The 55,977-nt window shown below is 64.3% G+C and carries 55 protein-coding genes and 1 tRNA gene (1 of these 56 only partly in view); 43 read left to right on the top strand and 13 right to left on the bottom strand.

Annotated elements, in window-relative coordinates; translation table 11 throughout:
* Together kduD and FJW07_RS25500 are read left to right on the top strand one after the other, a co-directional pair.
* A protein-coding gene (gene kduD, locus FJW07_RS25505; RefSeq protein WP_140859221.1) for a 2-dehydro-3-deoxy-D-gluconate 5-dehydrogenase KduD crosses the window boundary here: on the top strand, positions 1-93 show its end. 675 nt of this gene lie to the left of the window's left edge; the window shows 93 of its 768 coding nt (coding positions 676-768); the start codon falls outside the window, past its left edge; its stop codon occupies positions 91-93.
* A gap of 34 nt (positions 94-127) precedes the next feature.
* Positions 128-460 (top strand): cupin domain-containing protein, encoded by a 333-nt coding sequence (locus FJW07_RS25500; RefSeq protein ID WP_181182716.1) that lies wholly within the window; start codon positions 128-130, stop codon positions 458-460.
* Positions 461-569: 109 nt separating this feature from the next.
* On the opposite strand, the gene FJW07_RS25495 is transcribed toward FJW07_RS25500, so the two are convergent.
* A complete protein-coding gene (locus FJW07_RS25495; RefSeq protein ID WP_140859219.1) occupies positions 570-1,658 on the bottom strand; it encodes a glycosyltransferase family 9 protein in 1,089 nt (362 codons plus the stop codon).
* 254 nt (positions 1,659-1,912) lie between these two features.
* Here FJW07_RS25495 and FJW07_RS25490 point away from each other — a divergent pair, with 254 nt between their 5' ends.
* Entirely contained in the window at positions 1,913-2,659 is a 747-nt protein-coding gene (locus tag FJW07_RS25490) for a sulfotransferase (protein WP_181182715.1), read from the top strand.
* A gap of 6 nt (positions 2,660-2,665) precedes the next feature.
* Here FJW07_RS25490 and FJW07_RS25485 read toward each other — a convergent pair whose 3' ends face one another.
* On the bottom strand, positions 2,666-3,292 hold the full coding sequence (locus FJW07_RS25485) for a LysE family translocator (RefSeq protein ID WP_140859218.1): 627 nt from the start codon (positions 3,290-3,292) through the stop codon (positions 2,666-2,668).
* 429 nt (positions 3,293-3,721) lie between these two features.
* On the opposite strand from FJW07_RS25485, the gene FJW07_RS32145 reads away from it, so the two are divergent.
* Together FJW07_RS32145 and recQ are read left to right on the top strand one after the other, a co-directional pair.
* A complete protein-coding gene (locus FJW07_RS32145) occupies positions 3,722-5,344 on the top strand; it encodes a sulfotransferase (protein ID WP_246680866.1) in 1,623 nt (540 codons plus the stop codon).
* 19 nt (positions 5,345-5,363) lie between these two features.
* A complete protein-coding gene (gene recQ, locus FJW07_RS25475; RefSeq protein WP_140859217.1) occupies positions 5,364-7,202 on the top strand; it encodes a DNA helicase RecQ in 1,839 nt (612 codons plus the stop codon).
* A gap of 40 nt (positions 7,203-7,242) precedes the next feature.
* Here recQ and FJW07_RS25470 read toward each other — a convergent pair whose 3' ends face one another.
* A complete protein-coding gene (locus tag FJW07_RS25470) occupies positions 7,243-7,815 on the bottom strand; it encodes a TetR/AcrR family transcriptional regulator (RefSeq protein ID WP_140859216.1) in 573 nt (190 codons plus the stop codon).
* A 143-nt stretch (positions 7,816-7,958) separates the two neighbouring features.
* Between FJW07_RS25470 and FJW07_RS25465 the strand changes: the two genes are divergently transcribed.
* The gene (locus tag FJW07_RS25465; RefSeq protein ID WP_140859215.1) at positions 7,959-8,714 is read left to right on the top strand and encodes an MBL fold metallo-hydrolase; all 756 of its coding nucleotides are present in this window, start codon (positions 7,959-7,961) and stop codon (positions 8,712-8,714) included.
* Positions 8,715-8,930: 216 nt separating this feature from the next.
* Here the strand turns inward: FJW07_RS25465 and FJW07_RS32140 are convergent, their stop codons facing one another.
* Positions 8,931-9,914: a DUF1186 domain-containing protein gene (locus FJW07_RS32140; RefSeq protein ID WP_246680865.1), complete on the bottom strand. Its 984-nt coding sequence runs from the start codon at positions 9,912-9,914 to the stop codon at positions 8,931-8,933.
* Positions 9,915-10,001: 87 nt separating this feature from the next.
* Between FJW07_RS32140 and FJW07_RS25455 the strand changes: the two genes are divergently transcribed.
* A complete protein-coding gene (locus FJW07_RS25455) occupies positions 10,002-11,138 on the top strand; it encodes a hypothetical protein (RefSeq protein ID WP_140859214.1) in 1,137 nt (378 codons plus the stop codon).
* An 18-nt stretch (positions 11,139-11,156) separates the two neighbouring features.
* On the opposite strand, the gene FJW07_RS25450 is transcribed toward FJW07_RS25455, so the two are convergent.
* Both FJW07_RS25450 and FJW07_RS25445 read right to left on the bottom strand, forming a co-directional pair.
* On the bottom strand, positions 11,157-11,600 hold the full coding sequence (locus FJW07_RS25450) for a hypothetical protein (protein WP_140859213.1): 444 nt from the start codon (positions 11,598-11,600) through the stop codon (positions 11,157-11,159).
* Positions 11,601-11,863: 263 nt separating this feature from the next.
* A tRNA-Ser gene (locus FJW07_RS25445) sits at positions 11,864-11,953 on the bottom strand.
* Positions 11,954-12,279: 326 nt separating this feature from the next.
* Here FJW07_RS25445 and FJW07_RS25440 point away from each other — a divergent pair.
* The 3 genes from FJW07_RS25440 (at position 12,280) to FJW07_RS25430 (ending at position 14,085) form a co-directional block, all read left to right on the top strand.
* On the top strand, positions 12,280-13,002 hold the full coding sequence (locus FJW07_RS25440; RefSeq protein WP_140704452.1) for a 50S ribosomal protein L21: 723 nt from the start codon (positions 12,280-12,282) through the stop codon (positions 13,000-13,002).
* A 100-nt stretch (positions 13,003-13,102) separates the two neighbouring features.
* Positions 13,103-13,372: a 50S ribosomal protein L27 gene (gene rpmA / locus FJW07_RS25435; protein WP_140646513.1), complete on the top strand. Its 270-nt coding sequence runs from the start codon at positions 13,103-13,105 to the stop codon at positions 13,370-13,372.
* Between the two features lie 125 nt (positions 13,373-13,497).
* Positions 13,498-14,085, top strand: a complete 588-nt coding sequence (locus FJW07_RS25430) for a GNAT family protein (RefSeq protein ID WP_140646514.1) — start codon at positions 13,498-13,500, stop codon at positions 14,083-14,085.
* Between the two features lie 163 nt (positions 14,086-14,248).
* Here the strand turns inward: FJW07_RS25430 and FJW07_RS25425 are convergent, their stop codons facing one another.
* Complete coding sequence (locus FJW07_RS25425) at positions 14,249-15,112, bottom strand: endonuclease/exonuclease/phosphatase family protein (RefSeq protein WP_140782941.1); 864 nt, start codon at positions 15,110-15,112, stop codon at positions 14,249-14,251.
* A 152-nt stretch (positions 15,113-15,264) separates the two neighbouring features.
* Between FJW07_RS25425 and obgE the strand changes: the two genes are divergently transcribed.
* The 6 genes from obgE to FJW07_RS25390 all read left to right on the top strand — a co-directional run bounded on the left by obgE (position 15,265) and on the right by FJW07_RS25390 (position 21,449).
* Positions 15,265-16,293: a GTPase ObgE gene (gene obgE, locus FJW07_RS25420; RefSeq protein WP_140859212.1), complete on the top strand. Its 1,029-nt coding sequence runs from the start codon at positions 15,265-15,267 to the stop codon at positions 16,291-16,293.
* Between the two features lie 5 nt (positions 16,294-16,298).
* Entirely contained in the window at positions 16,299-17,438 is a 1,140-nt protein-coding gene (proB, locus tag FJW07_RS25415) for a glutamate 5-kinase (protein WP_140859211.1), read from the top strand.
* 34 nt (positions 17,439-17,472) lie between these two features.
* On the top strand, positions 17,473-18,759 hold the full coding sequence (locus FJW07_RS25410; RefSeq protein WP_140859210.1) for a glutamate-5-semialdehyde dehydrogenase: 1,287 nt from the start codon (positions 17,473-17,475) through the stop codon (positions 18,757-18,759).
* A gap of 247 nt (positions 18,760-19,006) precedes the next feature.
* Positions 19,007-19,594: a nicotinate-nucleotide adenylyltransferase gene (locus tag FJW07_RS25400; protein WP_140659741.1), complete on the top strand. Its 588-nt coding sequence runs from the start codon at positions 19,007-19,009 to the stop codon at positions 19,592-19,594.
* A 94-nt stretch (positions 19,595-19,688) separates the two neighbouring features.
* The gene (locus FJW07_RS25395) at positions 19,689-20,981 is read left to right on the top strand and encodes an MFS transporter (RefSeq protein ID WP_140859258.1); all 1,293 of its coding nucleotides are present in this window, start codon (positions 19,689-19,691) and stop codon (positions 20,979-20,981) included.
* Between the two features lie 51 nt (positions 20,982-21,032).
* Positions 21,033-21,449: a RidA family protein gene (locus FJW07_RS25390; RefSeq protein WP_140859208.1), complete on the top strand. Its 417-nt coding sequence runs from the start codon at positions 21,033-21,035 to the stop codon at positions 21,447-21,449.
* Positions 21,450-21,466: 17 nt separating this feature from the next.
* Here FJW07_RS25390 and FJW07_RS25385 read toward each other — a convergent pair whose 3' ends face one another.
* A complete protein-coding gene (locus FJW07_RS25385; RefSeq protein ID WP_140659733.1) occupies positions 21,467-22,318 on the bottom strand; it encodes a mechanosensitive ion channel domain-containing protein in 852 nt (283 codons plus the stop codon).
* 241 nt (positions 22,319-22,559) lie between these two features.
* On the opposite strand from FJW07_RS25385, the gene rsfS reads away from it, so the two are divergent.
* The 10 genes from rsfS (at position 22,560) to FJW07_RS25335 (ending at position 31,955) form a co-directional block, all read left to right on the top strand.
* A complete protein-coding gene (gene rsfS / locus FJW07_RS25380; RefSeq protein WP_140646523.1) occupies positions 22,560-22,937 on the top strand; it encodes a ribosome silencing factor in 378 nt (125 codons plus the stop codon).
* Positions 22,938-22,999: 62 nt separating this feature from the next.
* On the top strand, positions 23,000-23,482 hold the full coding sequence (gene rlmH, locus FJW07_RS25375; protein ID WP_140859207.1) for a 23S rRNA (pseudouridine(1915)-N(3))-methyltransferase RlmH: 483 nt from the start codon (positions 23,000-23,002) through the stop codon (positions 23,480-23,482).
* Positions 23,483-23,621: 139 nt separating this feature from the next.
* Positions 23,622-24,956 carry a murein hydrolase activator EnvC gene (locus tag FJW07_RS25370; RefSeq protein ID WP_140859206.1) on the top strand — a complete coding sequence of 445 codons (1,335 nt, stop codon included), beginning with the start codon at positions 23,622-23,624 and terminating at the stop codon, positions 24,954-24,956.
* Position 24,957: 1 nt separating this feature from the next.
* On the top strand, positions 24,958-26,289 hold the full coding sequence (locus FJW07_RS25365) for a S41 family peptidase (RefSeq protein ID WP_181166921.1): 1,332 nt from the start codon (positions 24,958-24,960) through the stop codon (positions 26,287-26,289).
* Positions 26,290-26,472: 183 nt separating this feature from the next.
* Entirely contained in the window at positions 26,473-27,663 is a 1,191-nt protein-coding gene (locus FJW07_RS25360; protein WP_140859205.1) for a divergent polysaccharide deacetylase family protein, read from the top strand.
* Between the two features lie 52 nt (positions 27,664-27,715).
* Positions 27,716-28,231, top strand: coding sequence for an RNA pyrophosphohydrolase (locus FJW07_RS25355; RefSeq protein WP_140859204.1), 516 nt, complete (start codon positions 27,716-27,718; stop codon positions 28,229-28,231).
* A gap of 73 nt (positions 28,232-28,304) precedes the next feature.
* Positions 28,305-29,456 (top strand): alanine racemase, encoded by a 1,152-nt coding sequence (gene alr / locus FJW07_RS25350; RefSeq protein ID WP_140859203.1) that lies wholly within the window; start codon positions 28,305-28,307, stop codon positions 29,454-29,456.
* A 273-nt stretch (positions 29,457-29,729) separates the two neighbouring features.
* Positions 29,730-30,137, top strand: a complete 408-nt coding sequence (gene rnk / locus FJW07_RS25345; RefSeq protein ID WP_246680864.1) for a nucleoside diphosphate kinase regulator — start codon at positions 29,730-29,732, stop codon at positions 30,135-30,137.
* Positions 30,134-30,670 carry a nucleoside-diphosphate kinase gene (locus tag FJW07_RS25340; protein ID WP_140859202.1) on the top strand — a complete coding sequence of 179 codons (537 nt, stop codon included), beginning with the start codon at positions 30,134-30,136 and terminating at the stop codon, positions 30,668-30,670. Before rnk ends, FJW07_RS25340 begins: the two co-directional genes overlap by 4 nt.
* Positions 30,597-31,955, top strand: a complete 1,359-nt coding sequence (locus FJW07_RS25335) for a D-amino acid dehydrogenase (protein WP_246680863.1) — start codon at positions 30,597-30,599, stop codon at positions 31,953-31,955. The genes FJW07_RS25340 and FJW07_RS25335 overlap by 74 nt, the downstream gene beginning before the upstream one ends.
* Before the next feature lie 32 nt (positions 31,956-31,987).
* Here the strand turns inward: FJW07_RS25335 and FJW07_RS25330 are convergent, their stop codons facing one another.
* Entirely contained in the window at positions 31,988-34,147 is a 2,160-nt protein-coding gene (locus tag FJW07_RS25330) for a phosphatidylserine/phosphatidylglycerophosphate/cardiolipin synthase family protein (RefSeq protein WP_140859200.1), read from the bottom strand.
* Positions 34,144-34,584, bottom strand: coding sequence for a hypothetical protein (locus FJW07_RS25325; protein WP_140859199.1), 441 nt, complete (start codon positions 34,582-34,584; stop codon positions 34,144-34,146). The genes FJW07_RS25330 and FJW07_RS25325 overlap by 4 nt, the downstream gene beginning before the upstream one ends.
* Positions 34,585-34,736: 152 nt before the next feature.
* On the opposite strand from FJW07_RS25325, the gene FJW07_RS25320 reads away from it, so the two are divergent.
* Positions 34,737-35,312 carry a hypothetical protein gene (locus tag FJW07_RS25320; RefSeq protein WP_140859198.1) on the top strand — a complete coding sequence of 192 codons (576 nt, stop codon included), beginning with the start codon at positions 34,737-34,739 and terminating at the stop codon, positions 35,310-35,312.
* Here the strand turns inward: FJW07_RS25320 and FJW07_RS25315 are convergent.
* Positions 35,309-36,190, bottom strand: coding sequence for a LysR family transcriptional regulator (locus tag FJW07_RS25315; protein WP_140859197.1), 882 nt, complete (start codon positions 36,188-36,190; stop codon positions 35,309-35,311). The genes FJW07_RS25320 and FJW07_RS25315 overlap by 4 nt on opposite strands.
* A gap of 158 nt (positions 36,191-36,348) precedes the next feature.
* On the opposite strand from FJW07_RS25315, the gene FJW07_RS25310 reads away from it, so the two are divergent.
* The 3 genes from FJW07_RS25310 (at position 36,349) to FJW07_RS25300 (ending at position 39,138) form a co-directional block, all read left to right on the top strand.
* Positions 36,349-37,845, top strand: coding sequence for a CoA-acylating methylmalonate-semialdehyde dehydrogenase (locus FJW07_RS25310; RefSeq protein WP_140859196.1), 1,497 nt, complete (start codon positions 36,349-36,351; stop codon positions 37,843-37,845).
* A 421-nt stretch (positions 37,846-38,266) separates the two neighbouring features.
* A complete protein-coding gene (locus FJW07_RS25305; RefSeq protein ID WP_140646536.1) occupies positions 38,267-38,569 on the top strand; it encodes a hypothetical protein in 303 nt (100 codons plus the stop codon).
* Between the two features lie 251 nt (positions 38,570-38,820).
* On the top strand, positions 38,821-39,138 hold the full coding sequence (locus FJW07_RS25300; RefSeq protein WP_140859195.1) for a hypothetical protein: 318 nt from the start codon (positions 38,821-38,823) through the stop codon (positions 39,136-39,138).
* Between the two features lie 28 nt (positions 39,139-39,166).
* Here the strand turns inward: FJW07_RS25300 and FJW07_RS25295 are convergent, their stop codons facing one another.
* Entirely contained in the window at positions 39,167-39,871 is a 705-nt protein-coding gene (locus FJW07_RS25295; RefSeq protein WP_246680862.1) for a GntR family transcriptional regulator, read from the bottom strand.
* A 70-nt stretch (positions 39,872-39,941) separates the two neighbouring features.
* Here FJW07_RS25295 and FJW07_RS25290 point away from each other — a divergent pair, with 70 nt between their 5' ends.
* The 12 genes from FJW07_RS25290 to FJW07_RS25235 all read left to right on the top strand — a co-directional run bounded on the left by FJW07_RS25290 (position 39,942) and on the right by FJW07_RS25235 (position 54,804).
* The gene (locus FJW07_RS25290) at positions 39,942-40,877 is read left to right on the top strand and encodes a dihydrodipicolinate synthase family protein (RefSeq protein ID WP_140646537.1); all 936 of its coding nucleotides are present in this window, start codon (positions 39,942-39,944) and stop codon (positions 40,875-40,877) included.
* Between the two features lie 15 nt (positions 40,878-40,892).
* Positions 40,893-42,200: an FAD-binding oxidoreductase gene (locus FJW07_RS25285; RefSeq protein ID WP_181182714.1), complete on the top strand. Its 1,308-nt coding sequence runs from the start codon at positions 40,893-40,895 to the stop codon at positions 42,198-42,200.
* Positions 42,201-42,212: 12 nt separating this feature from the next.
* Complete coding sequence (locus tag FJW07_RS25280; protein WP_140859194.1) at positions 42,213-43,214, top strand: 4-hydroxyproline epimerase; 1,002 nt, start codon at positions 42,213-42,215, stop codon at positions 43,212-43,214.
* Positions 43,215-43,825: 611 nt separating this feature from the next.
* On the top strand, positions 43,826-44,728 hold the full coding sequence (locus FJW07_RS25275) for a branched-chain amino acid ABC transporter permease LivH (RefSeq protein ID WP_140646539.1): 903 nt from the start codon (positions 43,826-43,828) through the stop codon (positions 44,726-44,728).
* Positions 44,729-44,732: 4 nt separating this feature from the next.
* Positions 44,733-46,328 carry a high-affinity branched-chain amino acid ABC transporter permease LivM gene (gene livM / locus FJW07_RS25270; protein WP_140859193.1) on the top strand — a complete coding sequence of 532 codons (1,596 nt, stop codon included), beginning with the start codon at positions 44,733-44,735 and terminating at the stop codon, positions 46,326-46,328.
* A complete protein-coding gene (locus FJW07_RS25265; RefSeq protein WP_140859192.1) occupies positions 46,328-47,737 on the top strand; it encodes an ATP-binding cassette domain-containing protein in 1,410 nt (469 codons plus the stop codon). The genes livM and FJW07_RS25265 overlap by 1 nt, the downstream gene beginning before the upstream one ends.
* Positions 47,737-48,465, top strand: coding sequence for an ABC transporter ATP-binding protein (locus FJW07_RS25260; RefSeq protein WP_140646542.1), 729 nt, complete (start codon positions 47,737-47,739; stop codon positions 48,463-48,465). Before FJW07_RS25265 ends, FJW07_RS25260 begins: the two co-directional genes overlap by 1 nt.
* 17 nt (positions 48,466-48,482) lie before the next feature.
* Positions 48,483-48,830, top strand: a complete 348-nt coding sequence (locus tag FJW07_RS25255) for a DUF6867 family protein (protein ID WP_140646543.1) — start codon at positions 48,483-48,485, stop codon at positions 48,828-48,830.
* Positions 48,831-48,966: 136 nt separating this feature from the next.
* Entirely contained in the window at positions 48,967-50,085 is a 1,119-nt protein-coding gene (locus FJW07_RS25250) for a branched-chain amino acid ABC transporter substrate-binding protein (RefSeq protein WP_140646544.1), read from the top strand.
* Between the two features lie 295 nt (positions 50,086-50,380).
* Positions 50,381-53,839 carry a pyruvate carboxylase gene (gene pyc, locus FJW07_RS25245; RefSeq protein ID WP_140859191.1) on the top strand — a complete coding sequence of 1,153 codons (3,459 nt, stop codon included), beginning with the start codon at positions 50,381-50,383 and terminating at the stop codon, positions 53,837-53,839.
* Positions 53,840-54,071: 232 nt separating this feature from the next.
* The gene (locus tag FJW07_RS25240) at positions 54,072-54,332 is read left to right on the top strand and encodes a DUF2312 domain-containing protein (RefSeq protein WP_095767239.1); all 261 of its coding nucleotides are present in this window, start codon (positions 54,072-54,074) and stop codon (positions 54,330-54,332) included.
* Positions 54,333-54,354: 22 nt separating this feature from the next.
* On the top strand, positions 54,355-54,804 hold the full coding sequence (locus FJW07_RS25235) for a hypothetical protein (RefSeq protein WP_140859190.1): 450 nt from the start codon (positions 54,355-54,357) through the stop codon (positions 54,802-54,804).
* A gap of 22 nt (positions 54,805-54,826) precedes the next feature.
* On the opposite strand, the gene FJW07_RS25230 is transcribed toward FJW07_RS25235, so the two are convergent.
* Positions 54,827-55,345, bottom strand: a complete 519-nt coding sequence (locus tag FJW07_RS25230; RefSeq protein ID WP_140654823.1) for an arsenate reductase ArsC — start codon at positions 55,343-55,345, stop codon at positions 54,827-54,829.
* A 160-nt stretch (positions 55,346-55,505) separates the two neighbouring features.
* Here FJW07_RS25230 and FJW07_RS25225 point away from each other — a divergent pair, with 160 nt between their 5' ends.
* On the top strand, positions 55,506-55,847 hold the full coding sequence (locus tag FJW07_RS25225; RefSeq protein WP_140859189.1) for a hypothetical protein: 342 nt from the start codon (positions 55,506-55,508) through the stop codon (positions 55,845-55,847).
* The last annotated feature ends 130 nt before the right edge of the window (positions 55,848-55,977 follow it).

Genomic DNA, 55,977 nt, shown 5'->3' with positions numbered 1-55,977 from the left:
ATCGGCGACGTGGCGGCGTTCCTGCTCGCGCCGGCGTCGGACTACGTGCACGGCGCGGTCATGCCTGTCGATGGCGGCTGGCTGGCGCGATGACAGTTTCCTGCCCATTTCGAACAGACGTTGAGTGATGACCGATATCTTTTCCCACGCGGGCGAAAAAGCCTGGGAGCCGACGGCGGACGGCAACCGACGGCGGGTGCTGGTGCACACCGATGAGTTGATGATGGTCGAGTTCGCCTTCGACAAGGGCGGCATCGGCGCGCTGCATTCGCATCCGCACGTCCAGGCAAGCTACATCGCCGAGGGCCGCTTCGAGGTCACCATCGACGGCCGGTCGGAGATCCTCGAAACAGGAGGCAGCTTCATCGTGCCGTCCAATCTCGTGCATGGCGTCAAGGCGCTGGAGGCCGGGCGGCTGGTCGACAGCTTCGCGCCCTGCCGGGCCGATTTCCTGGGCTAGATCGTGATGGCGTTTCGTTGAATCGCCGTCACGATCTAACTCTTTGTTGGAGCATGATCTTTCTCCGAAAAACCGGTTCCTACTTTTCGGGATCATGCTCTAGAGCGTTTCAGCGTTTCACGGAAACGCCGGACTGCACTGGAGCGGCTTCACGCCTTTCCGGGACCGGCGCGGCCGCCGCGTGGTCGCGGCAGCCTGCCGCGAGCAGGCGATGCGCGGCATCGAGTATGGCCCCGACCGGCGTGTCGGCGACATTGGCCGAACGGCCTCGCCTTGGCGCCGTGACGACCTCGACCCTGCTCGAAAGCGGTCGCCAGCGCTCCATATTGGCGCCGTTGTTGACGATCACCGCCGGCGTCATGACGGCGGCCAGAAGATGCGCCAGTCCGCCCTCCATGCCGATATAGGCGACCGCCATCTCACCCAGCGCCAGCAGGAGATCGTCGAAGCCTGCGACGTCCGGCGCGAGTTCCGGGCCGGCCACCTGGAGGCGACTTTCCCTGGCGACGAGAGCCTGCGGCGTCGGTCCGCTGCCGGGCGTCGCCAGATAGAGCACCCGGTAGCCGGCATCGATGAGATTGCCGGCGACGGCCACCACTTGATCTTCACTCATGCACTTCCTGGCCTGGGCATTGCCGCCAAGCAGGACGAGCGGACGGCCGCAACCGTCCCGCAACCGGCGCGCCCGCGCGCGGGCGGCGTCCGAAACATCGAGCCTGTGATCGAAAGGCAGATGCCGGCCCGCCAGGCGCTCGATGAGCCGGTGATAGCGCCAGGCATTGTGTTCCGGCCGCAGCGTCAATCGCGTGCCCCAGCGCAGCGACAGAAGATGGCCGGCAAAATTCGCTTCGTGGCGGATGCCCCGGCCCGCGAGTTGCAGAGCCGTGAGCATCAGGCCCGGCACGCCGGTCCGCAGATCGACGACGATGGCCTTGCGGCCGCGCGGCGCGAATTCGGCGAGGATGGCGGAAAGCGGCGTCTTCGTCCTGAAGTCATCGACGAGATGCGCGACATGCTTGCGCAACGCCTGCGAGAGCGATGAACCGCGCATGGCGCCGTAGACGACATGGCTTTGGGGAAAGGCCGTTCTTGCCGCACGCAGGGCCGGAATCCGCAGCAGGCCGTCGCCAAGCGCGTCGTTGCGGGCATAGAAGATCAGCACGGGCGCGGACGAATCCATCGTGACGGCGAATTCCATTGATGTGTGATGCCGCAGAAGCTGGATCGCAAGAATTCTTGCAAGAAAAATCAGCACCCCCGGCTGAAATCCCGCAGGAACATGCCTGGTTTCTTGTATAAGGAAAAGCTTGGCTTTGTCATCCCGCCGGCGGGGACCGGGTTGGCGATGTCAGGCTCGACATGGCCCGGGGGGTTCCGGCTTCGAACAAGGCTATTTCGGCCAATGAACCGAGGGCGGCTGGGGCCAAGTCGTTCCACGCGATGGGGGTGGATATGCCAAAACTCGGGGCGGCCGTCGGTTTTCTGATGGCCCGGTCAAGCAGGGAGCTTGATCGCCTTGTGACGGCCGTCAAAATTCGCTGGCGGTCGAGGCCGAATGCGTGGGCCGCGCGGGCCAACAAGATATTCATAGCCGGATGTGCGCGCAGCGGAACGACCTTGACGCAACGCGTCATGAAAAGCTTCGAGGATACTTTCGTCTGGCCGCCCGAGGCGCGGCACACGAAATTCTATCTGCTGGACCGCCGGGAAAACAATCTGGTCGTCAAGCGCGATTCCCGGGCCTTCGCCCACCTGGCAAAATTGCCTGCCGACATCGGTCTCGTCTATTGCGTTCGACATCCTTTGGATGTGCTCACCAGCGTGCATCCGCAGACCATGGAGGAACGCCGATTTCACACCACGGCGGACCGCTGGGTGCTGGAATACGATGCGCTGCTGAGCCTGAGAAAGGCGCAGCCGGTGCGCGATATTCTCTACGTGCGCTACGAAGACACGATCGCCGACCCGGACGCCGTACAACAACGGATCGCAGATCGATTCGGGCTCCGCCCGAGAGTGCCGGTGACCGGGGACGGGCAGGGCCCTATCCACGCACGCTCGCTGCGTAAGTGGGAGCGCAACGAAGACTATCGCGCCTATCTTCAAGGCCAGCTGTCACAGGCCGTTCTTGGACCCATGCATGCCTTCTGTCGCGAATTCGGCTACGACATGCCTGCCTGGACCGGCGCTACCGGGTGAAGCATTTCAGCGCTGCTGCAGCGCCAGGCGTATGCCGAGCGCGCAATAGATGCCGCCGACCGCCTTGCCCTGCCATTTCAGCACTGCCGGATTGCGGCGCAGTAAGGAACCCAAGCCGCCCGCGCTGACGGCGAAGACGACCGTGCTGAAGAGCCCGAGCAGGACAAAGATGATGCCCAGCGTCATCAGCTGCAGCACCACGAAACCGGATTGCGGGTGCACGAATTGCGGCAGGAAGGCCAGGAAGAACAGCGCGGTCTTCGGATTGAGCACTTCGGTCAGGATCGCCTGCCGGAAGGCCCTGCCCGCCGAGACGGGCAACGACCTAGCCGACGGATCGGCTGGCGCCTTTTCGAAAATGGCGCGGATGCCGAGGTAAACGAGATAGGCCGCGCCGATGTATTTGACGATGCTGAACAGCGTCGCCGAAGCGGCGATGACGGCCGAGATGCCGACGATGGCCATGACGGTGTGGATCACATCGCCCGCGGCGACGCCGGCGCCGGTGGCGATGCCGACCTTCGTGCCCGAACTCGTCGCCCGCGCGACCGTGAGCAGCGTCGCCGGCCCCGGGACGAAGACGAAGCCGAACACGACCGCGATATAGGTGATGAGCGTGACGGGGTCGATCATGCGAGGGTTCCTTTGCGCCAGCCGCCGCCCTTCATCGGGCGGCCTGGCGTCATAGCACCGCAGAACGGGCCGGCGAAACTCCGGCGGCGATGCCGGCGTCGCCGCGAAGCGGAACGGCCTGGCGGCCCGTCAGGCTTCGACGATTTCATCACAGCGTCCTCGCCTTGGCGGTGCGTGTTCGGGCAGGCCAGGCTTTGGCTTCCGTTTTAACGCACGCCGTTGTATCGAAACGACAAGGCCGAACGATGCCGGACCGGCCATCGTCAAAGCGCCTGCCGCGCGGCGGCGGCAGGATCAATCCTTGAAGGGGGCTGGCTTGGAAGAGCAAGCGACACGTGAGAGCCGGCGAAACCGGGCTGGAACGTGCAGGCTCCGCAACAGGCTGGCTGGCCGTCGGGATGGAACCGGCGACCGGAAGCAGCCCGCCGCATGATCGCGCAACCCGTTCTCACCGCAAAGCGGCATGGGCTCATCGTGACGCCAGACATGTTGCCCGGCGGCGATGGGATGAACATCAACGGACCGTCGCTGATCGGCATGCCCGACTGGGCGCCGGGGCGGCTCGGCGCCTATTATCTCTATTTCGCTGACCACAATGGCTCCTATATCCGCCTCGCTCACGCGGATTCGATCGAGGGTCCGTGGCGCATCCATCCCGGAGGGGTGCTGTCGCTCGATCAATGCCCCTTCATCGAAGGCCACATCGCGTCTCCCGACGTTCACGTCGATCGGCGCCAGCGTCGCTTCATTATGTATTTTCATGGACCGGCAAAAGGCAGGGAAGGCCAGATGACCTTTGCCGCGACATCCGGTGACGGCCTTCATTTCAATCCGCTTTCCGAGCCGCTCGGGCCATCCTATGCCCGGTTCTTCCACCACGGCCAATGGTGGTACGGTCTTCTCGGGACAGGGGCCGTCACCGTCTTCCGCTCCAGGACCGGCATCTCCGATTTCGAACGGGGTCCGGCCGTTCTTCACGGCATGAAGCGTCTCCCCGTCCCACGGCATCTGGCGCTGCAGAAATCCGGCCGCTGGCTGCGCGTCTATTACACGCGCAGGGGCGACGCGCCGGAACGGATCCTTCACGGCACGATCGATCTCGCCGAGGACTGGCGAAACTGGACGGTGCGGGGCGAGACCGAACTGCTGCGGCCGCAGATGGATTTCGAAGGGGCGGGCTTGCCGGTCCATCGCAGCCGGGAAGGCCCGGCCAAGGGCAAGGAGAACGCGTTGCGCGACCCCGCCATTTTCGAGGAGGACGGGCGAAGCTGGCTGCTCTACGCCGTCGCCGGAGAGAGCGGCATCGCCTTGGCCGAGATCATTTCGAGGGACGTCCCTGCCAAAGCAGTCCGGACGCCGGCGACCACTCTGCGGCGTGGCGCAAGACGGCTGTTCTGGCGCTTGCGCAAGGCTGCGCCCTGGCTGCCCTCGGCAATGACGTCTCGCAAAAGAATCTTCATTGCCGGCTGCGCCCGCAGCGGAACCACGCTCAGCCGTCGCTTGATGGGGTGCTTCGACGATATCTATGTCCATGCGGACGAAGCGCCCTACCGGACGCTGCTCGAACTGGATCGGCCCGAATTCAATCTGGTCGTAAAACGCACCTATGAGAGCCATAAGGACATCGAGCATCTGCCGGATTCGATCGGGTTGATCTATTGCGTGCGGCATCCTTTCGACGTGCTCACCAGCTCTCATCCGGAGACTGTGAACGAGCGGCGCTTTCATGTAACGACCGAGCGCTGGGAGGCGGAGTATGACGGATTGATGCGCCTTAGAAAGGCTCAGCCCGAAAGAGCCGTTTTCCATCTGCGCTATGAGGACTTGATCGCTGAACCCGATATCGTCCAGGGCAGGATCGCTCGGTCGTTCGGGCTTTCACCGGTCACCCTGTACAGCCGGGATGCGGACAATCCGATACGGCCGACGTCGCTGAAAAAATGGGAGCGCAATGAAGAATTCCGGACCTATCTGCGTGGCCTGCCGGCGGCGTTCCTCGCCCGCGTGGAAAGCTTCTGCCGCGAATTCGGCTACGACATGCCGGCCGATTGAACGCGGGAACGGCGCGGTGATGCCGGTACAGGCAGCGGGCCTGCGGGCCGAGGACCACAAGCGGCGCGTCCTGAAGGATGTGTTCGGCTTCGACGATTTTCGCCCGGGGCAGGCGAGCGTGATCGAGGCGTTGCTGGCCGGGCGCCATGTGCTGGCGGTCATGCCGACGGGCGCCGGCAAGTCGCTCTGCTACCAGGTTCCGGCGCTGGTCAAGGGCGGGCTCACCATCGTGGTGTCGCCGCTGGTGGCGCTGATGCAGGACCAGGTCGCCGCCTTGCGCCTTGCCGGGGTGGCCGCCGACACCATCAATTCCTCGCTCGACCGCGACGCCAATGTCGCGGCCTGGCGCCGCGTCGCGTCCGGACAGACGCGGCTGCTCTATATGGCGCCGGAGCGGCTGATGACGGAGCGGATGCTCGAAGCCCTGTCCCGGCTCGATATCGGCCTGATCGCCATCGACGAGGCGCATTGCATCTCGCAGTGGGGCCCGGCCTTCCGGCGCGAATATGAGGACCTGTCGCGGCTGCGCGGGCTGTTTCCGCAAGCGCCCATCATCGCGCTGACGGCGACGGCGGACGAGGCTACCCGCGCCGACATCGAAGCGCGGCTGTTTGCCGGGCGGGCCGAGACCCTGGTGCTGGGCTTCGACCGGCCCAACATCAAGCTGGCGATAGAGCCCAAGCAGGACAGCAAGCGCCAGCTGCTGCGCTTCATCGAGCGTCACCAGGGCAAGAGCGGCATCATCTATTGCCTGTCGCGCCGCAAGACGGAGGAAATGGCGGCCTTCCTGGACAGGAACGGCGTGCGCGCGCTCGCCTACCATGCCGGCATGAGCAAGGACGCGCGGGAGGCGAACCAGAACGCGTTCATGAGCCTCTCCGGCGTCGTCATGGTGGCGACCATCGCTTTCGGCATGGGCATCGACAAGCCCGATGTCGCCTATGTCTTCCACACCGACCTGCCCGGCAGCCTGGAGGCGTATTACCAGGAGATCGGCCGTGCCGGACGCGACGGCCGGTCGGCGGAAGCGCACATGCTCTACGGTGCCGGCGACATCCGCACGCGGCGGATGTTCATCGACGACGAGGACACCTCGCCCGAGCACAAAAGACGGGCGCATCGCCGGCTCGACACGTTGATCGGCTATTGCGAGACGGCGCAGTGCCGGCGCCAGGTGCTGCTCGGCTATTTCGGCGAGGAGGCGCAGGCCTGCGGCAATTGCGACAACTGCCTCGACCAGGCGCCGCGCGCCGATGGCGGGACGGAGGCGCGGATCATCCTCGCGGCTGTCGCGCAGAGCGGCGAGCGCTTCGGCGCCGCCCATGTCATCGACATCCTGCTCGGCCATGAGACCGAAAAGGTGTTGGCCAGGGGCCATCAGAAGCTCACCAGCTTCAAGACCGGCATCGTGCACAGGAAGCCGGTCTGGCTGTCGCTCATCCGGCAACTCGTCGCCGGCGGCTTCCTGGTGCCGGACCCCGACGGCCATGGCGGTCTCGCCATCTCGGAAGCTGGCCGCGCGCTCGGGCGTGGCGAGGTTGCGTTCGAGTATCGTGTCGAGGGCCGGGACCGTCTTGCGCGCGGCAGGAAGCGGGCCGCGCAGGGTTCCGCCATGGGCGGCGAGGGCGTGGACACTTCCTTGCTGACCGCGCTCAAGACGTTGCGGCTGCGGCTCGCCAAGGAACGCCAGGTGCCGGCCTATGTGGTGTTTTCCGACCGCACCCTGATCGACATGGCCGAGCGCCGTCCGCGCGACCTCGACGATTTCGCCGAAGTCAACGGCGTCGGTGCAGCCAAGCTCAAGGAGTTCGGGGAGGCGTTCTTGAGTGCGATCGCGGCGCACCCGTCAGAGAACTGACAAGACGTATATCTCAGCCTACTGCGCCGGAGTCTGCCGCTCAACCCACGCCTTGGATGGCCTGAACCATGGCATTTGCGGCTTCAACGGACTGGAGGCCAGCTTCGCGCACCAGCGTGCGCCAGGTGAAGAAGCTCAGCGCCACGCGCAGCATCGCTCGCTGGCTGCCGCCAAGGCCTTCGCCGAGCACTCCCTGGCAGGTCGCGAAATACGGGACGATGCTCGCCTCGACAGCCTCCCGGGTTGGCGGGTGATGTTCGGCGTCGCGCAACACGCTGGCCACCACGCTTTCATTGCGCTCGTACCATTCGTAGATCGCCAGCAGCGCGATTCGCATCCGTTCGCCTGGGTCGGCCACAACTCGCCACGGCTCCGGGCTCGGCAGCGGATGCGTCTCCATGTGCGTGCTCGAGCAGGCCTGCAGCAGGCTGCGCTCGTCGGGGAAGTGGGCGTAGAGCGTGTGTCGCTGAACGCCGGCACGCTCGGCGACCAAGCTGAAGGTCGTTGCTGCGGGACCAACGCTACCGTGCAGGTCGATCGCAGCTTCGACGATGCGCCGCCGGGTTTCCGCCTGCTGCTCGGCACGGCGTTTAAGGGTGTATTTGCGGGTCATGTATTTAAATGCACACGTATGTGCACCCATTGTTGACAGGGCTCTAATATTTCGCTACACACATATGTACTTCGATTTTGATCGAAGTCCAGCCCGGGATCAACCGGGAGAGGGAACGCAACCATTGTTTTGCAGGAGGTTCCATGGAAACGAAAATCGACGAAATCGCCGAGGGCATCTACCGCCTATCGACCTATGTATCGGACATCGCTCCGCCCGTCGGCTTCACCTTCAACCAGTTCCTGGTCATGGGCGATGAGCCGCTCATGTTCCACACCGGTCTGCGGAAGCTGTTCGCGCTCAACCGCGACGCGCTTGCCCGCATCATCCCGCCGGAGCGTCTTCGCTGGATTGGATTTGGCCATTTCGAATCCGACGAATGCGGCGCCATGAACGAGTGGCTCTCCGTTGCGCCGCAAGCAACGGCCGCGCACGGACAGACAGGCGTTTACGTGTCGCTCGACGATTTCGCGGATCGTGCGCCGCGGGTGCTGAAGGATGGCGAGGTGATGGACATCGGCGGCGGCAAGCGCGTGCGCTTCATCGATACACCGCACACGCCGCATGGCTGGGACGCCGGCGTCATGTACGAGGAATCGACCGGCACCCTGCTCTGCGGCGATCTGTTCACCCAACTCGGCAACGACCGCGCGCTGACCGAAGGCGATGTTGTCGGCCCGGCGATCGCCGCCGAGGATCTGTTCAAATACTCGGCACTCAATCCCGGCATGGGCACGACGATCCGCGAGCTTGCCAAGCTCGCGCCACGCACTCTGGCGCTCATGCACGGTCCGTCATTTTCCGGCGACGGGGCTGCGGCCCTGCGGGCCCTTGCCGACGACTACGACCGCCGTGTCTCGGCTCAGATGGCCGAAGCCATGCAGAGGCTGGCAGCATGAGCGCGCTCGTAAATGGTACAAAGACGGACTGCCGGATCACCGGCGTTTGCGGCCGTCGGGGGCGCACCTGCCCGCACGCCGGCTTCGTATGCCGCATCCTGCTTCGGGCTCAGGATGTCAGTCCTGCGAAGGGCGCCGCGCGAATGCGTAGCCTGAAATGAATGAGCGGCCTCCTTCGCCAAGGCTTCGGAGGCCATCTTCGCGAAGGATCGCCAATCAGCTGGCGAGGCAGCATTTCTTGAATTTCTTGCCGCTTCCGCAAGGGCACGGATCGTTGCGCCCGATGTCGCGCCAAGGGTTGGTGGCTGGAGTGACGCTGGAGAAGGCCCGGTCCAGCCATGAGGCTTGCCCACCCTCGTCCTCGTCAAGATCGAAATCGTCGTCGCCAAACTCTAAGCCGTCGTCATCGTCAAGGCCGCGGGTCCAATCCAGCGCCACAAGGACATCCTCGATATAACTCAGACTGGCGCGATCGAACCGGCCAATGTCGCCGGGTTGCTGCTCGGCTTCCCGCAGGTCGTTTTCGAAATCACTGCGTTCAAGCGCATCTTCCGGGATACGGCCCTCGTCCCAAGCGCTGTAGACAAGCGGAACGAGGTCTCGCAGGTCAAGCATCGCGATGGCTTGCAGCCAGCCGACCCACGCGTAATCCCAGTCGTCGGCAAGCCTCTCCCTGTAGAACCGTTCCACGAAATCCCTTGTCCGGTCGCGCTCGATGCGACCTTCCCAGGTTAAAAAGGTCACCGCGCCAAACGCCGCGTCGCGAATGAATTCGTCGGCGGAGCGGTCGGCAATGATGCCGAACAGCGCTTCGGCGTCGCCGTCGAACACGCCTACGATGATGCGCGACAAGGTTTCGGTTATGGCGTCGCCAAGCAGCCGGTCGGCTTCCTTCCCAGGGCGGCGCAGCAGACGCAGCAAAGGTTGGCATGCCTGGGTGTCACGGGCGCCGCCGAGGATATACACGCCCCTGAAGAGCAGCATCTCTTCATCGTCCGACAAAGGCTGTCCGTTGGCGGCGCGTTCAAGGACGGCGCGCAGCGCAGGCGCTGATTCTTCTATCCTGATCGTGCAGACCGCAATTGCGAGATTCGGCACCTCGCGTTCGGCCGCCACGGCATGGAGATAGCGGTCTATCGGATACAGCTCGAAGTCGCTGCTGTCGTCGGAAAGCAGCTTTTCCAAATCTTCTTTTTTCATCGCGTCCAGTCGCGTCGATGGAGCCCTGGCTAGGCGCCGTGCTATCGATTCCCCAGCCACACACTTGTGTCAATCATGAGAGCGACGATGAGCGAATACCAATACTACGAATTCCAGGCGGTCGATCGTTCCCTTAGCAACACTGATCGCCAGGTGCTTCGCGAGTTGTCATCGCGGGCGCGGATCACCGCCACAAGCTTCACCAATTTCTACGAGTGGGGGGATTTCAAAGGCGATCCGGACGAGCTCATGGAGCGCTGGTTCGATCTTCATCTTTATTGGGCCAATTGGGGTTCCCGCCGCCTGATGATCAAGCTGCCGGCCCGGCTGGTTGATCGGGATCGCGTGGACGCCTTCCTTGGAGCGACCGACGACGTCATGCTCAGGGTCGCTGGCGAGAACATCATTATAAGCATCGCGCGCGACGAGTTGGAGTTCGAGTACCTGGACGACGACGACTCAGGTTGGCTCTCGGCCTTGGCGCCGTTGCGGGCCGACTTGCTCGCCGGCGATCTTCGGCCTTTCTATCTGCTTTGGTTGATGGCTGTCGAAGCGGACGCGATTGAACCCGATGAGCCGGAGCCGATGCCGGGAATCGGGCCGCTGACCGAGGCGCTCGAAGCGTTCGCCGAGTTCTTCGGCATCGACCGCGATCTCGTCCAGGCGGCGGCTGAGCGAAGCGCGACAACGGGTCCCGATGGCGCGGCACCGGGTATCACCCGGCGGGTGGTCGCGGCGATGAGCGACATCGAGAAAACCAGTCTGCTCATGCGGGTTTTCAATGGCGAGCCGAATATGTCCGCCGAGTTGCGGGCCACGATTCGGGCACGTCTGGAACCCGAAACGACAATCTCGCCTGCCCCTTTGCGCACAGCTGCGGATCTGCAGGCGCGGGCCGAAGAAATCCGCCTTGCCCGCAAGCGCGCCGAGGCGGAGCTGGCGGAAGCGCAGCGGCGATTGCAAGCGGAAGCGGCTGAGAAGGCCCGCGATATCCGGGTCCAGGTCCTTCGCCAGCGGGGTGAAAATGTCTGGGAAGAGGTCGAGATCGAGATCGGGCGGCGCAACCCCGCCGGTTACGACAAGGCGGCGGCGCTCCTTTCCGATCTATTGGCGCTTGCCGAAAAACAGGGCAGCACCGAGGATTTCCGTCTCCGGCTTCAGTCGCTCCGGGAGCGCCACGCAGGGAAGGGGCGCTTCCTCGAACGCCTGGGGGCGCTGGGATAGGTCTTGCAAGGGAGCCGGCTAACGCCAAAGGCAGACCTTGACCTCATTTCCAACATAGCAAGCGCCTTCGCGGTGAAGCTCTCCCCAATCTTTTCCCTCGCCGTGCGTGTCGCGAACATCCCCGTTCGCATAGCCTGCCCAGGAATCGCCGTCCTTGTAGACGACGGCCCAGTAATCCTTGGACATTTCGCCCGCCCCGCTATGCGTGTCGGGATAGTCGATGCCGGCAAAGACCTGATGAGGTCCCTGGATGTTGAAATCGCCGCCCTGCTCGATCTGATAGGAGCATCTTCCGGAGATGCGGGTCTCACCCTGAACGACAAGCAGGCAGCGGCCCCATTTGTAGCCGCTCGGCAAACGATGCTGTGGTTGCGCATGCGAAGGCGAAACGGAAAAAGCAATTGCCAGGGCAGCCGCAATGGTTCGACCAGTCAACAGCCGATCCGAAGAGCGACCGGACACCGTTGGATTCCGCCCAGAGTGCATGTCGAACGATCCTTCGCAGGATGATCCCCTGAGATATATTATCGACCATGGTCGGATTTCTGGCACGCGTATGTGTGCTGCTTCACGACCCGGGTATGGATCGATCGAAACGCGTTGGTCCGGACTCGAGGCGTTTTAAGTCGGGCGATCCCAGCCCTCCTTCGCTAAAGCTTCTGAGGGCATCCTGCTTCGCGCGGAAGACTGCGCTGATCCCGCGAAGCTCGGAGAGCGAAGCAGGATGGCGGAGAGGGAGGGATTCGAACCCCCGATACCCTTGCGAGTATGCCGCATTTCGAGTGCGGTGCATTCGACCACTCTGCCACCTCTCCGCGAGGTCATGGTCGGCCGTTGCCGGCGCGGCGCACTAGATAACGGCTGACCGTTAGAGTTACAAGGCCCTATTCGACCGATTTCCAGCTTCCGCGAAAAGCGGCGGAGAGGGGACGGGCCGATATTTGCCGGCAACGTCGCTCAATGTATCTCCAGGGGCGGCCCGCTTGCCTTGACTCCGGCGCAACCTTCGGTTAGGGACAGCCCGCATTCGGCGTGGAGGCTCTTCCGCGCCGCTTGTTTTTTGAACCCGCAGACTGACAAAAAGACGGCCGAACCGCTTGACGCGGTTCATCGAGGCCGACCGAACAGCGAAAGGCAAAAAATGTTCGCAGTCATCAAAACGGGCGGCAAGCAGTATCGCGTCGCCGCCAACGATCTCCTGAAGATCGAGAAACTCGAAGCCAAGGTCGGCGATATCGTCGAGATCGGCAACGTGCTCGCGCATGGCGAGGGCGAGAATGTCACCTTCGGCGCACCGTTCGTCGATGGCGCTCTGGTCACGGCGGAAGTCGTCGAGCAGGGCAAGAACCGCACCGTCATCGCTTTCAAGAAGCGCCGCCGCCAGAATTCGCGCCGCAAGATCGGCCACCGCCAGCTTCTGACCACCGTCAGGATCGCCGAGATCCTGCTGGGTGGCGCCAAGCCGTCGAAGAAGGCCGCCGCCAAGCCGGAAGCCAAGGCCGAGGCAAAGGCTCCCGAAGCCAAGGCGGAAGTCGCCGCCGAGGCGAAGGCCGAAGCCGCGCCGAAGGAGCCGAAAGCCAAGAAGGAACCCAAGGCAGAGGCCGCTCCGAAGGAGGAGGCTAAGGCCGAGACCGTCGCCGCGCCGCTGTTCAAGGCGCCGAAGGGCGAGCCGGACGACCTGACCGTGATCAAGGGCATCGGCCCGGTCGCGGCGAAGGACCTCGCCGAGCAGGGCATCGTCACCTTCGCGCAGCTCGCCAAGCTCTCCGACAAGGATGTCGCCAAGATCGACGAGCACATGCCGTTCAGCGCCGACCAGATCAAGGACTGGCGCGAGCAGGCCAAGGAACTGGCGAAGAAGTAATTCTTCCGGCGACGATCGTCGCCGGTACGGGACTTGAAACGGAACGCGAACGCGTTCATAAGACCATTCAAGCGCCTCAGGGCGCATCGGAGTTAGTCAAATGGCACACAAGAAAGCTGGCGGTTCGTCGCGCAATGGTCGCGATTCGCACTCCAAGCGTCTGGGCGTGAAGAAGTTCGGCGGCGAAGCCGTCGTCGCCGGCAACATCATCATCCGCCAACGCGGCACGACCTGGCATCCGGGCACCAATGTTGGCATGGGCACGGACCACACCCTTTTTGCGCTCGACGCCGGCGCAGTCACCTTCAACAAAAAAGCCAACGGCCGAACCTACGTATCGGTGAACCCGATTACCAAAGCAGCGGAGTAGCCGGTTCCGCACCATAACACCGGCGCCCATCTCGGGAACCGGTGTCTGGCCAGGCCAGGAAAAGGATCAGGAGAGATGGGCTTGCCCTCTCTCCTTTTTCATTTTTCTTTGCCCTGGAGGACTAAATGGTTGCCGAAGCGGAAGATACCGAAGACGAAAGTTACGCGATCGATTGCCCGGTGCTGGCCACCGAGCGGCTGGTCATGCGCGCCCCGCGCGAGAGCGATCTCGAGCAACTCGTCACGCTTGCCGACAACCGGCATGTCGCCGAAATGCTGGCCCGCATGCCGCATCCCTACGGCGAAGCCGAGGGCCGCACCTTCCTTGCCATGGCGGCGTCGCGCCGCGCCGGCATCGTCTATGCGCTCACCCTTGCCGGCACCGGCACCTTCGTCGGCTGCGCGGGCTTGAACACCACCGATCGCGGACTGGAGCTCGGCTACTGGATTGGCGAACCCTACTGGAAGCGCGGTTATGCGACGGAGGCCGCGCATGCGCTGGTCGACCTCGCGTTCCAGAACACTTCGATCCAGGTGCTGCATGCCTCGACCCGGGTGATCAATCCGGCCTCGCGCCGGGTCATCCACAAATGCGGCTTCCAGTATGCCGGCCAGGGCATGCTGAACTCGATCGTCGCCGGCCAGGTGCCGGTCGAGCGCTACCGGCTCGACAGGAAGACGTGGACCAGTCTGCGCAACTGGGTCCACTTCTAGGCATATTGAAATTCAGGTGAGGCCGGCCTGCAAATGCCGGCTTCCTGCGCTTCCGGTGCTCACGTACTTTAAGTACGCTCCGCTCCGGTTCTCGGTAGCCATCATTTTCGGCTCGGCCTGACCTGAATAGCAACACGCCTAGGCGTCGGCGCTCGAAGGCGACTCAGCCCAGTTCGGCCCAGAGCGGCAAATGATCGGAGCCGACGGCTTCCCGGTCGGACCACAGGCGCTGCAGCGACTTGGCCAACGAGGCGCTGGTGAAGACATAGTCGATGCATTTGTGGCGGCTTTTGTCGCCGGGGCGGTCGGGGTCGACCCAGGTGACGAGGTCGGCGACGGCCAGGCGCTGGGCGACGTCGACGGCGAGATCGGCGGTCAGCGGCATGCCGAACTCATGGTCCGGCCGGCCGGCGAGTTCGATATATTCCGGCGAGCCCGGCAGCATGTTGAAGTCGCCCATGACGATGAAGGCTTCCGGATAGGGCAGGTCCGGCAGGCCGATCTCGGGAATGCCCGACAGGCCGCCGCCTTCCAGCGCATAGTTCAAGAGGCGCTGGCGCAGGAAACGGATCTGGCCCTGGCGCTCGACCGGGCTGCGGTGGTCGAGATGGGTGGAATAGAAGCGGATGAAGCCGAGCGGCGTCTCGATCAGCGCCTCGAGCGCGCCGCGCTGGAAGTTCATTGTCTCGAGGCTGCGGCTGCGCGGCAAAAGGAGATTGCGCGACAGATGGATGGGCGTCTTCGACAGCACCATGTTGCCGAGCTGGAAACTGGTCGAGACGGCGCGGCCGTTCTCCAGGCGCGAGCCGATATTGACCTCGAAATTGCTGCCATAGGCGGCAAAATAATCGGGCAGCGCCTCGCCGATCTCGGCCACCATGTCGCGATCGCCGTTGCGCGGATTGTTGCGGGTCACCTCCTGCAGCGCGATCACGTCGGCACCGCGTACCGCATCGGCGATGCGGCCAAGATCGTATTTGCCGTCGAGGCCGATGCCGAACTGGATGTTGTAGGTGACGACCTTCATTCGAGCATTTCCCCAACCCTGGCTCGCGAACAGTGCTACTGCGTCCTTTGCAAAAGAGCATCAGGCGCTTTAGTCGCAAAACAGCCTCGCCCTTCGTCCCGCCTTGGTTTAGAGCAATCCCGCAAGGCCACCAGCAGAAACTTGAAACGCAGATGAAATTCCTCGACCAGGCAAAGGTTTACATCCGCTCCGGCGATGGCGGCGCCGGATCGGTGTCGTTCCGGCGTGAAAAATTCATCGAGTTCGGCGGACCGGACGGTGGCGACGGCGGCCGCGGCGGGGATGTCTGGATGGAAGCGGTCGACGGGCTGAACACGCTGATCGACTATCGCTACCAGCAGCATTTCAAGGCCAAGACCGGCATGCACGGCATGGGCCGCAACATGACGGGCGCCAAAGGCGCCGACGTGACACTGAAAGTGCCGGCGGGCACGCAGGTCTTTGCGGAGGACAATGAAACGCTGATCTGCGACCTGACGATCGTCGGCCAGCGCTTCCTGCTCGCCAAGGGCGGCAATGGCGGCTTCGGCAACCAGCATTTCAAGACCTCGACCAACCAGGCGCCGCGGCGCGCCAATCCCGGCTTGCCCGGAGAGGAGCTGAACATCTGGCTGCGGCTCAAGCTGATTGCCGACGCTGGCCTGGTGGGCATGCCCAATGCCGGCAAATCGACCTTCCTTGCCGCCGTCACCGCCGCCAAGCCGAAGATCGCCGACTATCCTTTCACCACGCTCTATCCCGGCCTCGGCGTCGCCCGCATCGACGGCCGCGAATTCGTGCTCGCCGACATCCCCGGCCTGATCGAGGGCGCGCATGAAGGGGTCGGCATCGGCGACCGTTTCCTCGGCCATGTCGAGCGCACGCGCGTATTGCTTCACCTGGTCTCGGCGCAGGAGGAAAATCCCGGCAAGGCCTACAAGACCGTGCGCGCGGAGCTCGATGCCTATGGCCATGGGCTGACCGACAAGGTCGAGATCGTCGCGCTCAGCCAGGTCGATATCCTCGACGCGGATCAGCGCAAGAAGAAGGCCGCCTCGCTGAAGCGCGCCGCCGGCCGCGCGCCGCTGCTTGTCTCGGCCGTCACCGGCGAAGGCGTCGAGGCGGTGCTGCGCGCGCTGATGGCGGTGGTCGCGGAAGCGCGCGATGCCGTTCCGGCTCCTGTCGACACGCGCTGGCGATAAGACCCATGAAATCACTGAAATCATACCGGCGCATCACCGTGAAGATCGGTTCGGCGCTGCTCGTCGACCGCGCGACCGGCCTGAAGCGCGACTGGCTGACCTCGCTTGCCGACGACATTGCGGCGCTTGCCAATACCGGCGCGGAAGTGCTTGTCGTCTCCTCGGGAGCCATCGCGCTTGGCCGCACCATTCTCGGCCTCGGCAGACGCGCGCTGAAGCTCGAGGAGAGCCAGGCCGCCGCCGCCGTCGGCCAGATCGCGCTTGCCGGCGCCTGGTCGGACGCGCTCGGCAAGGACGGGCTGAAGTCGGGCCAGATCCTCTTGACGCTTGGCGACACTGAAGAACGCCGCCGCTACCTCAACGCGCGCGCGACGATCTCGACCCTGCTCAAGATGAAGGCGGTGCCGGTCATCAACGAGAACGACACGGTGGCGACGTCGGAAATCCGCTACGGCGACAACGACCGGCTGGCGGCCCGAGTGGCGACGATGATGGGCGCCGATCTCTTGGTGCTGCTTTCCGATATCGACGGGCTCTACACGGCGCCGCCGGCTAAGGATCCACAAGCAAAATTCATCCCCGTGGTCGACCGCATCACGCCGGACATCGAGGCGATGGCGGGCGTGGCCGCATCCGAGCTGTCGCGCGGCGGCATGCGCACGAAACTCGACGCCGGCAAGATTGCCAACGCCGCCGGCACCGCCATGATCATCACCTCGGGCACCAGGCTGTCGCCGCTGATGGCGATCGAGCGCGGCGAGCGCGCGACCTTCTTCAAGCCGAGCGCCAATCCGGTGAAGGGTTACAAGACCTGGATCGCCGGGCAGCTCGAGCCGGCAGGCCGGCTCACGGTCGATGCGGGCGCCATCGGCGCGCTCAAATCGGGCAAGTCGCTGCTGCCGGCGGGCGTTAAACTGGTCAGCGGCAATTTCTCGCGCGGCGACACGGTGGCGATCCTGTCGCCCGAGGGCCGCGAGATCGCGCGCGGCCTTGTTGCCTATGATGCCGCCGATGCCGTAAGGATCGCGGGCTTGAAGACGGCCGAGATCGAAAACGTGCTCGGCTACGAGGCGCGCTCGGCGATGATCCATCGCGACGACCTTGTGGTAAGCGTCGGCGGCGACCAAGTATTGGCCGACGACTAGAGCATCGGCCGACGACCGAGCGGAGGGATGAACCATGCTGAAGCTGCATGAAAAATCCGGCGAAGACACCGTGGCGCTGATGGCCGATATCGGCCGCCGCGCCCGCGCCGCCGCGCGACCGTTGGCCGTCGCTTCCACCAAGGCCAAGAATGCCGCGCTCGTCGCCATGGCCGATGCCATCCTGCGCAACGAGCAGGCGATCCTCGACGCCAACGCCATCGACATGTCGAATGGCGGGCAGGCCGGGCTGTCGGGCTCCTTCATGGACCGCCTGAAGCTCACCCCCTCGCGCATCAAGGCGATGGCCGACGGCATAAGCGAGATCGCCGCGCTCAAGGATCCGGTCGGCGACGTCATCGCCGAATGGGATCGGCCGAATGGCCTTCATATCGAGCGCGTGCGCACGCCGCTCGGCGTCATCGGCGTCATTTACGAAAGCCGCCCCAACGTGACGGCGGACGCCGGCGCGCTTTGCCTCAAGGCGGGCAATCCGGTGATCCTGCGCGGCGGCTCGGATTCGAACAATTCGTCGTCGGCGATCCATGCCTGCATGGTCGAAGGGCTGAAGGCCGCCGGCCTGCCGCAGGATGCCATCCAGCTGGTGCCGACCACCGACCGCGCCGCCGTCGGCGAGATGCTCAAAGGTCTCGGCGGCAGTCTCGACGTCATCATCCCGCGCGGCGGTAAAAGCCTGGTCGGGCGCGTGCAGAACGAGGCGCGGGTGCCGGTCTTCGCGCATCTGGAAGGCATCTGCCATCTTTATATCGACCGCTCGGCCAAGCTCGACATGGCGGTGAAGATCGCCGTCAACGCCAAGATGCGGCGCACCGGCGTATGCGGCGCCGCCGAGACCTTGCTGGTCGACCGCGCGGTGGCCTCCACGCATCTGGTGCCGATCCTGGGAGCGCTGCGCGCCGCCGGCTGCGAGATCCACGCCGATGCCGAGGTGACGGAAGCGTTCGCCGACGCTAGCCCGGCGACCGATGCGGACTGGGTGACGGAATATCTCGACGCCATCATCGCGGTGAAGCTGGTCGACGATGTCGCCGGCGCGATCGAGCACATCGAGACCTTCTCGTCGCACCATACCGAGGCGATCGTCGCCGAGGATGCGCAGGCGGTCGAGAAATTCTTCAACGAGATCGACTCGGCGATCCTTCTGCACAACGCCTCGACGCAGTTCGCCGATGGCGGCGAGTTCGGCATGGGCGCCGAGATCGGCATCGCCACCGGCAAGATGCACGCGCGCGGGCCGGTCGGCGTCGAGCAGCTCACCTCATTCAAATACCGCGTGCGCGGGTCTGGACAGGTAAGGCCTTGACGCTTGCCGCTAGAGCTTGAGCCTTTGCGCCAAGGCCCCCCCCTCTGGCCTGCCGGCCATCTCCCCCTCAAGTGGGGAGATTTGCAGCTTCGGCGCCGGCGCTCGGCTTGCAACGCCGGCGATTGGCGAAAGCATAGGCAACATCTGATCTCTCCCCTTGAGGGGGAGATGGCCGGCAGGCCAGAGAGGGGGGCCTAGCACCATGCTTTCGTCCCTTCAGCCCATCGTCCCCGCCCGCTACCTCCGCATGCCGCACGCCGCCAAGGGGCTGACCGTCGGTCTGTTCGGCGGTTCGTTCAACCCGCCGCATGCCGGTCACGCGCTGGTCGCCGAGATCGCGCTGAGAAGGCTCGCGCTCGACCAGCTGTGGTGGATGGTGACGCCCGGCAATCCGCTGAAGAGCGCGCGGGAACTGGCGCCGCTCGCCGAGCGCATCGAGCTGTCCGAAAAGATCGCCAGGAATCCGAGGATCAAGGTCACCGCGTTCGAGGCGGCGCAGCACGTGCGCTACACCGCCGACACGCTTGCGCTGGTCAAGGCGCGAAACCCGGGCGTCGATTTCGTCTGGATCATGGGCGCGGATAGCTTGCGCGACTTCCACCGCTGGCAGCGCTGGCGCGAGATCGTGCTGACTTTCCCGATCGCGGTCATCGATCGCCCGGGCGCCACGCTCTCCTTCCTGTCGTCGGTGGTCGCCAAGACCTTCGACTATGCCCGCGTCGACGAGGGCGACGCGCCGCTGCTTGCCCGCATGCCGGCGCCGGCCTGGACTTTTATCCACGGTCCGCGCTCCTTGCTGTCCTCCACCGCGATCCGCAAGGCGGCAAGGGGGTAAGCGCCCTCCTTCTCGCGCAGGGGAAGAAGGTAAGTCCGGCCATGTCGCTTTTGCGGCGGCTTTTTGCCTGTTCGTAGGCCAAGTTTGCGTGGACATGCTGAAGCAGAATCAATCCGCGAACGATCCCAGCCGCGCCGCGCGATCGGCGCCGCTGATCGCCATTGCCAGCGTCATCGTGTCGATGGCGCTGATCGCAATCGGCAACGGGCTGATGTTCGCCTATATCCCGGTGCGGCTCGGCGCCGACGGTTTCGACCCGACCTGGGCCGGGCTGATCGTCACCGGGCTTTCGGCCGGCGGGCTTGCCGGCTGCATCCTGACCGGGCCGCTCGTCAAGCGAGTGGGCCACGCCCGCGCCTTCATGGTGCTTTCGGCGCTGATCGCGCTTTCCAATGCCGCGATCGGCGCCGGGCCGATCCCGTTGCTCTGGATCGCGGCCCGGGCGCTCTACGGCTTCGCCATTTGCGGGCTGTTCATCGTCGCCCAGAGCTGGCTGAACGACGCCTTGCCGAATTCGATCCGCGGCCGGATCATGGCCGTGTTCTACGTCGCCTATATTGGCGGATTGGGCGTTGGATATGCGACGCTCGCCGCGATCGACATCCATACAGCCGCCGCCGCGCTGATCGGCATCACCTTTACCGCGCTTTCCATTCTGCCGGTCGGCATGACGCGGCTTGCCCAGCCGCCGGCGCCGCAGGCCGCGTCGGTGGCGCTTCGCCGCGCCTGGCGGATCTCGCCGGTCGGCGTCGCCGGCATGCTGGCGGTCGGCGGCTTGTCGATGATCGTTTCCGGTTTTGCGCCGATCCATGCCACCGCCAAGGGCTACAGCCAGGCCGACGTGGCGCTGCTGTTGTCGGCGATGCCGGTCGGCACGCTGATCCTGCAGATCCCGCTCGGCTGGATTTCCGACCGTACCGACCGCCGCTACGTGCTGGCGGGCGCGGCGGCGCTCGCGACCGTCGCCAGCGTGCTCGCCATCGTCTTCGACGGCGGCGCGCTGATGGCGCTGGTGGTGATCTATCTCATCTGGGACGGGGCGTCGGAATCGATCTACGCGCTCTCCAGCGCGCATGCCGCCGATCGCGCCGGCAAGGACGAGCTTCTGGCGCTGTCGAGCTCGATGCTGTTTGCCTGGTCGCTGGCCGGCTTCATCGTGCCGGGCATCGTGACGGCGCTTTCCGCCGTCTTCGGCACCGCGACCTTCATCTATGTCGGCATCGTCATCGCATCGGCCTTCTGCCTGTTCGTGCTGTGGCGCGTGATGGCCGGCCGGCCGACGCCCGCGGCCACAAGCGGCAGTTTCGCGCCGATGTCGGCGCAGACGCCCTTGCCGGTGGAGCTAGCCTTCGCGCCGGACGAGCAGCAGCGACACGTCAAAGATTGACAAGCTGCGCATCTTCGCGACTTTTTGGCCCAAATTCGAGCAAGATCAGAGATGTCGAAGAGCTATAATCCCGCAGCGGTGTGGAAGCCTTTTGGCGCGTTCTCCATGGTGAAAATCCATGAGGGCGGGCAACTCGTTCACCTAAAAGGCCAAGTTTCGCTTGACCGTGAAGGGCAGATTGTCGGGAAGGGCGATATGCGGGCTCAGGTCCGGCAAACCCTCGAAAACATCAAGGCCGTGCTCGCGGCCATGGGTGGGGAGATGGCCGATATCGTATCGCTGACCCAGTATACGACCGACATAGAGCGGTTCATGGCGTCGGGAGACATCCGCAAGGAGTTCTTTTCAGAGCCCTATCCCGTAACGACAACCGTCGAGATCGTGCGACTTTATCATCCGGACTTGCAGATCGAAATCACGGCAATAGCCGAGATACCTGGAAATCGGTTCAGAATGCCGGCAGATTGAAAATCGCTGTTGCGAGGCTACTGCTTGCGCGCCTCCGGCGCCGGCATTTCCGGCGGCGGCAGCGGGATCGAGATGCCTTCGCTGTCGAAAGCCTGCTTGGCGCGCTTGGTCATGTCGGTCTGGGTCGAGAAATAGTCGGCGGCCGACGTCCAGTAGCGCAAGGTGAGCGAAACGGTGGTGTCGCCGAGATTTGCCACGAAGGCGATCGGCGCCGGTTCGCGCCGGATGCGCTTTTCGGCGCCGGCGATGGCAAGCAGCGTCTTTTGCGCGCGGTCGATGTCGTTCCAGGAGCCGATGCTCAAGCTCACGTCGGTGCGGCGCACGCCGTTGCGGGTGAAATTGCGCACCGGCTGGTTCCACAGCGTCGAGTTGGGTGCCAGCACATAGACGCCGTCGACGGAGCGCAGCTTGGTGGCGAAGAGGCCGATCTCCTCGATGGTGCCGGCAATCGAGCCGACCTCGACATATTCGCCGATGCGGAAGGGCCGGAGCGCCAGAAGCATGATGCCGGCAGCGATGTTCTGCAGCGTGCCTTGCAGAGCCAGCCCGATGGCCAGGCCGATTGCGCCTATTGCCGCGATGATGGAGGCGGTCTGCACCCCGAACTGGCCGAGCACCATGATGGTGACCAGGATCAGGATGGCGTAGCGGACGATCTTGGAGAAGAAATGACGCAAGGTCGCGTCGAAGCCGTGGATATGGCCGAGGCCGGCGGAGATCGAGCGCTCGGCGACACCAGCGACGAAATAGCCGACAACCAGCAGGATTATGGCGCCGATGGCCGAGAAGGAATAGGAAACGATCAGCGTGCTCAGCTGCGCAAGCCCGGCCTGGATGGTGATGAGGGCGCTTTGCGGGTCGGTTGGCATGGATGAAGTCCCCATTGGTCAGTGAGCCGATAACCTATGCAAAGCGCAAAGGGTTCCGATTTTTTCGGGACGACGGAACCTGCCAAGCAGAGCCGCGTTGGCGCGGGCAGGGCGCGCCCGTCTTGAAACTGCAATGGAACTCTGCCTATCTATGTGGTGTCACCTTTTGCATGGTGATTTGGTTGTTCTTGTTGGGAAAGGAAACACACTGAGAACAGCACTGCGGAAGAAGGCTGACATCATGCCTTCGCCGGCAGGGATCAGCGGAAACGACGCCGCGTCCCTCGCCATCGACACAGTCCTTGCCAGTCTGGAAGACTCCAAGGCCGAAAACATCGTCTCAATCGACATCCAGGGAAAATCGAGCCTCGGCGACTACATGGTCATCGCCTCGGGCCGATCGCACCGTCATGTCTCGGCTGTCGCCGATCACCTCCTCAAGGCGCTGAAGGATGCCGGCCTCGGCACGGCGCGCGTCGAGGGGCTGGCCGGCGCCGACTGGGTCCTGATCGATTCGGGCGACATCATCGTCCATGTCTTCCGCCCCGAAGTCCGCGAATTCTACAATCTGGAAAAGATGTGGCAGGCGCCGGATCTCGAGGAAGAGACCTTGCACTGAGCCTTGATCCGTGTGCCGTGAACCGTCACGGTACGCGTTAGGACAAGCTCGCCGGGGCGAGGATGAAGATCACCGTTCATGCCGTGGGCCGGATGAAGACCGGCCCCGAGAGAGAACTCGCCGACCGCTATTTCGAGCGCTTTTCGAAGAGCGGGCCCGCGGTCGGGCTGGAATTTGCCGGCATTGTCGAGGTTCCCGAGAGCCGCGGACAGAGCGCCGACGAGCGCCGCCGCGAGGAAGCCCAGAAGTTGCAGGCCCAGTTGCAGCCGGGCACTGTTCTCATCCTGCTCGACGAACGCGGCAAGTCGCTCTCCTCGGAGGACCTGGCCGCCCGCATCGGCCAGTTGCGCGACGGCGGCCGCAAGGCGCTCGTCGTGGCCATCGGCGGCGCCGACGGCCATGACAGATCCTTGCGCGAGCAGGCGGACCTGGTGCTGTCGTTCGGCGCGCTGACCTGGCCGCACCAGTTGGTGCGCGTGATGCTGGGCGAGCAGCTCTACCGGATCGCCACGATCCTTTCCGGTCATCCGTATCATCGATCGTGAATAACGGCATCGGCCGAAAAGCTGGGGATTGCCGGCCTGCGCCGCGATTTCCGCCTCAATCGCGCGGCAACCGGGTTATTGGGCGCTTCCAACATGGTTGATGGTTCGTTAACGAAGCGGCGGATACAGTCGAGGCCTGATGTCTGAAGGCTGGAATTCCAGAACGCGCGCTTGGCGCAGCCGCTGCGGTTTGACCCTTGTCGCCGCCGTGGTCACGCTCGGGCCGGTCCGGGCGGCCGAAAATCCGCTCGACCTTGCACCCGATCCGGATCAGAGCCGGGCCGAATACGAGCAGGTTTCCAAGGAGATTACCTTGTCGTCGGAGCGGCTGGGCAAGCTCGCCGCCGACATCGCCTCGGTGCGGAAGGACTATGCCTCGATCACCGCGGCGCTCATCCAGTCGGCGATGACGGAGCAGAAGCTCGGCCAGGACATCGAGGATATCGGCGCCAAGCTCGAAGGGCTGAAGGCCGAGCAAGGAAAACTGCGCGCCTCGCTCATGGCGCGGCGCGACGTGCTGGCCGAGGTGTTGGGCGCCCTGCAGCGCATGGGGCTCAATCCGCCGCCGGCGATCTTGGTCAAGCCCGAAGATGCGCTGTCGTCGGTGCGCAGCGCCATCCTGCTCGGCGCCGTCGTGCCGGAATTGCGCCAGCAGACCGACAGGCTGATGGCCGACCTCAAGGAGCAGACCCGCGTCACGGCCTCGATCGAGGCAGAACGGGCGAGACTCACCACCGCCGTCACCGACCAGACGGCCGAGAAGAAGCGGCTCACCATGCTGCTGGAGGCCAAGAAAAAGCTGCAGGCCGATACCCAAACGGCGATGGCGGCCGAACAGCAGCACTCGCAGCAGCTGGCGGCGAAGGCGAGCAGCCTCAAGGACCTGATCGCCTCGCTCGAAGCCGACAAGGCGCGCAAGGGGCAGGACCAGGTCAAGGCGGGCGAGCGGAAATCGACGGACAATGACACGACGGCCTCGACCACCGAGCTCGCCGCGCTGCCGGTGCCGGAGGCCAATCGCCTCACCGGATCGGCGCCGTTCTCGGCATTGCAAGGCCAGATCGCGCTGCCTGTCATCGGCAAGATCAAACTGCGTTTCGGCGCCGACGACGGCAATGGCGAGGCGATGCAGGGCGACATGGTTGCGACACAATCGGGAGCCATCGTCACCGCGCCGGCGGATGGAAACGTGCTTTATGCGGGGCCGTTTCGCTCCTATGGTCAACTCTTGATCCTCAATGCGGGCGACGGTTATCATGTCGTCCTGGCGGGGATGAGCAGAATCAGCGTCGCGACCGGACAGTCGGTGCTCGCAGGAGAGCCGATCGGCGCGATGGGAGAGGCCCGGGTGGCAAGCACCTCGGCCTCGCGAAATGGAAATGCGGCGCTGGAACTCTATGTCGAGTTCCGCAAGGATGGAAAACCCGTCGATCCGGCCCCATGGTGGGCGGACCGATTTTCTGGAAGGACGTGAAATGATGCGGAAACTGTCGCTTCTGTTTGCCGGCGCGCTGATGGGCGCATCGGCAATGAGCCTGGTCTACGGCGCACCGGGTTCGGCGGCGAACGCTGCGGGTTCGGAAACCTACAAGCAGCTGGCGATCTTCGGCGACATCTTCGAGCGCGTGCGCGCCAATTACGTGACGCCGCCGGACGACAAGTCGCTCGTCGAGAACGCCATCAACGGCATGCTGGCGTCGCTCGACCCGCACTCCTCGTACATGAACGCCGAGCAGGCGCAGGACATGCGCGTGCAGACCAAGGGTGAGTTCGGCGGCCTCGGCATCGAGGTCACCATGGAGAACGACCTCGTCAAGGTCATCACGCCGATCGACGACACGCCGGCCGCCAAGGCGGGTGTGCTGTCGGGCGACTACATCGCCAAGATCGACGGCGAAGAGGTGCGCGGCCTCACCCTTAACGACGCGGTCGAGAAGATGCGCGGACCGGTCAACACGCCGATCAAGCTCACCATCCTGCGCCAGGGCGCCGACAAGCCGATCGAAATCACGGTGGTGCGCGACGTCATCAAGGTCAAGGCGGTGAAGTACCGGGTCGAGAACGACATCGGCTACATGAAGATCACCTCCTTCACCGAGAAGACCTATGACGATCTCGAGAACGCCATCGAGAACATCAAGAAGCAGGTGCCGAACGACAAGCTGAAGGGCTATGTGCTCGACCTGCGCCTCAATCCGGGCGGTCTGCTCGACCAGGCGGTCAGCGTGTCGGATGCCTTCCTCAAGCGCGGCGAGATCGTGTCGACCCGCGGCCGCGATCCGAAGGACGTCACCCGCTTCGACGCCAAGCCGAAGCAGGTCGACGACATCAACGGCAAGCCGATGATCGTGCTGGTCAATGGCGGCTCGGCGAGCGCCTCGGAAATCGTCGCCGGCGCGCTGCAGGACCTGCGCCGCGTCACGGTGGTCGGCACGCAGTCCTTCGGCAAGGGCTCGGTGCAGACCATCATCCCGCTCGGCGAGAATGGCGCGCTGCGGCTCACCACGGCGCTCTATTACACGCCGTCGGGCAAGTCGATCCAGGGCAAGGGCATCACGCCCGACATCAAAGTCGACCAGCCGCTGCCGCCGGATCTGCAGGGCCGCGACCTGACCCGCGGCGAATCCGATCTCAAGGGCCACATCAAGGGCGCCGACGAGAGCTCCACCGGTTCGGGCTCGGCTGCCTATGTGCCGCCGGATCCGAAGGACGACCTGCAGCTGATCTATGCCGAGCAGCTTCTGCGCGGCGAGAAGACCGATCCGTCGTTCCCGCCGAACCCGGACAAGGCCGTGCTGAACCAGTAGTGCGGTCCGGCTCTGGCCGGCTGCGCGAAGCAATGCAATGCTGCCGGGGCCGCGAGGTTCCGGCAGTTTGATTCGGGGCCGCGGTTGGGGCGCCACGCGTCTGGGGTATCGCGCCAGCGATTGCGAAGTTTACGCGAGATGTCACGAAAAAGTGACCCTGGCGGGCTTCCGGGGAAACACGACTTGGCTGAGATCGGCAAGGACATCGAACGCCCGCTCGGACAGACGCTCCGGCCTCAGCGCAAGGCCTCGCGCGGCATCGGCTCTGGCTCGCTCGTCGCTGTGCTGGCCGTGCTTGGCGTGATCGGTGTTTCCGGCGCTATCGCGCTGCGTGAAAAGCCGTTCCGCAAGCCGGAAGAAGTGGCTGTTTCGACGCCGAAGGTCACCGCTGCGCCTGCCCCTGTGGCAGCGGCGCCCGCGCCGGCTCCGGTTTCGGCTACGACGCCACAAGCCAGCACGCCGAAGAAGAGCGGCGGCCCGCAGATCATCCACGTCCAGACCGAAGAGGGCGACGGCCCACCCAAGGCGGCGATCGTGATTCGCGATCCGTCGACGCTCGGCCAGAACCTCAAGGTCGCCCATATCCCGGACAGGGCGCTGATCGAGGCCAGCGACACCGGTCCGCTGCCGATGCGCTCCGCCGACGGCAGGCGGCCCTTCGACGTCTATGCGCGGCCTTGGTCGGGCGCGCGCGGGGCACGGGTGGCGATCGTCATCGGCGGACTCGCCGTCTCGCAGACCGGCACGCAAGCCGCGATCGCCAAGCTGCCGGCCGAAGTGACGTTGGCTTTCGCGCCGCAAGGCAACAGCATCGGCCGCTGGATGCAGGCGGCAAGGCAGAGCGGGCATGAGATCGTCATGCAGGTGCCGCTCGAGCCGTTCGATTATCCGAACGTCAATCCCGGCCGCAACACGCTGACGGTGTCGGCCAGCCCGGACGAGAACCTGAAGAGCCTGCACTGGGCGCTGTCGCGCACGACCAACTATACCGGGGTCATGAACTATATGGGCGCGCGCTTCTCGACCGACGCCTCGGCGATGGAACCGTTCATGGCCGAGCTCGGCAAGCGGGGGCTCGCCTATATCGACGACGGGTCGTCCGCTCGTAGCGTTGCGCCTGACCTTGCGCTCAAGGACGGCGTGCCGTTCGTTGCCGGCGACATGGCGATCGATGCCGTGCAGGACCGCGGCGAAATCCTCAAGAAGCTGGACAGCCTGGAAGCGACGGCGCGGGCCAAGGGCAGCGCCGTCGGCATCGGTTCGGCCTTCGATATCACCGTCGACACGGTGACGTCCTGGATTGCCGAAGCGAAGAAGCGCGGCATCGAGATCGTGCCGATCTCGGCGGTGGCGATCGATCCGCAAAAAGGCTAACCCTACCCGCCTCGCCGAAGTCAATCCTCAAAGACGGCTGGAACGCTGACCCATGGCCAAGAAGATCGATCCTGAAACGCTGCCTTACCGTCCGTGCGTCGGGCTGATGATCCTCAACGGAGCAGGCCTGGTCTGGGTCGGGCACCGCATCGCCGAACCGGACAGCGAGTTCGCCGGCACGACGCAACTCTGGCAGATGCCGCAAGGCGGCATCGACAAGGGCGAAGAGCCGATCGAGGCCGCGGGCCGCGAGCTCTATGAGGAAACCGGCATGCGCAGCGTATCGCTGCTGGCCGAGGCGCCGCGCTGGATCAATTACGATCTGCCGCCGCATCTGGTCGGCGTCGCCTTCAAGGGCCGCTATCGCGGCCAGACGCAGAAATGGTTCGCCTATCGCTTCGAGGGCGACGAAAGCGAGATCGAGATCAATCCGCCGCCCGGCGGCCACATCGCCGAATTCGACGAATGGGCCTGGCGGCCGATGCGGGATCTGCCGGAGCTGATCGTGCCGTTCAAGCGCAAGGTCTACGAGCAGGTCATCGCAGCATTCCAGCATCTCGTCCCCTGAGCGGTCGTCCGCCCCGGTTGTCGCGCCGGCCCTGTGGCCGTATTGATTGCCGATGCAATGAGCGGGGGTCGCGATGAACGACGACACCGGACGCGGGTTTCCGGCACATGATGCAAGCAGCGGTTCGACGGTGAGCGAGGCGGCCGCCGGCGCGATCCTGACGATCGATCTCGGCGCCATCCGGGAAAACTACCGCCGGCTAAAGGTGCGACTCGACGGCGTTCGCTGCGCCGGCGTGCTCAAGGCCGACGGCTACGGGCTTGGCGCCGCGCAAGTGGCATCGGCGCTGGCGAAGGAGGGCTGCGACATCTTCTTCGTCGCGCTGCTCGGCGAGGGCATCGCGCTGCGCAAGGCGATCGGGCCCGGGCCCGACATCTTCGTGCTGAACGGGCTGGCTCCGGGTTCTGAACCGGAAGCCGCGGCGGCTCGGCTTTGGCCGGTCATCAACAGCGCCATGCAACTGAAGGCCTGGCGCGAGATCGCGCGAGGCATGGGCCAAAGCCTTGCCGCCGCGATCCAGGTCGACAGCGGCATGGCCCGGCTCGGCATGGCGCCGGCGGAAATCGAGGCGGTCGTGGGCGAGGCCGGCGCCTTCGACGGCGTCGACATCCGTTTCGTGATGAGCCATCTCGCCCGCGCCGACGAGCCGCAACAGGCGGCGAACGAGAAGCAGCGACGCGAATTCGAATTGCTGCGCAAGATGCTGCCCGCGGCGCCCGCCTCCCTGGCCAACTCGTCCGGCATCTTTCTCGGGCCGGCCTACCACTACGACCTTGCCCGCCCGGGAGCCGCGCTCTACAGCGTCAATCCGACGCCCCATGCACTCAATCCGATGCTGCCGGTGATAGGGCTGCAAGCCAAGGTGGCGCAGACGCGGCAGGTCGGCGCGGGCGCGGGCATCGGCTATGGCCACACCCAGCAAGCCGAGGGGCCGCTCAGGCTGGCGACCATTTCGCTGGGCTATGGCGACGGCTGGCACCGGCGCGCCGCTTCGGCCGCCTGGTTCGAGGGCGTGCGGTTGCCGTTCATCGGGCGCGTGTCGATGGACTCGATCGTCCTCGACATTTCGGCGCTTCCGGCCGGCCGGCTCAGGGAAGGCGACCTCGTCGAGCTCATCGGTCCCTCGCAAAGCGTCGACGACGCGGCCGGCCATGCCGGCACCATCGGCTACGAGATATTGACCAGCCTGGGTGCGCGCTTTCACCGCCGCTACCTAGGAGCTTGAGACAGGCGCCTTGCTTGACAAGCCGGGGCTTCTCGGCAAGGTTCGGAGCATGAGCAACCTCGCTTATATCAAAACCTGCTTCAGGGTTTGCCCCATCGCGGGAGCGTAGCCCCGACGTGGCCGCCAGTGCCGGCGGCCGCGTGAACCGGGGCGTTTGAATTCCAGACATTTTCATCGAGCCGGCGGCCTTTGCGGTCCGGCTCTGTTCGCCGCCCTCGACGTGGCGGCTTGCGCGCATTCGCTTCGCCGATGCGCCAGCATATGAGGTATGCCATGCCCACAGCAACGCAATCGCGTTCCACCATCCTTGTCAGCGCGGCGGATCACGACCGGCTGAGCAGTCTCGCCAGGGCCTTTCTCAACCGCACGCCCGATATGGCCGAAGACCTGCTTGCCGAGATGGACCGCGCCCGGGTCGCCACCGAGGCGGCAATGCCCGCCGACGTGGTGCGGATGGGCTCGACGGTGACGCTTCAGGATCCGGAAGGAAGCCTTCAGACGGTGACGCTGGTCTATCCGGCGGAGGCCGACATCGCCGAAAGACGCATATCGGTGCTGACGCCGCTTGGAACCGCGCTGATCGGCGCGCGCGCCGGCCGCACGGTCTCCTGGCGGAGCCGCGACAGCCGAGTCCTTTCGGCTACGATCGAAGTCGTCGATCAAACGCGGAGGGCGCCATGACCAGGACCGCCTACCGGCTGACGGCCAAGGACTTCGCGGTGATCGAGGCGATGCTGATGCGCCGCCGCGCGTTTGCCGATCCGATCGCGCCGATGCTCGAACGCAAGCTCGCCGAAAGCCGCGTCATTGCGACGGGAGCCGTCGAGTTCGACCTTGCCACGCTCAACAGCCGGGTGATCTTCCGCGTCGGCGGCGGTTCACTTCAGACGCGGACGCTGGTGCAGGCCGAAGCATCCGCTCCCGTCGGCTCCGGCCTGCCGGTCGCCACGTGGCGCGGCCTTTGCCTGCTTGGCATGAAAGCGGGCCAATCCGCGCTGGCCGAGCGGCCCGACGGCCCTGCCGAGGAGATCCTTCTCGAGGACGTGGCCTATCAGCCGGAGGCCGCGCGGCGAGCGGCGCAGGATCGCGCCGCCGAGCGACCTCGCCACGGCCTCAGGCTGGTCCACAGCACATCCGCCGGTGACTGGCCCCTTGGCGGGCGCGGCAAAATCCGGCAGACAGAAGGGGACGATCCGGGCCCTTCCGCGGCATGATCGGCCTTTGAGGGAGCATGGAATGAAAGTCATCGTGCTGGGCGGCGGCGTGATCGGAGTCACCACCGCCTACTTCCTCGCCGAGGCCGGTCATGAAGTGACCGTCTACGATCGCCAGCCGGGGCCGGCGCTCGAAACCAGCTTCGCCAATGCCGGCGAAGTATCGCCGGGCTATGCCTCGCCCTGGGCCGGGCCCGGCATCCCGGTCAAAGCCGTCAAATGGCTGTTGATGAAATACGGACCGCTTGTCGTGCGGCCGGCCTTCGACCCGAATATGTGGACGTGGCTCCTCAAGATGCTGCGCAACTGCACGGCCGAGCGCTACGCGCTCAACAAGTCGCGCATGGTGCCGCTTGCCGAATACAGCCGCGACACGCTGAAGGCGCTGCGCGAAGCGACCGGCATCACTTACGACGAACGCAGCAAAGGCACGCTGCAGCTCTTCCGCAAACAGAAGCAGCTCGACGGCACCGGCGGCGACGTCGAGGTGCTGAAGAAATATGGCGTGCCCTATGAAATCCTCGATCGCGACGGCTGTATCGCGGCCGAGCCGGCCCTTGCGGCGGTTCGCGATAAATTCGTCGGCGGCCTCAGGCTTCCCGGCGACGAGACCGGCGACTGCAAGATGTTCACCGACAAGCTCGCAGAACTCTGCGTAGCGCGCGGCGTGACCTTCGAATACGGCTCGACCATCCGGCGCATCGTCAGGAACCGCAATCGCCTCACCAATGTGCTGACCGATCGCGGATGGAGGTCCGCGGACGCCTTCGTGATGGCGATGGGCAGCTATTCGGCGCAGTTCATGCGCTCGCTGGGGCGCCCAATTCCGGTCTATCCGGTCAAGGGCTATTCGATCACCGTGCCGATCAGCAATGCCGAGGCAGCACCGGTGTCGACCGTCATGGACGAGACCTACAAGGTGGCGATCACCAGGCTCGGCGACCGCATCCGCGTCGGCGGCACGGCGGAGATTTCGGGCTATGATCTTCGCTTGCAGGAATCGCGCCGCCGCACGCTCGAACACTCGGTCGGCGATCTCTTTCCCGGCAGTGGCGACCTAAAGGCGGCGAGCTTCTGGTGCGGCTTGCGGCCGATGACGCCGGACGGACCGCCCTTGATCGGGCAAAGCGAGGTCGCCAACCTCTTTCTCAACACCGGCCACGGCACGCTCGGCTGGACCATGGCTTGCGGCTCGGCCAAGGTGCTGGCCGACATCATGTCGAACCGGGTGCCGGAGATCAACGCGCGCGACCTCAGCCCGGAACGCTACCTCAAACCTATCTGACGGGCTTTGCAGCTGCTTCGGCGGGGCTCGCGTCAGAATGCCTGCCGGACCCAGGTGTCGCTGAACAGCAGCCGGTAGGCCCAGCCGATGGTGACATTGATGGCGACCGGGCGCGAATGGGCGAGGTAATCGTCATAGACCGGCTTCATGCGGCGGTAGAAAGCCGGATCGAGCACGACCATGCCGTTCTCCGAGTCATGGAAGAAGCTGCGGTTGTTGAGGTTGACCGAGGAGATGGCGACCAGCCGTTCGTCGATCATCATGATCTTGGAATGCAGCACGACATCCGGCGCCTTGAACTCGCGGATGTCGATGCGGTCGCCATATTTCTCGACGAACAGCTTGTTGAGCGCGGTGAGGAACCGGCCGCCAATGTCGCCCTTGAGGTCGATACGGCCGACGACATCGATCTTCACGCCCCTGGCCAGCGCCCGGTCGATGGCCCGGGCGATATCCGGCGTCAGGTTGAGATAGGGATTGACGATCTCGATGCGATGCTCGGCGGTGTCGATCAGTTCGACGAAATAGGCCTCCAGCGCGTGCCCGTCCTCGTAGGGCACGGAAATGAAATGCCGCGCCACGCCGCGCGGGCTTCCACCGGGAACCGGAATGGAAAACGGCCGCGACAGGTTGGTGTCGGCGTCGCGCAGCCAGATTGTCGACAGATGCGCGGCCAGCGTCTCGACGGTCGCCGGGTCGGCGATCTCGATGTCGAAGTCGCTCCAGTTGGAATAGTAATTCAGCGAGAAGCCGTCGGTCTTGCCGTATTGCTCCAGGTCCGGATAGCGGGTCAGGTCGACGGGCTTGTGGAACAGGAAGCCGTCATGGATGTTGCGCCCGCCGATGATGACGCGCGAGCGACCGGGCTCTTCGGCCAGCGTCGCCAGCATCTTGATATGGTGAACCTTGTGCAACTGCGAGATCTGCTCGTCGAACGGCGCGCCGTGGTCCGCCTGCCAGCGATATTCCTGTAATTGGACGTTGGGGAACTCAGCCGCCAGCCGGTGCAGCAGCGCGTCGTCCTTCTCACGCTCCAGCACGTCGGTCACCAGGATGCGCACCTTGGTGCCAAGTGCTGCGTGATGGCGGATCAGCCGCTCCATGATGCGGCCGGAGAAATCCGCCTTGAACTCCAGCGACGACAGATAGATCAGCCGGAGTTTCGGCGCGCTTGAGAAATCGAGCGGCAGTTCGGGGTCGGCCTTGTCGATGGCGCTGTCGGGCAGCGTCCGGCCGAGCAGGGCCTCGACCTTGGCGTTGAAGCCGTCGCGCGATTTGCGCAGCAGGGTCGGCGACCCCAGCGCCAGCGCGCAGGTCTGCGACAGCCAGCGGCTGGCATAAAAGACGCGGTCGAGTTCCTCCATCCCCGCCGGGTCAGGCACCGGACAGCGGTCGTAGCGGCTGTCGAGCCCCGCGATCCAGGGATCGGCGGTCTCCTCGCGCAGCAAGGTCAGCGGCGCGCCGGCCGGCACCAGGGTGGAGCCGACGCGCAGATCGCAGCGGGTCAGCGCCTCGTCCGGAAACAGGCTGACGGAGGTTTCGGCGACGGGCAGGCTCAGATGGAATGGAGAGGCCGCGACGACGGTGATGGATCGCCCCGACGCGCGGATCGCGAGCGGGCCGTTGCAGGTGCCGCCGATGTCGACTTGCAGTTGCCCCGCCTGGCGCAGCACGATCTCGACCGAGCGCGCCTGCAGGCCGGAGAAGCTGAAGGTCTTGGGCGCCGAGGGCCGCGCGGCGGCATCGAGATAGAGTGTCTGGCGCGACATGCGCCAACGGCCGGTGAACCGGCCTTCGCCCGGCTTGCCTCGCGTCGGCGCCAGCTCGGTGTCGTCGAGCGGTTTGGCGAGCCGTTGCAGCGTCGCATAGGTCGTGTGGAAGCCGCTGTTCTGGACATCTCGCCAGTCGCGGCCGAAACGGCCGGTGCCGTTGGCGCGGTCGAGCGCATCGAGGCGGCTTTGGGCGAGCAGCGCCTGGAACTGCTTGTCATAGGCGCTGTTGCCGTCGCCTGCGAAGTAGTGGGCTCCGGCTATCTCGGCGCCGCTGCTGTCCGCCGAGACTGGCAGGTGGCCGCAGGCGCCGTCGCCCGGAAAGAAGGCGCAGGCCGAATGCCCAGGCATGCCGGCGCAACCGGCAAGCGCTGCCAGCGCCAGTCCAAGCAACGCCTTGGTTATGGCCGACCCGGGCTTCATCCAGTCGCCCCGTTCATGGCCTTGAGCTGGGCCGGATCGCGCGGCGGCATGAAGCCTTGCGGAAAGATCCTGCAGACCGGAAACGCGAAGGTGGCGATCAGCAATTCTGCCTCGTTTCGCATTTTGCGCGGCGCCGTCCGGTCGTCGCGGATATTCCTCGCGGAGGCGACGAGCGCGCCGTCGCAGTCGCAATGATTGTGCCGGGCAATGTAGCAGGCGTCGTGGACCTGGCAGGCGGCGTCGAGACGGTCGACCGGCTTTGCCGACAGATCGCCGGTGCGGGTGCCTGGGCCGCAATAATTGCCGATGACGAAAGGCGAGGGGCGCGCCATGGCATAGCGGACGGGCTTCGGCAGCTCCGCTTCCGGAACCTTGGTCCAAGGGTTGGCGCAGTCCGACAGAAAGATCAGCGGCAAAATGGCAAGTACGGCTCGCATTTCTCCGCCGGCGTTCCGAAGATTGTCCCCCTTGCGCCCGGTCATGACATGGCCAGGCGCGCTGGTGCCACAGTCGCTGAATTTGTGGCGGAGGCAAGGCGGCAACGACCAACTGGCTGTGATAGGATCGGCCGCGGCGAGGGGGCTTTGGGATGCGTGTTTTTCTTGTTGCGGCGGCGGCCGCATATCTGACCTGCGCCCCGGTGGCGTTTGCCGCGGACAAGACCGTTCGCGACAAGGAGCACGGCTTTTCCCTGACCTATCCCGAGGAATGGACGAGCGAAACCACCTTTGGCAATACCATGCGGCTCAAGGTCAAATCCGGCGAAGAAGGCCTAACCTGCAGGGTGTCGCAAAATCTCTACGACCCGACCGCCCCGGACAATCCGCCCGATCCCAGGGCATTCATCGAGAAGGACTGGTCGGCGGAAAACTGGCAGACCATGATCGGCGTCGCTTATCAGTCGGCCGGCTTCAGCCAGGATCGGCTGGCGCATTTTCCGGACGGCTATCCGGTGCGGATCGCCGACATGGATTTCCACTACGCCGACGACAATATCAGCTTCTACGGCCATTCCCGCATCGCGCTGACGCTGCGCAGCTCGCATTACGGCTTCGTCGATTGCGGGGTCACGGGCGACAGCGCCGACGAGGCGGCGCGCAAATGGGCGCCGCTTGTGGACGAAGCCGGGAAAGTGGTGAGTTCGTTCGTGCTCGACGCGGATTAGACAAAAAGACCGCGCTCGCGTTCCACCGCTTTGGTGATGAAATTGGCGACGAGCTGGACGCGGCGCAGCGGCCTCACCGATTCATGATAGACCAGCCAGTAGGCGCGGCGGATGGGCGCGACGATGTCGACGGACACAAGCTCCGGCATCGAACGGGCGACGAAAGTGTGCAGGATGCCGATGCCGGCGCCGGAGCGCACCGCCTCGGCCTGGCCGAGCGCCGAGGAGATGGCGAAGCTGGTGCGCCATTCGGGGCTGAACTCGGCGGCATAGTCGAGTGACGGGCTGACGATGAGGTCCGGCACATAGCCGATCAGCGTGTGCAGGCCGAGCTCGGCCGGCGTTTTGGGCAGGCCGTTGGCCTCGGCATAGGCGCGGGAGGCGAAGAGGCCGAGCGTATAGTCGACCAGCTTGCCCGCCACCAGCCGGCCTTCGGTCGGCCGCTCGACGGTGATCGCGATATCGGCCTCGCGCCTGGACAGCGAGAAGGAGCGCGGCACCGGCACCAGCTGGATGGTGAGCTCACGATGCAGCGCGGTCAGTTCGCCCAGCCGCTTGGCCAGGAAGGCGACGCCAAATCCATCGGGCGCGCCGATGCGCACGGTTCCCGAAACATCGTCGCCCTCGCCGGCAATCGTCGAGCGCGCGGCGATCATGTCGCCTTCCATGCGCTCGGCTATGTCGAGGAAGCGCTCGCCAGCCGGCGTCAATTCGCTGCCGGTGGTCAGGCGGCGGAACAGTTTTGTCCTCAGCGCTTCCTCGAGCGCGGCGATACGGCGCGACACGGTGGCGTGGTTGAGCTCAAGGCGCTTGGCGGCGCCGAGGATCTGCCCGGCGCGCGCCACGGCCAGGAAGATGCGGACGTCATCCCAGTTCATAGGAAATCCCCGACGACAGCGCACCTGTCATTTGCGACAATTAATGCACACTCCATTGTCGTTGTCTATTTTCCGCACAACGGTTGCGTTTTGGCTCGCGTTGCCATCGCCGCCGCAAAGGCGGACAATGCGTCAATCACCAAACAAGGGAGAGAAGCATGATCGAATACGGTCATTTCATCGGTGGCAAGCGTGTCGCCGGCACCAGCGGCCGCAAGCAGGATGTGATGCAGCCGATGGACGGCTCCGTGCGCGGCACGGTGGCGCTCGCCTCGCAGGCGGAACTGCGCGCCGCGGTCGAGAATGCCAAGGCGGCGCAGCCGAAATGGGCCGCCACCAACCCGCAGCGCCGCGTGCGCGTGCTGATGAAATTCCTCGAGCTGGTCGTCCGCGACTATGACGAACTGGCCGACATACTGGCGCGCGAGCACGGCAAGACGATCGCCGACGCGCGCGGCGACATCCAGCGCGGCCTCGAAGTGGTCGAGGTCTGCATCGGCGCCCCGCACATGATGAAGGGCGAGTTCACCGACGGCGCCGGTCCCGGCATCGACGTCTATTCGATGCGCCAGCCGCTCGGCGTCGTCGCCGGCATCACGCCGTTCAACTTCCCGGCCATGATTCCGCTGTGGAAGATCGCGCCGGCCATCGCCTGCGGCAACGCCTTCATCCTGAAGCCGTCGGAGCGCGATCCGGGCGTGCCGATCCGTATCGCCGAACTGTTCATCGAGGCCGGCCTGCCTGCCGGCATCCTCAACGTCGTCAACGGCGACAAGGAAGTGGTCGACGCCATCCTCGACGATCCGGACATCAAGGCGATCGGCTTTGTCGGCTCGACACCGATCGCGCACTACATCTATTCGCGTGGCACCGCGGCCGGCAAACGCGTGCAGTGCTTCGGCGGCGCCAAGAACCACATGATCATCATGCCCGACGCCGACATGGACCAGACGGTCGACGCGCTGATCGGTGCCGGCTACGGCTCGGCCGGCGAGCGCTGCATGGCGATCTCGGTGGCCGTCCCGGTCGGCAACGACACCGCCAACCGGCTGATGGAGAAGCTGGTGCCGCGCGTGGAAAGCCTGAAGGTCGGTCCGTCGACCGATTCGGCGGCCGATTTCGGCCCGCTGGTGACGGCACAGGCGCTGGAGCGCGTGAAGGGCTATGTCGATATCGGCGTCAAGGAAGGCGCCAAGCTCGTCGTCGACGGCCGCGGCTTCAAGATGCAGGGCTATGAGAACGGCTACTATATGGGCGGCTGCCTGTTCGACAACGTGACGGCCGACATGCGCATCTACAAGGAAGAGATCTTCGGGCCGGTGCTGTCGGTGGTGCGCGCGCCGCGCTACGAGGACGCGATCAAACTCGCCAACGATCACGAGATGGGCAACGGCGTCGCCATCTTCACCCGCGATGGCGATGCGGCGCGCGACTTCGCATCCAGAGTCCAGGTCGGCATGGTCGGCGTCAACGTGCCGATCCCGGTTCCGATCGCCTATTACACCTTCGGCGGCTGGAAGGCTTCGTCCTTTGGCGACCTCAACCAGCACGGTCCGGACGCCTTCCGCTTCTACACCAAGACCAAGACGGTCACGTCGCGTTGGCCGTCCGGCATCAAGGACGGTGCGGAATTCGTCATTCCGACGATGAACTAGCCCGACGGTTTCCTTGTTTGCGCGTCCTCGCCACTTCGTGGCTGCGGGCGCGCGGCGAGGCATCAAGGACGGTGCGGAATTCGTCATTCCGACGATGAACTGACCCGGACAGGTCGTCCAACCCAACATTGGGGAAGCGCGGTGCAAGCCGCGCTTTCTTTTTATGGATGCCGGGGAATGCTGCGGCTTTCGTCCACCCAGGCTTGCACGGTCCAGTTTGCGCCGCCAAAGGCGCAACTTGAGATGCATGAATTCCGACGCATCGCGCCAGGAGAGTATCCGCACCTTCCAATAATTCCGTCGCCGTGTGATGGAACCAACAGACCTCCTCAGTCTTAGGCTGTATTCCTGCCATGCGTGCAGGCAAATCAAACAGCGCCGGTGGCAGCCGGGGTTCGCGTCTGGCGCGAGGAGGTGTCAGATGACACGATTTCTTATGGCGACAATGCTGGCGGCGGCGGTGGTCACCGGTGGATCGGCGTCGGCGAACGCGGCGGCGCAATGCGCTCCGCGCGCCGACATCATCAAGGCGCTCGGCGACAAGTTCCACGAAAGCGAGGCCGGGCGCGGTCTGATCAATCCTAACGTCGTGCTCGAGATCTTCGTGTCGGATCAGGGCAGCTGGACCGTGCTTGCCTCCGACACCAAGGGGCAAAGCTGCATCCTTTCCGTGGGCGAGGGCTGGGACAGCCCTACGATCGCGGCAGCCATGCCAGGCGCATGAGAAATTCGCCGTAGAGTGTCCGCTCCCGGGTTGGTTGCGGGCGGCTCAGGCGCTGTCAGCGCCCCCCCCGCTTGTTTACGGAGCGGAGCTTCACCATATCGAATTCAGGGAGTCATGATCTCCCTGGGACAGACCGGAAACCAGAAGGAGTGACGTGATGAAAACGTCGAATCCGGCCTGGAGCCTTCCGGCACACTGAGGCGGCCGAATGTGCCTCCCTTGCCGGAATGCGAAGGCGAAGGAGGTGCCCAATGGCACGCGATTTTTCGTTTCGATGGGTTAAGCTTGCAGTCGTTGGCGCCCTGATGGCGCTATCGGCTATCCCGGCGCGGGCGCAAGTCATCTGCGGCGGCCATGACTATCTGGTCGCGAGGCTGGCGGAAGCATTCGAGGAGAAGCAACTGGGCTATGGCGTGGCCGGTCAAGCCGCCATCTTCGAAGTGTACGTCTCGGCAAGCGGAACCTGGACAATCCTGATGACCGACGTCAAAGGCCAGAGTTGCATCCTGGCGGCGGGCGACGGATGGGAAGACACGCAGGCTACCGCGGTCGGGCAACCCGGCGGCTGAGGACGCCTCGGGCAGGCGCTGACCGCGCTCAGCGCGTGGCGGCCACCTCGGCATGACCGCGCAGCAGCGCCATCAGTTTCTTGGCGTCCTTGGCGGCGCCTTCCTCGTCGCCGTCGAGGATGGACCGGATCAGCGCCACGTGGTGCTCGGCCGATTCGGCCAGCCCGGTGTCGGCCTTATAGCGATACCAGAAGCGGCGGCTGTGCGTCTGCAAGGGGGCGGCCACGCGCGCCGCGAAAGGGTTGTCGGCGGCGATTGCCAGCGCCTCGTCGAGCGCCTTGTCGGCCTGGATGAAGGCAAGCACGTTGCCGGAGATCACCGCCTTCTGCATGGCCAGGGCCGCCTCGTGGAACAGGTCGGCGGCCTCGCGCGTGACGAAGCGGGCGGCCGAGCGAGCGAGCACCACCTCGATGCCGCGCCGCGCATCCAGCACCCGCAGCCAGTCGCCGGCGTGAAGCGGCGCGACCGCGATGCCCGCGCGAGGCCTGATATCCAGCAGGCCTTCCCAGGCGAGCCTCTGGATCGCCTCGCGCACGGGGGTGCGTCCGAGACCCAGCCGCTCGATCAGCGCGCCTTCGGTGACGAAGCTCGACGGCGCCAGCTCGAGCGTGACGATCATGTGCTCCAGCGCGCGGTAGGCCTTGGTCGCCGCCGGCTCGAAGGCCGCGTTCGTGTCAGCGGATATCAGTGGGGAGATCAATGGCAGGCTCCTGATATATTTTTCATATATCATAATGGATTCAGCATTGACGAGCCAGCCCTTAATAGATATACGACTGATATATCAATCGGAGTAGCAAATCATGTGGACCGGAGTTTTCCCCGCCGTCACGACCAAATTCACCGCCGACGACCGGCTCGACCATGCCGAGATGGAGCGCTGCTACGGACTGCAGATGGAGGCCGGCTGCGACGGCATCATCGTGTGCGGTTCGCTCGGCGAAGGGCCGATGCTGTCGCCGGACGAAAAGATCGAAGTGCTGAAGACGGCGCAGAAAGTCGCCGGCAAGAAGCCGGTGCTTTTGACCGTCAACGAGCCCGGCACGCGCGAGGCGGCTGTTATCGCCAAGCGCGCCGCCAAGGAAGGCGCCGATGGGCTGATGGTGGTGCCGAGTCCGATCTACCACACCGACCCGCAAGAGACGGTCGCCGCCCTTCGTGCAGTTGCGGAAGCCGGCGACCTGCCGGTGATGATCTATTCCAACCGGCTCGCTTATCGCGTCGACGTGACCGTCGAGCTGATGGAGGAGCTGGCGTCGGACAAGCGTTTCGTCGCCATCAAGGAATCGTCCGACGACATCCGCCGCTCGACCGAGATCATCAACCGGTTCGGCGACCGCTACGACCTCTTCACCGGTGTCGACAATCTCGCCTTCGAGGCGCTGTCGGTCGGCGCCATCGGCTGGGTCGCCGGCCTCGTCACCGCCTTCCCGCGCGAGACGGTAGCGATCTACCAACTGATGAGAGAGGGCCGCCGCGAGGAAGCGCTGGCGATCTACCGCTGGTTCCGGCCCTTGCTCGACCTCGATGTCTCCACCTATCTGGTCCAAAACATCAAGCTTGCCGAAGTGCTGGCGATCGGTACCAATGACCGTGTGCGCATGCCGCGCCAGCCGCTGTCGGGCGAACGCCGCAAGGCGGTCGAGAAGATCGTCCGGGATGCGCTGGCGGTGCGGCCGAAGCTGCCGTCGTTCCAGAACTCTCCTCGATCGACGGAAAAGCTGGTGGCGGCCGAATAAGGGAACAGCCTTCACGTGCAGAAAAATTCCGAGGAGGGGCGCCGCCCCTCATCCGCCCTTCGGGCACCTTCTCCCCGTGAACGGGGAGAAGGGGAAGACATCGCCATCATCGGTGGCGGCATCGTCGGTATCTGCGCCGCGACCCTGCTGTCTGAAGCGGGTCGCGGCGTTACCGTCTTCGATCGTACCGGCATCTGCGAGGAGACGAGCTCCGGCAACGCCGCCGCTTTCGCCTTCTCCGACGTGCTGCCGCTGGCGCATAAGGGCATGATCCGGCAATTGCCGAAATGGCTCGCCGACCCGCTTGGACCTTTGGCCATCCCGCCGGCCTATCTGCCCAAGCTGCTGCCCTGGCTGATCCGCTTCTGGCGCGCGGGCGCCGCCAAGCACTACGAAGCGAGCCTGGCGGCGCAGGTCGGTATGATGAAGCTCGCCGAAGCCGAATGGATGGGACTGCTCGACCGCTCCGGCACGCGGCCGATGCTGCGCGAGGATGGTTCGCTGGAATTCTATGAGAGCGAGTCGGAGTTCCGTGCCTCGCTGCCCGGCTGGGCCGAGCGCGGGCGTTTCGGCATCGGCTTTCGCCATGTCGAGGGCGAAGAAATGGCGGCGCTCCAGCCAGGTCTGGCGCCGCGCTTCGTCAAGGGCACCTTCGTGCCAGGCTGGAAAACGATTGCCGACCCCAAGCTGCTCGGCAAGGCGGTCTGGGCCTATGCGGAAAGGCTCGGCGCCCGTTTCGAGCATGCGCGTATCGAACGCGTGGAAGCGGACGCAAACGGCGCCACGATCGTCCTGGCCGACGGCACCAGGCGGGGGGCAAAGAAACTCCTGATCGCCGCGGGCGCCTGGTCGCATCTCCTGGCAAGGAATATCGGCGACCGCATCCCGCTCGAAACCGAGCGCGGCTACAACACGACGCTGCCGGTGTCCGCCTTCGACGTGAAGCGGCAGCTGATCTTTTCCGGACATGGCTTCGTCATCACGCCGCTGGAGACCGGCCTGCGCGTCGGCGGCGCGGTCGAGCTCGGCGGCATCGAGCGGCCGCCCAACTTCGCGCGGTCGAAGGCAATGCTGGAGAAGGCGAAGCGTTTCCTGCCCGGGCTCGACCCGTCGGGCGGACGCGAGTGGATGGGTTATCGCCCGTCGCTGCCGGACTCCTTGCCGGTGATCGGCGCGGCGCGCGCGCCGAATGTCTTTTATGCCTTCGGGCACGGCCATCTCGGCCTGACCCAGTCGGCGGCGACCGGCCGCTTGATCCGCGATCTCGTTGTCGGGCAGACTCCGCCGCTCGATCTCACCCCATTCCGTCCAGAGCGTTTCTGAAAAGAGAATATGATGGCCAAGAAATCCTTCTTCTGCATCGACGGCCACACCTGCGGCAATCCGGTGCGGCTGGTCGCCGGCGGCGGGCCATTGCTCGAGGGCTCGACGATGATGGAGCGGCGGGCGCATTTCCTCGCCGAATATGACTGGATCCGCACCGGGCTGATGTTCGAGCCGCGCGGCCATGACGTGATGTCGGGCTCGATCCTCTATCCGCCGACGCGCGAGGACTGCGACATCGCCATCCTGTTCATCGAGACCTCGGGTTGCCTGCCGATGTGCGGCCACGGCACCATCGGCACGGTGACGATGGCGATCGAGCATGGGCTGGTGAAGCCGAAGACGCCGGGCGTGCTGAGGCTCGACACGCCGGCCGGCCTTGTCATCGCCGAATACAAGCAGGTCGGCGAATATGTCGAGGAGGTGCGCATCACCAACGTGCCGTCCTTCCTCTATGCCGAAGGCCTGACCGTCGAATGCCCGGTGCTCGGCGAGATCAGCGTCGATGTCGCCTATGGCGGCAATTTCTACGCCATCGTCGAGCCGCAGCAGAATTACCGGGACATGGCCGACTATTCGGCGGGCGACCTCATCGCCTGGAGCCCGGTGGTGCGGCAGCGCCTCAACGAGAAATACTCCTTCGTGCATCCGGAGAATCCCGGCATCAACCGGCTGTCGCACATGCTGTGGACCGGCAAGCCGAAGCATGCCGAGGCCGACGCCCGCAACGCCGTGTTCTATGGCGACAAGGCGATCGACCGCAGCCCTTGCGGCACCGGCACCTCGGCACGCATGGCGCAGCTCCATGCCAAGGGCAGGCTCAAGCCCGGCGATGGTTTTGTCCACGAATCCATCATCGGCTCGCTGTTCAAGGGCAGGGTCGAAAAAGAGGTCAGCGTCGCCGGCAAGCCGGCGATCATCCCCTCGATCGGCGGCTGGGCCCGCATGACCGGGCTGAACACGATCTTCATCGACGACCGCGATCCGTTCGCGCACGGCTTCGTCGTCACCTGATACGATCAGCCGGCATGCGCTTTGGCTTCGCTTTCCGCTTTCGCCGACACCTGATCGCGGAACCAGTCGGCGAATTGACTTCGGCCGCTGAGGCCGAGCCGACGTCGTCAGAAAATAGCGCTTGTCGTCATCGATCGTCGCCCGAGGGGGGCCGAAAAGCACAGTCTCAATGGAGAGGGAGGCTCTGCTTGCTGAGACGTCGCTTCAAGGCTTTTCTATTTCGGCGAGACGCCTTCCGCCGAAGGGGTCTCGCCGTCACATGGCCGTCACAGATGACGCAAACCTCACCCAACGGAAGGCGCGGCGGTCCAAAAAGCAGCGCCTCGGTTCTTGCAAGAATTCTTCTCATCAACTTATTTTGACGCCGATTTCTTCGACATGAGGCCCATCATAAGGTTGAATCGTCAAAGACATTGCGTTGTGCCAATGCTACGGTCCGCGATAGTCCAGGGGTCGGGCGCGAAAAAAACGGGCAATCGGACGGCGTGCTTCCAAACCACGCAGAGCGATTGAAAAATCACGTTGCAATCCGGGCTCGAAACTTTACGACTAGGGGAAATACGAAAAGGAATGCGTCCTGAAAGGCGACATTCCAGGGGAGCCGCATAAATATGCAGTACTTCGTCCAGCAGCTTATCAATGGGCTGACGTTGGGATCGATCTATGGCCTGATCGCGATCGGCTATACGATGGTCTATGGCATCATCGGCATGATCAATTTCGCCCATGGCGACATCTTCATGGTCGGCGCCTTCACCGCGCTCATTGTCTTCCTGATCCTTGGCGCATTGTTCTATTCGGTGCCGGTCGTGGTGGCGCTTCTGATCATGATGATCGTGGCGATGCTGCTCACCAGTCTCTACAACTGGACGATCGAAAAAGTGGCCTATCGGCCGCTGCGCGGATCGTTCCGGCTGGCGCCGCTGATCACCGCCATCGGCATGTCGATCGCGCTGTCCAATTTCGTGCAGGTCACGCAAGGCCCGCGCAACAAGCCGATCCCGCCGATGGTGTCGCAGGTTTACACGATCGACGGCATCAGCATCTCGCTGAAACAGATCATCATCGTGCTGGTCACCGCCGCGCTGCTGGTGATCTTCTGGTACCTCGTCAACAGGACGGCGCTCGGGCGGGCGCAACGCGCCTGCGAGCAGGATCGCAAGATGGCGGCGCTGCTCGGCATCGACGTCGACCGCACCATCTCCATCACCTTCATCATGGGCGCCGCCCTTGCCGCCGTCGCCGGCACGCTGTTCCTGATGTATTACGGCGTCGTGGTGTTCTCGGACGGCTTCGTGCCGGGCGTGAAGGCCTTTACGGCGGCCGTGCTGGGCGGCATCGGCTCGCTGCCTGGCGCGGTGCTCGGCGGACTGCTCATCGGCTTCATCGAGAGCATGTGGTCGGCTTATTTCTCGATCGACTACAAGGACGTCGCCGCCTTCTCGATCCTGGCGATCGTGCTCATCTTCCTGCCCTCCGGCATCCTCGGCCGGCCTGAAGTCGAAAAGGTCTGATCTCATGGCCGTTACCGTGTCTTCGGAGCGCGACACCGTCGCTACTCCAGTCCAGCGCGCTTTTCGCGAAGCGCTCTATGCAGGCGCCATCTCGCTTGGCCTGTTCGTGCTGTTCATCGGTCTCAGGACAGACCAGAACATCAGCAACGAACTGATCCTGGTGCAGCGCTGGGGCCTGCTGGCCATTGTGGTCATCGCCACTGCCGTGGGCCGCTTCCTGTATATCGCCTATGGCCAGCCCTTCGTGGCCAGCCTGAAGATCGCCGACATCGACACAGGCCTGCTGCCCGACACCATAGCGGCACGCTTCTTCAGGACGCCTTACTTCATGGCAGCGGTCGTTGTCGCAGCCTTGCTGTTTGTGCTGGCCGGCTCGCTTGACGGGCTGCTCGGACCCGACCTTGCCGGCTACGCACGCTTCGTGCGGGCGCTGGCGATCATCTATGCCATCGCCTGGGTAATGTATTATTTCCGGGCCTTCATCCACGCCCACTTCTCGGCGTTGGGCATCAGCGCGCTGGCGCTCTATCCGATCGTCGTCGTGCTGGTGCTTGCGCTGATGACAGGATCGATGGCGGGAGGCTTTCAGGGTTCTCTGAAGTGGGTCGACAATTTCGGAATACAGATCCTGATCTATGTGATGCTGGCCTGGGGGCTGAACATCGTCATCGGCCTCGCTGGCCTGCTCGATCTCGGTTATGTCGCTTTCTACGCTGTCGGCGCATACGCCTACGCGCTGCTCGGCACGCATTTCGGCCTGTCGTTCTGGATCCTGCTTCCGGCCGCCGGCTGCATGGCCGCCTTCTGGGGCGTCATGCTCGGCTTCCCGGTGCTCAGGCTTCGGGGCGATTATCTGGCGATCGTGACGCTGGCCTTCGGCGAGATCATCCGCCTCGTCCTGATCAACTGGCGCGAGGTGACCAACGGCTCGGCCGGCATATCCGGCATTCCCAAGGTCTCCTTCTTCGGCCTGATGTCGTTCAACGTCTCTGATCCGAACTACATCGCCAAGGTGCTGCACATCGCCACATCGAGCGCCTATTACAAGATCTTCCTTTACTACCTGATCCTCGGACTCTGTCTTTTGACCGCCTTCGTTACCATCAGGCTGCGCCGGTTGCCGGTCGGCAGGGCGTGGGAAGCGCTACGCGAGGACGAGATCGCCTGCCGCTCGCTCGGCATCAACACCACCACCACCAAGCTGACGGCGTTCGCCACCGGCGCCATGTTCGGCGGCTTCGCCGGCTCGTTCTTCGCCGCACGGCAAGGTTTCGTCAGCCCCGAATCCTTCGTCTTCCTGGAATCGGCGATAGTCCTTGCCATCGTCGTGCTCGGTGGCATGGGTTCGCTGGTCGGCATCGCCGTAGCGGCACTGGTGATGATCGGCGGCACTGAAGCGTTGCGAGAACTCGACTTCCTGAAGCGGGTCTTCGGTCCCGATTTCACGCCTGAACTCTACCGCATGCTTCTGTTCGGCATGGCCATGGTCATCGTCATGCTATGGAAGCCGCGGGGCTTCGTTGGCAGCCGAGAACCGACAGCCTTCCTGAAGGAGCGAAGAGCGGTTTCAAGCTCCTTCACCAAGGAGGGGCACGGCTGATGAACGCGACTCCTTCCTCGAAAGACTTCATCCTGCAGGTCGAGCATCTGTCGATGAAGTTCGGCGGCCTGGTCGCCATCGGCGACCTGTCGTTCCAGGCCAGGCGCGGCGAGATCACCGCGCTGATCGGCCCGAACGGCGCCGGCAAGACCACGGTGTTCAACTGCATCACCGGCTTCTACAAGCCGTCTGAGGGCATGATCACGCTGAACCGGAACGACGGCTCGACCTATCTGCTCGAGCGCCTGCCCAACCACGAGATCCCGGCGCGCGCCAAGGTGGCGCGCACTTTCCAGAACATCCGCCTGTTCTCGGGCATGACGCTGCTGGAGAACCTTCTGGTCGCGCAGCACAACAAGCTGATGAAGGCTTCGGGCTACACGCTTCTTGGCCTCTTCGGCTTTCCGAGCTATCGCCAGGCCTCGGCCGAGTCGATCGAGCTCGCCAGGCACTGGCTGGAGAAGGCCGATCTTGTCGGTCGCGCCGACGATCCCGCCGGCGACCTGCCCTATGGCGCGCAGCGGCGCCTGGAAATCGCGCGCGCCATGTGCACGGGGCCGGAGCTTCTGTGCCTGGACGAACCGGCCGCCGGCCTCAATCCGAAGGAATCGGCGGCGCTCAACGAGCTGTTGATGGGCATCAAGAGCACCGGCACGTCGATCCTGCTCATCGAGCACGACATGTCTGTGGTGATGCAGATCTCCGACCATGTCGTCGTGCTCGAATACGGCCGCAAGATCTCCGACGGCAATCCGCAGTCGGTGCGCACCGATCCGCGCGTCATCGCCGCCTATCTCGGCGTCGACGACGAGGAGGTCGAGACCGTGCTGACCGAAGTCGGCGACGAGGACGTCATCGAGCAACTCGACACCGGGCCGGATGCGGCGCATGGGCCGGGAAATTCCGCTTCGATGATGGCGGGGCCGGTTTCCGACAGCGTCGAACACGCCGACGAGGGCGAGCGGGTCACGGTGTCGAAGGGCGCCTCGAAAGCGGCGCAGGTCGATGCGCGCGCCGCGGCGATCGCCAGCAAGCCGATCGCGGCTTCGGCAGCGACGAAGCCGGCGGCGAAGAAGCCGGCCGCAAAAGCGCCGGCGAAAAAGGCAGCCGCAAAGGCCCCGGCCGCGAAAGCCGGCGGCATCTCCAATCGCCTCGACGCGCCGCGTGGCGGTAAGGCAGACAGTCTGATCCGCATCAAGGGCATCGGTCCGGTCAACGAGCGCAAGCTGAACGAGCACGGAATCTTCCATTTCGACCAGATAGCGGCCTGGAAGAAGGCCGACATCGAGGCGGCGGAGGCCTATCTCGCCTTTGACGGGCGTATTGCCCGCGAAGACTGGATCGGCCAGGCGAAGACGCTGGCGAAGGAAGTGGCGGCCAAGCCCGCGACGCGTGGAGGGCGTAAATAATGGCCGGCACAACGCTGCTCGACATCAAGGGTGTCGAGACCTACTACGGCAACATCCGCGCGCTGAACGGCGTCGATGTCAGCGTCAACCAGGGTGAGATCGTGGCGCTGATCGGTGCCAACGGCGCCGGCAAGTCGACGCTGATGATGACCATCTTCGGCGCGCCGCGCGCCCGCACCGGCACCATCACCTTCGCCGGCACGAACATCACCAAGATGCCGACGCATGAGATCGCACGCCTGCGTATCGCCCAGTCGCCGGAAGGACGCCGCATCTTCCCGCGCATGACGGTGATGGAAAACCTGCAGATGGGCGCCAGCCTCGACAACCTCAAACATTATGACGAGGACGTCGAGAAGGTGTTCACGCTGTTCCCTCGGCTGAAGGAACGCATCGGCCAGCGTGGCGGCACGCTGTCGGGCGGCGAGCAGCAGATGTTGTCGATCGGGCGCGCCCTGATGGCGCGGCCTAAACTGCTTCTGCTCGACGAGCCGTCGCTTGGTCTCGCGCCGCTGATCGTCAAGCAGATCTTCGATGCCATCCGCGAACTCAACAAGACGCAAGGGTTGACCGTGTTCCTGGTCGAGCAGAACGCCTTTGGGGCGCTCAAACTCGCCACGCGAGGCTATGTCATGGTCAACGGCAATGTGACGATGAGCGGCACCGGCAAGGAACTGCTCGCCAATCCGGAAGTGCGCGCCGCCTATCTCGAAGGCGGACATCACTGAGATCGAGGACATCAATCATGCAAGGCATTATCTACGAAGAAGCCTCGATCTGGCAGTTCCTGTTCGTCACCTGCCTGCTTGGCGGCTGGGCGGCATGGATGACCGGCAAGGCCGCCGCTCAGACTTGGAGCACCTACGTTCAGCTGTTCTTCTACATGCTCGGTCTCGGCATCGGCATCAGGTTCATCCATCACGCCTTGTTCGACGGCACGATGTTCTCACTGCATTACTATATCATCGATACCATCGTGCTGATGATATTGGGCTTCCTCGGCTATCAATACACGCGCACCAACCAAATGGTCACACAGTATAACTGGCTCTACGAAAGAGCTTCCTTATTAAGCTGGAAACCGAAAGGTTGACGTTCACCATTACGCCGTTTCCGGCATGAATCGGCGTGACAAGTGCCTGAAAATCGGCATTCTATGCTTTCTGCGATAAGGGTGGGCATCGCATGAAAGTATCATCCACGCCCACTCCGTAAATGGGAGCGTTTCAATGAAAAAATCACTCTTGTCCGCCGTTGCGCTGACCGCGTTCGTCGCGTTCAGCGGCAGCGCGTGGGCCGCTGACATCCTGATCGGCGTCGCCGGTCCGATCACCGGCCCGAACGCCGCGTTCGGCGCACAGCTGCAAAAGGGCGCGGAACAGGCGATCGCCGACATCAACGCGGCGGGCGGCGTCAATGGCCAGCAGCTCAAGCTCGAGATCGGCGACGACGTCTCCGATCCCAAGCAGGGCATCTCGGTCGCCAACAAGTTCGTCGCCGACGGCGTCAAGTTCGTCGACGGCCATTTCAACTCCGGCGTCTCGATCCCGGCCTCGGAAGTCTACCAGGAAAACGGCATCCTCGAGATCACGCCGGCCGCGACCAACCCGAAGTTCACCGAGCGCGGCATGTGGAACACCTTCCGCACCTGCGGTCGTGACGACCAGCAGGGCAAGGTGGCCGGCGACTACATCGCCAAGAACTTCAAGGATGCCAAGATCGCCATCATCCACGACAAGACGCCTTATGGCCAGGGCCTCGCCGACGAGACCAAGAAGAACCTCAACGCCAACGGCATCACGGAAGTGTTGTACGAAGGCGTGAATGTCGGCGACAAGGACTTCTCCGCCCTCATCGCCAAGATGAAGGAAAACGGCGTCACGCTCATCTATTGGGGCGGCCTGCACACCGAAGCCGGTCTGATCATTCGTCAGTCGGCCGATCAGGGCCTGAAGGCGCCGCTGTTCTCGGGCGACGGCATCGTCTCCAACGAACTGGCTTCGATCGCGGGCGACGCCGTTGCCGGCACGCTCAACACCTTCGCTCCGGATCCGCGCAAGAATCCGGCCGCCAAGGAAGTGGTCGAGAAGTTCCGCGCCAACGGCTTCGAACCGGAAGCCTACACGCTCTACTCCTATGCCGCGGTGCAGATCATCGCCCAGGCCATCGCCAAGACCGGCTCGGCCGACGACGCGCAGAAGGTTGCGGAGACGATCAGGGCCAACACCTGGAAAACCGCTATCGGTGACATCGGCTACGACGCCAAGGGCGACATCACCCGTCCTGACTATGTCATCTATGAATGGAAGAAGGGCGACGACGGCAAGTACAGCTACTTCGAGAAATAAGCCGGCAAACCTAAAGCAGGTCGTGAGATCTGCTTTGGCCTACGTTTCGGAAATGCCCGGCGCTCGCGCCGGGCATTTTCGCTTGCGGGTGGGGCCGACCGGAAAGCTCCGCGCCGCGCGCTCGGGAATGCCCGTCGGCCGCCCGCTTACGGTATTCGAAGAACGGCAATGACAGTTTGACGCAAACAAGCGACTTAAATCGTTTTAGGTGTCGCTCAAATTTGTTTGCACTGCAGCATTTTCACGCTAATCATTGCGCCGGTTCATCTTCCCTTACGCTGCTGGAGCCCAGTCCTTGGCCATCACGAAGATCCTCGTCGCCAACCGGTCCGAAATCGCCATCCGCGTGTTCCGCGCGGCCAACGAGCTCGGCCTCAAAACCGTGGCGATCTGGGCGGAGGAGGACAAATATTCGCTGCATCGCTTCAAGGCCGACGAGAGCTACCAGGTCGGGCGCGGACCGCATCTGGCCAAGGACATGGGGCCGATCGAAAGCTACCTGTCGATCGAGGAGGTGATCCGGGTCGCCAGGCTGTCGGGCGCCGACGCCATCCACCCCGGTTACGGCCTGCTGTCGGAAAGCCCGGAATTCGCCGAGGCCTGCGCCGAGGCCGGCGTCACCTTCATCGGCCCGAAGCCGGAAACGATGCGCCGGCTGGGCAACAAGGTCGCCGCGCGCAACCTGGCGATCGAGGTCGGCGTGCCGGTCGTGCCGGCAACCGATCCGCTGCCCGACGACATGGACGAGGTCAAGAAGCTCGCCGCGACGATCGGCTATCCGGTGATGCTGAAGGCCTCGTGGGGCGGCGGCGGCCGCGGCATGCGCGCCATCCGCGCCGAGGCCGACCTCGCGCGCGAGGTCATGGAAGGCAAGCGCGAGGCCAAGGCGGCCTTCGGTAAGGACGAGGTCTATCTCGAAAAGCTGATCGAGCGCGCCCGCCATGTCGAGGTTCAGGTGCTGGGCGACACCCACGGCAATGCAGTGCACCTGTTCGAGCGCGACTGCTCGATCCAGCGCCGCAACCAGAAGGTCGTGGAGCGCGCGCCGGCGCCTTATCTCAGCGAAGAGCTGCGCCAGGAGCTTTGCGGCTATGCGCTGAAGATTGCGCGCGAGACCAGCTATATCGGCGCCGGCACGGTCGAGTTCCTGCAGGACGCCGACACCGGCAAGTTCTATTTCATCGAGGTCAATCCGCGCATCCAGGTCGAGCACACCGTCACCGAGCAGGTGACCGGCATCGACATCGTCAAGGCGCAGATCCATATCCTCGACGGCTTCGCCATCGGTACGAAGCAATCGGGCGTGCCGGCGCAGAAGGACATCAGGCTGAACGGCCACGCGCTGCAGTGCCGCATCACCACCGAGGATCCGGAGCACAACTTCATCCCGGACTATGGCCGCATCACCGCCTATCGCGAAGCGGCCGGCTTCGGCATCCGGCTCGACGGCGGCACCGCCTATTCGGGCGCGGTCATCACCCGCTTCTACGATCCGCTGCTCGAAAAGGTGACGGCCTGGGCGCCGACGCCCGGCGAGGCGATTTCGCGCATGAACCGGGCGCTGCGCGAGTTCCGCATCCGCGGCGTCGCGACCAACCTCACCTTCCTCGAAGCGATCATCAACCACCCGCGCTTCGCCGACAATTCCTACACGACCAGGTTCATCGACACGACGCCGGAACTGTTCGAGCAGGTGAAGCGGCAGGACCGCGCCACCAAGCTGCTCAACTACCTGGCCGATGTCAGCGTCAACGGCCATCCCGAGACGCGCGGCCGGCCGATGCCGAAGGCGAATGCGGCCGCGCCAGTGGTTCCCTATCTCAACGGTCACGTCCCGGATGGCAGCAAGCAGAGGCTCGATGCGCTCGGCCCGGAGAAATTCGCGGCCTGGATGCGAGAGCAGCGACAGGTGCTGGTCACCGACACGACGATGCGCGACGGCCACCAGTCGCTGCTTGCCACGCGCATGCGAACGCATGACATCGTCGGCATCGCCGGCACTTACGCGCGGGCGTTGCCGCAGCTGCTTTCGCTGGAATGCTGGGGCGGCGCCACCTTCGACGTCGCCATGCGCTTCCTCACCGAGGACCCGTGGGAGCGGCTGAGCAAGGTGCGCGAGGCGGCGCCGAACCTTCTGCTGCAGATGCTTCTGCGCGGCGCCAACGGCGTCGGCTACACCAACTATCCCGACAATGTCGTCCAGCATTTCGTCCGCCAGGCGGCGAGCGGCGGCGTCGATCTGTTCCGCGTCTTCGACTGCCTGAACTGGGTGGAGAACATGCGGGTCGCCATGGACGCGGTCGGCGCCGAGGGCAAGCTGGTCGAAGCGGCGATATGCTACACCGGCGACATCCTCGATCCGGCGCGCGCCAAATACGACCTCAAATACTATGTCGGGCTGGCCAAGGAACTGGAGGCCGCCGGCGCGCATATCATTGCCGTCAAGGACATGGCCGGCCTGCTGAAGCCGGCCGCGGCGCGCGTGCTGTTCAAGGCGCTGCGCGAGGCGACCGACCTGCCGATCCATTTCCACACGCACGATACGTCAGGCCTCTCGGCGGCGACGGTGCTGGCGGCGGTGGAGAGCGGTGCCGACGCCATCGACGCGGCGATGGATTCCTTCTCCGGCAACACTTCGCAGCCCTGCCTCGGCTCGATCGTGGAGGCGCTGAAGGGCACCGAGCGCGATCCCGGTCTCGATCCGCAGTGGATCCGCCGCATCTCCTTCTACTGGGAAGCGGTGCGCAACCAGTACGCCGCCTTCGAGAGCGATCTCAAGGGACCTGCCTCGGAAGTCTACCTGCACGAAATGCCGGGCGGCCAGTTCACCAACCTCAAGGAACAGGCGCGCTCGCTTGGGCTGGAGACGCGCTGGCATGAGGTCGCGCAGGCCTATCACGACGTCAATTTGATGTTCGGCGACATCGTCAAGGTGACGCCGTCGTCCAAGGTGGTCGGCGACATGGCGCTGATGATGGTCAGCCAGGATCTCACCGTCGCCGATGTCGAGAACCCGGCCAAGGACATCGCCTTCCCGGATTCGGTCGTGTCGATGCTGCGTGGCGATCTCGGCCAGTCGCCCGGCGGTTGGCCGGCGGCACTGCAAAAGAAGGCGCTGAAGGGCGAGAAGCCGATCACTGTGCGGCCCGGCTCGCTGCTGAAAGCAGCCGATCTCAAGGCCAGCCGCAAGGACATCGAGGGCAAGCTCGACCGCAAGCTCTCGGAATACGAGTTCGCGTCGTGGCTGATGTACCCCAAGGTGTTCACCGATTTCGCCGCGGCGCAGGAGACCTACGGGCCTGTCAGCGTGCTGCCGACGCCGACCTATTTCTACGGTATGAAGTCGGAAGACGAGATCTTCCTCGATATCGAGAAGGGCAAGACTCTGGTGGTTCGTTGCCAGGCGTTCGGCGATGTCGACGACAAGGGCATGGTCACCGTGTTCTTCGAGCTCAACGGCCAGCCGCGCCGCGTCAAGGTGCCCGACAGGGCGCATGGCGCTTCCGCCGCCAAGGCGCGCCGCAAGGCTGAGCCCGGCAATGAGGGGCATGTCGGCGCGCCGATGCCCGGTGTGGTGTCGGCGCTTGCCGTGGCGGCCGGACAGGCGGTCAAGGCTGGCGACGTGCTGCTGTCGATCGAGGCGATGAAGATGGAAACCGCGCTCCACGCCGAACGCGACGGCGAGATCGCCGAGGTGCTGGTCAAGGCCGGCGACCAGATCGATGCGAAGGATCTCTTGATCGCCTTCAAATGAGGTGTGTCGATATTCAGGCGAGGCCGGCCTGCAAACGGCGGCTTCCCTGCGCTTCTCGGTATCCGCCATTTTCGACTCGGCCTGACCTGAATATCGGCGCACCTTAAGATGTGCCCAGCCGTCCACAGCCGCTCGACAAGTGTCTTGACCCGCCGCGTCCGCTCGGGCAGGGAACCCGCTCCAATTCGCCGTGGCGGGAATCGCCACGGCACCAGAAGACGCGGAGAGAAAAATGGCCGACGAAATCACCGAGACCAGCCAGACTGTAGCCGCCGGCCAGCTGCGCACCATCATCGAGCGCATCGAGCGGCTCGAGGAAGAAAAGAAGACGATCTCCGACGACATCAAGGATGTCTATGCCGAGGCCAAGGGCACCGGCTTCGACACCAAGGCGATCCGCACGATCGTGCGCCTGCGCAAGAAGGACCAGGCCGAGCGCCAGGAAGAAGAGTCGATCCTGGACCTCTACAAGGCCGCCCTCGGCATGGCGTAAGCCTCATGGCCGGAGACCGGCCATGAACGAATTCGACTTCGGCGGCCGTCGCGCCTCGGAGTTCCGCCATCGCGGCTTCTGGGCGCTGTTCGCGGAGAGGCATCCGGAAGAAAGGGGAAGGCTCGCGCGGCGCGGGCCGTGGTTCTGGCAGCGCGGGCTGCCGGACTTCGCCCTGGTCCTTTCGATGTATGTCGCGCCGGCGCAGAACCATGTCGGCGTCTTCTTCGGGCGCAATGAGAAGTTCGGCGCCACGGAGTCCTGGTCACGGCTGAAACCGTTCCAGCCGGCGATCGAGGCCAGGCTGAAGCTCAGGCCCGAACAGAGCTGTGAAGGTCTCGGCATCAACTCGATGTGGCGGGTGAACTGCTACGCCGAGGACAACTGGCCGGCCATGACCGACTGGCTGGTGAGGGAATGCTCACGCTTCGAAGAAGCCGTTGTCGAGGTGCTCGGAGACGAAGGCCTGGCGTAAGATTGACTGCCTACCGCCGCGCTTACGCGCCTTCAGCTCGCCGCCGCCCATCGCGGCCGATCTCATCCAGACGCTGCTGCAGAGCCAGGTGATCGAGCGATGTTATCGGCAGGTTCGTGAACAGCGCGATGCGGTTGCCGACCATGCGATAGGCCTCGGCGAAAGCGAAATGCTGCTCGGCTTCAGTGCCACTGGCCTTGGAGGGATCGGGGACAGCCCAAAGCGCGGTCATCGGATGGCCTGGCCAGACCGGACAGCTTTCATTCGCTGTGGTGTCGCAGAGGGTGAAGACGAAGTCCATCTCCGGTGTGTCCGGCCCTGAAAATTCGTCCCAGCTCTTCGACCGGGCAAACGACGTGTCGTGGCCCATGCTCTCCAACAACTGAATCGCATGGGGATGGACGGTGCCTTTCGGTCGCGAGCCAGCAGAATAGCCCTTGAAGCGGCCGGCCCCGAGCTTGTTAAGTATGGCTTCGGCCATGATCGAGCGGGCCGAATTGGCATTGCAGAGAAAGAGAACGTTGTAGACCTGATCGCTCATTCCGAACTCCTGGGTGTTGCGGCGAAAACGACAGAATACGATATGGGTCACGTGTCTGTGATCGTACAGGTTTTGGCGGCGGATTCTGCGGCATCAGCATCAAATTTCGCAGCATCATCCCGCCGAAACCTTCGGCGCTCCGCTCAACGAGGCTTGATTGATGGGTGACTTCGACTCCACGGGCGTGACAGCGCTAATCGATCACAAAGCCGGCTTCTTGCGCTCACGCTGGAGGGGCGAAGCGCCGCTCGACCGGCTGTTCTGGCGCGACATGCTGCTTGTCGGGACGATCTTGAGCGTCGCCTCTTCGGCGCTGGCGCTGATCCTGCTCGGGTTGAAGCTGCCGCTCTGGCTGGTACTGGCGGTGCATTTCCTCCCCGTTCCATACACCATCTTCCTGACGGTCGCCGTCTGGAGAACGGCGGAGAAGAGCGGCGGCTTGAAGGCGCAGCTGATGATGCTGGGTTCGGCGCTCTGGCTGATCGCGACGGCCATCGTCTAAAGCGCGTCGCGTCGAAACGGATTCACACGACGCGCTTTAGGTCGTTGCTTGATGCATGTCGTTGTCGCAAAACCGAGGTCACTTTTGCGCGACATACATTAAGGTTTGTTGATATTCAGGATTCCCATCT

Origin of the sequence: Mesorhizobium sp. B3-1-9 (assembly GCF_006439595.1) — a bacterium.
In the GTDB taxonomy this organism is placed as follows: Bacteria; Pseudomonadota; Alphaproteobacteria; order Rhizobiales; family Rhizobiaceae; genus Mesorhizobium.
This window is presented reverse-complemented; position numbering and strand designations above follow the sequence as displayed.

Bases quoted from the DNA above. Each gene is read 5' to 3' on its own strand.
- FJW07_RS25500 (WP_181182716.1), top strand. From the start codon at position 128: ATGACCGATATCTTTTCCCACGCGGGCGAAAAAGCCTGGGAGCCGACG.
- FJW07_RS25495 (WP_140859219.1), bottom strand. From the start codon at position 1,658: ATGGAATTCGCCGTCACGATGGATTCGTCCGCGCCCGTGCTGATCTTC.
- FJW07_RS25490 (WP_181182715.1), top strand. From the start codon at position 1,913: ATGCCAAAACTCGGGGCGGCCGTCGGTTTTCTGATGGCCCGGTCAAGC.
- FJW07_RS25485 (WP_140859218.1), bottom strand. From the start codon at position 3,292: ATGATCGACCCCGTCACGCTCATCACCTATATCGCGGTCGTGTTCGGC.
- FJW07_RS32145 (WP_246680866.1), top strand. From the start codon at position 3,722: ATGATCGCGCAACCCGTTCTCACCGCAAAGCGGCATGGGCTCATCGTG.
- recQ (WP_140859217.1), top strand. From the start codon at position 5,364: ATGCCGGTACAGGCAGCGGGCCTGCGGGCCGAGGACCACAAGCGGCGC.
- FJW07_RS25470 (WP_140859216.1), bottom strand. From the start codon at position 7,815: ATGACCCGCAAATACACCCTTAAACGCCGTGCCGAGCAGCAGGCGGAA.
- FJW07_RS25465 (WP_140859215.1), top strand. From the start codon at position 7,959: ATGGAAACGAAAATCGACGAAATCGCCGAGGGCATCTACCGCCTATCG.
- FJW07_RS32140 (WP_246680865.1), bottom strand. From the start codon at position 9,914: ATGAAAAAAGAAGATTTGGAAAAGCTGCTTTCCGACGACAGCAGCGAC.
- FJW07_RS25455 (WP_140859214.1), top strand. From the start codon at position 10,002: ATGAGCGAATACCAATACTACGAATTCCAGGCGGTCGATCGTTCCCTT.
- FJW07_RS25440 (WP_140704452.1), top strand. From the start codon at position 12,280: ATGTTCGCAGTCATCAAAACGGGCGGCAAGCAGTATCGCGTCGCCGCC.
- rpmA (WP_140646513.1), top strand. From the start codon at position 13,103: ATGGCACACAAGAAAGCTGGCGGTTCGTCGCGCAATGGTCGCGATTCG.
- FJW07_RS25430 (WP_140646514.1), top strand. From the start codon at position 13,498: ATGGTTGCCGAAGCGGAAGATACCGAAGACGAAAGTTACGCGATCGAT.
- FJW07_RS25425 (WP_140782941.1), bottom strand. From the start codon at position 15,112: ATGAAGGTCGTCACCTACAACATCCAGTTCGGCATCGGCCTCGACGGC.
- obgE (WP_140859212.1), top strand. From the start codon at position 15,265: ATGAAATTCCTCGACCAGGCAAAGGTTTACATCCGCTCCGGCGATGGC.
- proB (WP_140859211.1), top strand. From the start codon at position 16,299: ATGAAATCACTGAAATCATACCGGCGCATCACCGTGAAGATCGGTTCG.
- FJW07_RS25410 (WP_140859210.1), top strand. From the start codon at position 17,473: ATGCTGAAGCTGCATGAAAAATCCGGCGAAGACACCGTGGCGCTGATG.
- FJW07_RS25400 (WP_140659741.1), top strand. From the start codon at position 19,007: ATGCCGCACGCCGCCAAGGGGCTGACCGTCGGTCTGTTCGGCGGTTCG.
- FJW07_RS25395 (WP_140859258.1), top strand. From the start codon at position 19,689: ATGCTGAAGCAGAATCAATCCGCGAACGATCCCAGCCGCGCCGCGCGA.
- FJW07_RS25390 (WP_140859208.1), top strand. From the start codon at position 21,033: ATGTCGAAGAGCTATAATCCCGCAGCGGTGTGGAAGCCTTTTGGCGCG.
- FJW07_RS25385 (WP_140659733.1), bottom strand. From the start codon at position 22,318: ATGCCAACCGACCCGCAAAGCGCCCTCATCACCATCCAGGCCGGGCTT.
- rsfS (WP_140646523.1), top strand. From the start codon at position 22,560: ATGCCTTCGCCGGCAGGGATCAGCGGAAACGACGCCGCGTCCCTCGCC.
- rlmH (WP_140859207.1), top strand. From the start codon at position 23,000: ATGAAGATCACCGTTCATGCCGTGGGCCGGATGAAGACCGGCCCCGAG.
- FJW07_RS25370 (WP_140859206.1), top strand. From the start codon at position 23,622: ATGTCTGAAGGCTGGAATTCCAGAACGCGCGCTTGGCGCAGCCGCTGC.
- FJW07_RS25365 (WP_181166921.1), top strand. From the start codon at position 24,958: ATGATGCGGAAACTGTCGCTTCTGTTTGCCGGCGCGCTGATGGGCGCA.
- FJW07_RS25355 (WP_140859204.1), top strand. From the start codon at position 27,716: ATGGCCAAGAAGATCGATCCTGAAACGCTGCCTTACCGTCCGTGCGTC.
- alr (WP_140859203.1), top strand. From the start codon at position 28,305: ATGAACGACGACACCGGACGCGGGTTTCCGGCACATGATGCAAGCAGC.
- rnk (WP_246680864.1), top strand. From the start codon at position 29,730: ATGCCCACAGCAACGCAATCGCGTTCCACCATCCTTGTCAGCGCGGCG.
- FJW07_RS25340 (WP_140859202.1), top strand. From the start codon at position 30,134: ATGACCAGGACCGCCTACCGGCTGACGGCCAAGGACTTCGCGGTGATC.
- FJW07_RS25330 (WP_140859200.1), bottom strand. From the start codon at position 34,147: ATGAAGCCCGGGTCGGCCATAACCAAGGCGTTGCTTGGACTGGCGCTG.
- FJW07_RS25325 (WP_140859199.1), bottom strand. From the start codon at position 34,584: ATGCGAGCCGTACTTGCCATTTTGCCGCTGATCTTTCTGTCGGACTGC.
- FJW07_RS25320 (WP_140859198.1), top strand. From the start codon at position 34,737: ATGCGTGTTTTTCTTGTTGCGGCGGCGGCCGCATATCTGACCTGCGCC.
- FJW07_RS25315 (WP_140859197.1), bottom strand. From the start codon at position 36,190: ATGAACTGGGATGACGTCCGCATCTTCCTGGCCGTGGCGCGCGCCGGG.
- FJW07_RS25310 (WP_140859196.1), top strand. From the start codon at position 36,349: ATGATCGAATACGGTCATTTCATCGGTGGCAAGCGTGTCGCCGGCACC.
- FJW07_RS25305 (WP_140646536.1), top strand. From the start codon at position 38,267: ATGACACGATTTCTTATGGCGACAATGCTGGCGGCGGCGGTGGTCACC.
- FJW07_RS25300 (WP_140859195.1), top strand. From the start codon at position 38,821: ATGGCACGCGATTTTTCGTTTCGATGGGTTAAGCTTGCAGTCGTTGGC.
- FJW07_RS25295 (WP_246680862.1), bottom strand. From the start codon at position 39,871: ATGATATATGAAAAATATATCAGGAGCCTGCCATTGATCTCCCCACTG.
- FJW07_RS25290 (WP_140646537.1), top strand. From the start codon at position 39,942: ATGTGGACCGGAGTTTTCCCCGCCGTCACGACCAAATTCACCGCCGAC.
- FJW07_RS25280 (WP_140859194.1), top strand. From the start codon at position 42,213: ATGGCCAAGAAATCCTTCTTCTGCATCGACGGCCACACCTGCGGCAAT.
- FJW07_RS25275 (WP_140646539.1), top strand. From the start codon at position 43,826: ATGCAGTACTTCGTCCAGCAGCTTATCAATGGGCTGACGTTGGGATCG.
- livM (WP_140859193.1), top strand. From the start codon at position 44,733: ATGGCCGTTACCGTGTCTTCGGAGCGCGACACCGTCGCTACTCCAGTC.
- FJW07_RS25265 (WP_140859192.1), top strand. From the start codon at position 46,328: ATGAACGCGACTCCTTCCTCGAAAGACTTCATCCTGCAGGTCGAGCAT.
- FJW07_RS25260 (WP_140646542.1), top strand. From the start codon at position 47,737: ATGGCCGGCACAACGCTGCTCGACATCAAGGGTGTCGAGACCTACTAC.
- FJW07_RS25255 (WP_140646543.1), top strand. From the start codon at position 48,483: ATGCAAGGCATTATCTACGAAGAAGCCTCGATCTGGCAGTTCCTGTTC.
- FJW07_RS25250 (WP_140646544.1), top strand. From the start codon at position 48,967: ATGAAAAAATCACTCTTGTCCGCCGTTGCGCTGACCGCGTTCGTCGCG.
- FJW07_RS25240 (WP_095767239.1), top strand. From the start codon at position 54,072: ATGGCCGACGAAATCACCGAGACCAGCCAGACTGTAGCCGCCGGCCAG.
- FJW07_RS25235 (WP_140859190.1), top strand. From the start codon at position 54,355: ATGAACGAATTCGACTTCGGCGGCCGTCGCGCCTCGGAGTTCCGCCAT.
- FJW07_RS25230 (WP_140654823.1), bottom strand. From the start codon at position 55,345: ATGAGCGATCAGGTCTACAACGTTCTCTTTCTCTGCAATGCCAATTCG.
- FJW07_RS25225 (WP_140859189.1), top strand. From the start codon at position 55,506: ATGGGTGACTTCGACTCCACGGGCGTGACAGCGCTAATCGATCACAAA.